Annotated in this window: 46 protein-coding genes and 2 tRNA genes (1 of these 48 running past the window's edge); 18 read left to right on the top strand and 30 right to left on the bottom strand. The window is 47.8% G+C overall.

Annotation, left to right across the window (positions count from 1 at the left end):
* Window positions 1-990: the 3' portion of an MFS transporter gene (locus AB4Z30_RS12510; protein WP_441926742.1), read on the top strand. Its footprint begins 399 nt before the window's first position; the window shows 990 of its 1,389 coding nt (coding positions 400-1,389); the start codon falls outside the window, past its left edge; its stop codon occupies window positions 988-990.
* Between the two features lie 428 nt (window positions 991-1,418).
* Here AB4Z30_RS12510 and AB4Z30_RS12505 read toward each other — a convergent pair whose 3' ends face one another.
* The 4 genes from AB4Z30_RS12505 to AB4Z30_RS12490 form a co-directional block, all read right to left on the bottom strand.
* Window positions 1,419-2,525 (bottom strand): Glu/Leu/Phe/Val family dehydrogenase, encoded by a 1,107-nt coding sequence (locus AB4Z30_RS12505; protein ID WP_441926740.1) that lies wholly within the window; start codon window positions 2,523-2,525, stop codon window positions 1,419-1,421.
* A 344-nt stretch (window positions 2,526-2,869) separates the two neighbouring features.
* Window positions 2,870-3,505, bottom strand: a complete 636-nt coding sequence (gene cdaS / locus AB4Z30_RS12500; protein ID WP_441926738.1) for a sporulation-specific diadenylate cyclase CdaS — start codon at window positions 3,503-3,505, stop codon at window positions 2,870-2,872.
* Window positions 3,506-3,642: 137 nt separating this feature from the next.
* Window positions 3,643-4,209 (bottom strand): hypothetical protein, encoded by a 567-nt coding sequence (locus AB4Z30_RS12495; RefSeq protein ID WP_441926736.1) that lies wholly within the window; start codon window positions 4,207-4,209, stop codon window positions 3,643-3,645.
* Between the two features lie 163 nt (window positions 4,210-4,372).
* Complete coding sequence (locus AB4Z30_RS12490; RefSeq protein WP_441927126.1) at window positions 4,373-5,893, bottom strand: DUF6359 domain-containing protein; 1,521 nt, start codon at window positions 5,891-5,893, stop codon at window positions 4,373-4,375.
* 260 nt (window positions 5,894-6,153) lie between these two features.
* Here AB4Z30_RS12490 and AB4Z30_RS12485 point away from each other — a divergent pair, with 260 nt between their 5' ends.
* The 3 genes from AB4Z30_RS12485 to AB4Z30_RS12475 all read left to right on the top strand — a co-directional run bounded on the left by AB4Z30_RS12485 (window position 6,154) and on the right by AB4Z30_RS12475 (window position 7,501).
* The gene (locus tag AB4Z30_RS12485) at window positions 6,154-6,444 is read left to right on the top strand and encodes a hypothetical protein (RefSeq protein ID WP_441926734.1); all 291 of its coding nucleotides are present in this window, start codon (window positions 6,154-6,156) and stop codon (window positions 6,442-6,444) included.
* A 154-nt stretch (window positions 6,445-6,598) separates the two neighbouring features.
* Window positions 6,599-6,751 (top strand): hypothetical protein, encoded by a 153-nt coding sequence (locus AB4Z30_RS12480; protein ID WP_167375706.1) that lies wholly within the window; start codon window positions 6,599-6,601, stop codon window positions 6,749-6,751.
* A 222-nt stretch (window positions 6,752-6,973) separates the two neighbouring features.
* Window positions 6,974-7,501 (top strand): GNAT family N-acetyltransferase, encoded by a 528-nt coding sequence (locus AB4Z30_RS12475; protein ID WP_441926732.1) that lies wholly within the window; start codon window positions 6,974-6,976, stop codon window positions 7,499-7,501.
* A 781-nt stretch (window positions 7,502-8,282) separates the two neighbouring features.
* Here AB4Z30_RS12475 and AB4Z30_RS12470 read toward each other — a convergent pair.
* Window positions 8,283-9,062: a Crp/Fnr family transcriptional regulator gene (locus tag AB4Z30_RS12470; RefSeq protein WP_441926729.1), complete on the bottom strand. Its 780-nt coding sequence runs from the start codon at window positions 9,060-9,062 to the stop codon at window positions 8,283-8,285.
* 282 nt (window positions 9,063-9,344) lie between these two features.
* Between AB4Z30_RS12470 and AB4Z30_RS12465 the strand changes: the two genes are divergently transcribed.
* The 7 genes from AB4Z30_RS12465 to AB4Z30_RS12435 all read left to right on the top strand — a co-directional run bounded on the left by AB4Z30_RS12465 (window position 9,345) and on the right by AB4Z30_RS12435 (window position 14,835).
* Window positions 9,345-10,178, top strand: coding sequence for a hypothetical protein (locus tag AB4Z30_RS12465; protein ID WP_441926727.1), 834 nt, complete (start codon window positions 9,345-9,347; stop codon window positions 10,176-10,178).
* A gap of 385 nt (window positions 10,179-10,563) precedes the next feature.
* Window positions 10,564-10,989 (top strand): GAF domain-containing protein, encoded by a 426-nt coding sequence (locus tag AB4Z30_RS12460; RefSeq protein ID WP_441926725.1) that lies wholly within the window; start codon window positions 10,564-10,566, stop codon window positions 10,987-10,989.
* A 184-nt stretch (window positions 10,990-11,173) separates the two neighbouring features.
* The gene (locus tag AB4Z30_RS12455; protein ID WP_441926723.1) at window positions 11,174-11,824 is read left to right on the top strand and encodes a response regulator; all 651 of its coding nucleotides are present in this window, start codon (window positions 11,174-11,176) and stop codon (window positions 11,822-11,824) included.
* Entirely contained in the window at window positions 11,817-12,932 is a 1,116-nt protein-coding gene (locus tag AB4Z30_RS12450) for a PAS domain-containing protein (RefSeq protein ID WP_441926721.1), read from the top strand. The genes AB4Z30_RS12455 and AB4Z30_RS12450 overlap by 8 nt, the downstream gene beginning before the upstream one ends.
* Window positions 12,933-13,193: 261 nt before the next feature.
* Window positions 13,194-13,688: an Lrp/AsnC family transcriptional regulator gene (locus AB4Z30_RS12445; protein WP_441926719.1), complete on the top strand. Its 495-nt coding sequence runs from the start codon at window positions 13,194-13,196 to the stop codon at window positions 13,686-13,688.
* A 12-nt stretch (window positions 13,689-13,700) separates the two neighbouring features.
* Window positions 13,701-14,288, top strand: coding sequence for a chromate transporter (locus tag AB4Z30_RS12440; RefSeq protein WP_441926717.1), 588 nt, complete (start codon window positions 13,701-13,703; stop codon window positions 14,286-14,288).
* A 1-nt stretch (window position 14,289) separates the two neighbouring features.
* The gene (locus tag AB4Z30_RS12435; RefSeq protein ID WP_441926715.1) at window positions 14,290-14,835 is read left to right on the top strand and encodes a chromate transporter; all 546 of its coding nucleotides are present in this window, start codon (window positions 14,290-14,292) and stop codon (window positions 14,833-14,835) included.
* A 206-nt stretch (window positions 14,836-15,041) separates the two neighbouring features.
* Here the strand turns inward: AB4Z30_RS12435 and AB4Z30_RS12430 are convergent, their stop codons facing one another.
* Window positions 15,042-17,414, bottom strand: a complete 2,373-nt coding sequence (locus AB4Z30_RS12430; RefSeq protein ID WP_441926712.1) for an Ig-like domain-containing protein — start codon at window positions 17,412-17,414, stop codon at window positions 15,042-15,044.
* A gap of 271 nt (window positions 17,415-17,685) precedes the next feature.
* Between AB4Z30_RS12430 and AB4Z30_RS12425 the strand changes: the two genes are divergently transcribed.
* Complete coding sequence (locus AB4Z30_RS12425) at window positions 17,686-18,291, top strand: methyltransferase domain-containing protein (RefSeq protein ID WP_441926710.1); 606 nt, start codon at window positions 17,686-17,688, stop codon at window positions 18,289-18,291.
* A gap of 285 nt (window positions 18,292-18,576) precedes the next feature.
* Here AB4Z30_RS12425 and AB4Z30_RS12420 read toward each other — a convergent pair whose 3' ends face one another.
* From AB4Z30_RS12420 to AB4Z30_RS12390, 7 genes are all read right to left on the bottom strand, one after another.
* Complete coding sequence (locus tag AB4Z30_RS12420) at window positions 18,577-19,065, bottom strand: NUDIX hydrolase (RefSeq protein ID WP_441926708.1); 489 nt, start codon at window positions 19,063-19,065, stop codon at window positions 18,577-18,579.
* 21 nt (window positions 19,066-19,086) lie between these two features.
* A complete protein-coding gene (locus tag AB4Z30_RS12415) occupies window positions 19,087-20,223 on the bottom strand; it encodes a glycoside hydrolase family 88 protein (protein ID WP_441926706.1) in 1,137 nt (378 codons plus the stop codon).
* An 83-nt stretch (window positions 20,224-20,306) separates the two neighbouring features.
* Window positions 20,307-22,328 carry a glycosyl hydrolase gene (locus tag AB4Z30_RS12410; protein WP_441926704.1) on the bottom strand — a complete coding sequence of 674 codons (2,022 nt, stop codon included), beginning with the start codon at window positions 22,326-22,328 and terminating at the stop codon, window positions 20,307-20,309.
* A complete protein-coding gene (locus tag AB4Z30_RS12405) occupies window positions 22,321-24,513 on the bottom strand; it encodes a hypothetical protein (RefSeq protein ID WP_441926702.1) in 2,193 nt (730 codons plus the stop codon). Before AB4Z30_RS12405 ends, AB4Z30_RS12410 begins: the two co-directional genes overlap by 8 nt.
* Window positions 24,514-24,691: 178 nt before the next feature.
* A complete protein-coding gene (locus AB4Z30_RS12400; RefSeq protein ID WP_441927124.1) occupies window positions 24,692-25,348 on the bottom strand; it encodes an SGNH/GDSL hydrolase family protein in 657 nt (218 codons plus the stop codon).
* A gap of 145 nt (window positions 25,349-25,493) precedes the next feature.
* On the bottom strand, window positions 25,494-25,823 hold the full coding sequence (locus tag AB4Z30_RS12395) for an AzlD domain-containing protein (RefSeq protein ID WP_441926700.1): 330 nt from the start codon (window positions 25,821-25,823) through the stop codon (window positions 25,494-25,496).
* The gene (locus AB4Z30_RS12390; protein ID WP_441926697.1) at window positions 25,814-26,212 is read right to left on the bottom strand and encodes an AzlC family ABC transporter permease; all 399 of its coding nucleotides are present in this window, start codon (window positions 26,210-26,212) and stop codon (window positions 25,814-25,816) included. Before AB4Z30_RS12390 ends, AB4Z30_RS12395 begins: the two co-directional genes overlap by 10 nt.
* A gap of 255 nt (window positions 26,213-26,467) precedes the next feature.
* Between AB4Z30_RS12390 and AB4Z30_RS12385 the strand changes: the two genes are divergently transcribed.
* A complete protein-coding gene (locus AB4Z30_RS12385) occupies window positions 26,468-28,468 on the top strand; it encodes a methyl-accepting chemotaxis protein (protein WP_441926695.1) in 2,001 nt (666 codons plus the stop codon).
* An 830-nt stretch (window positions 28,469-29,298) separates the two neighbouring features.
* Here the strand turns inward: AB4Z30_RS12385 and AB4Z30_RS12380 are convergent.
* Together AB4Z30_RS12380 and AB4Z30_RS12375 are read right to left on the bottom strand one after the other, a co-directional pair.
* Window positions 29,299-30,567, bottom strand: coding sequence for a DUF2087 domain-containing protein (locus AB4Z30_RS12380; RefSeq protein ID WP_441926693.1), 1,269 nt, complete (start codon window positions 30,565-30,567; stop codon window positions 29,299-29,301).
* Window positions 30,568-30,850: 283 nt separating this feature from the next.
* Window positions 30,851-32,878, bottom strand: coding sequence for a methyl-accepting chemotaxis protein (locus tag AB4Z30_RS12375; RefSeq protein WP_441926691.1), 2,028 nt, complete (start codon window positions 32,876-32,878; stop codon window positions 30,851-30,853).
* Between the two features lie 258 nt (window positions 32,879-33,136).
* Here AB4Z30_RS12375 and AB4Z30_RS12370 point away from each other — a divergent pair, with 258 nt between their 5' ends.
* Window positions 33,137-34,537, top strand: coding sequence for a serine hydrolase (locus AB4Z30_RS12370; protein ID WP_441926689.1), 1,401 nt, complete (start codon window positions 33,137-33,139; stop codon window positions 34,535-34,537).
* Window positions 34,538-35,235: 698 nt separating this feature from the next.
* Here AB4Z30_RS12370 and nagZ read toward each other — a convergent pair.
* From nagZ to AB4Z30_RS12335, 7 genes are all read right to left on the bottom strand, one after another.
* On the bottom strand, window positions 35,236-36,930 hold the full coding sequence (gene nagZ / locus AB4Z30_RS12365) for a beta-N-acetylhexosaminidase (RefSeq protein ID WP_441926687.1): 1,695 nt from the start codon (window positions 36,928-36,930) through the stop codon (window positions 35,236-35,238).
* Window positions 36,931-37,130: 200 nt separating this feature from the next.
* Window positions 37,131-38,300 (bottom strand): exo-beta-N-acetylmuramidase NamZ family protein, encoded by a 1,170-nt coding sequence (locus AB4Z30_RS12360; RefSeq protein WP_441926685.1) that lies wholly within the window; start codon window positions 38,298-38,300, stop codon window positions 37,131-37,133.
* Window positions 38,297-39,013 (bottom strand): hypothetical protein, encoded by a 717-nt coding sequence (locus AB4Z30_RS12355; protein WP_441926683.1) that lies wholly within the window; start codon window positions 39,011-39,013, stop codon window positions 38,297-38,299. Before AB4Z30_RS12355 ends, AB4Z30_RS12360 begins: the two co-directional genes overlap by 4 nt.
* A gap of 77 nt (window positions 39,014-39,090) precedes the next feature.
* Entirely contained in the window at window positions 39,091-40,200 is a 1,110-nt protein-coding gene (locus tag AB4Z30_RS12350; protein ID WP_441926681.1) for an ABC transporter ATP-binding protein, read from the bottom strand.
* 98 nt (window positions 40,201-40,298) lie between these two features.
* A complete protein-coding gene (locus tag AB4Z30_RS12345; protein ID WP_441926679.1) occupies window positions 40,299-41,132 on the bottom strand; it encodes a carbohydrate ABC transporter permease in 834 nt (277 codons plus the stop codon).
* Window positions 41,133-41,200: 68 nt separating this feature from the next.
* Window positions 41,201-42,121 carry a carbohydrate ABC transporter permease gene (locus tag AB4Z30_RS12340; RefSeq protein ID WP_441926677.1) on the bottom strand — a complete coding sequence of 307 codons (921 nt, stop codon included), beginning with the start codon at window positions 42,119-42,121 and terminating at the stop codon, window positions 41,201-41,203.
* 67 nt (window positions 42,122-42,188) lie between these two features.
* Window positions 42,189-43,541 (bottom strand): ABC transporter substrate-binding protein, encoded by a 1,353-nt coding sequence (locus tag AB4Z30_RS12335; protein WP_441926675.1) that lies wholly within the window; start codon window positions 43,539-43,541, stop codon window positions 42,189-42,191.
* Between the two features lie 444 nt (window positions 43,542-43,985).
* On the opposite strand from AB4Z30_RS12335, the gene AB4Z30_RS12330 reads away from it, so the two are divergent.
* Together AB4Z30_RS12330 and murQ are read left to right on the top strand one after the other, a co-directional pair.
* Window positions 43,986-44,951 carry an N-acetylglucosamine kinase gene (locus tag AB4Z30_RS12330; RefSeq protein ID WP_441926673.1) on the top strand — a complete coding sequence of 322 codons (966 nt, stop codon included), beginning with the start codon at window positions 43,986-43,988 and terminating at the stop codon, window positions 44,949-44,951.
* 27 nt (window positions 44,952-44,978) lie between these two features.
* Complete coding sequence (murQ, locus tag AB4Z30_RS12325; protein ID WP_441926671.1) at window positions 44,979-45,884, top strand: N-acetylmuramic acid 6-phosphate etherase; 906 nt, start codon at window positions 44,979-44,981, stop codon at window positions 45,882-45,884.
* Window positions 45,885-46,363: 479 nt separating this feature from the next.
* Here murQ and AB4Z30_RS12320 read toward each other — a convergent pair whose 3' ends face one another.
* The 6 genes from AB4Z30_RS12320 to AB4Z30_RS12295 all read right to left on the bottom strand — a co-directional run bounded on the left by AB4Z30_RS12320 (window position 46,364) and on the right by AB4Z30_RS12295 (window position 54,807).
* The gene (locus AB4Z30_RS12320) at window positions 46,364-47,203 is read right to left on the bottom strand and encodes a MurR/RpiR family transcriptional regulator (RefSeq protein ID WP_441927122.1); all 840 of its coding nucleotides are present in this window, start codon (window positions 47,201-47,203) and stop codon (window positions 46,364-46,366) included.
* A gap of 109 nt (window positions 47,204-47,312) precedes the next feature.
* On the bottom strand, window positions 47,313-48,557 hold the full coding sequence (locus tag AB4Z30_RS12315) for an anhydro-N-acetylmuramic acid kinase (protein ID WP_441926669.1): 1,245 nt from the start codon (window positions 48,555-48,557) through the stop codon (window positions 47,313-47,315).
* 293 nt (window positions 48,558-48,850) lie between these two features.
* The gene (locus AB4Z30_RS12310; protein ID WP_441926667.1) at window positions 48,851-50,518 is read right to left on the bottom strand and encodes an MBL fold metallo-hydrolase; all 1,668 of its coding nucleotides are present in this window, start codon (window positions 50,516-50,518) and stop codon (window positions 48,851-48,853) included.
* Window positions 50,515-52,200: an ABC transporter permease gene (locus AB4Z30_RS12305; RefSeq protein ID WP_441926665.1), complete on the bottom strand. Its 1,686-nt coding sequence runs from the start codon at window positions 52,198-52,200 to the stop codon at window positions 50,515-50,517. The genes AB4Z30_RS12310 and AB4Z30_RS12305 overlap by 4 nt, the downstream gene beginning before the upstream one ends.
* 321 nt (window positions 52,201-52,521) lie before the next feature.
* Window positions 52,522-53,598, bottom strand: coding sequence for an ABC transporter substrate-binding protein (locus AB4Z30_RS12300; protein WP_441926662.1), 1,077 nt, complete (start codon window positions 53,596-53,598; stop codon window positions 52,522-52,524).
* A gap of 144 nt (window positions 53,599-53,742) precedes the next feature.
* Complete coding sequence (locus AB4Z30_RS12295) at window positions 53,743-54,807, bottom strand: ABC transporter ATP-binding protein (RefSeq protein ID WP_441926660.1); 1,065 nt, start codon at window positions 54,805-54,807, stop codon at window positions 53,743-53,745.
* A gap of 463 nt (window positions 54,808-55,270) precedes the next feature.
* On the opposite strand from AB4Z30_RS12295, the gene AB4Z30_RS12290 reads away from it, so the two are divergent.
* Both AB4Z30_RS12290 and AB4Z30_RS12285 read left to right on the top strand, forming a co-directional pair.
* On the top strand, window positions 55,271-56,188 hold the full coding sequence (locus AB4Z30_RS12290) for a LysR family transcriptional regulator (RefSeq protein WP_441926658.1): 918 nt from the start codon (window positions 55,271-55,273) through the stop codon (window positions 56,186-56,188).
* Window positions 56,189-56,326: 138 nt separating this feature from the next.
* On the top strand, window positions 56,327-57,187 hold the full coding sequence (locus tag AB4Z30_RS12285; protein ID WP_441926656.1) for a hypothetical protein: 861 nt from the start codon (window positions 56,327-56,329) through the stop codon (window positions 57,185-57,187).
* Between the two features lie 256 nt (window positions 57,188-57,443).
* On the opposite strand, the gene AB4Z30_RS12280 is transcribed toward AB4Z30_RS12285, so the two are convergent.
* Together AB4Z30_RS12280 and AB4Z30_RS12275 are read right to left on the bottom strand one after the other, a co-directional pair.
* Window positions 57,444-57,514, bottom strand: a tRNA-Gly gene (locus tag AB4Z30_RS12280).
* Window positions 57,515-57,527: 13 nt separating this feature from the next.
* Window positions 57,528-57,601: transfer RNA gene (locus AB4Z30_RS12275), tRNA-Pro, on the bottom strand.
* Between the last annotated feature and the right edge of the window lie 70 nt (window positions 57,602-57,671).

Here is a 57,671-nt window from a genome sequence, read left to right as displayed (position 1 = left end):
GAGCGGAAATCGGCCTTTTCCCTGATGTATCTCGGAGCCAACCTCGGTATCGCGCTTGGGCCATTGATTGCCGGTTTTTTTATCAAAGATTACGTGCATATCGTCTTTCTGAGTATCGGTACCGTATTTCTGATCTCTACCTTCATCATTTTGAAAAAAGTTTATGTTGGTGCGAGCGACCAAACTATGCAGACTAATACTGGAGAACGGGGACATCACACACAGCAACCGCAGGGGGAACAACAACCATATGGGAAGCAACAACACCAAGAACACCTGCAGCCGGGACAGCCAGAACATAAACAAGGTCGCTCTCCATCCAGGCAGCAACAAGGATCAGAGTCTTTGCCTTCGCCATTGTTCCCTATGTTGCTGAAGAATCCACTTGTTGTTTTTTTCATCGTGGTATCTTTTCTTAACTATTTTATTTACATGCAATACTCGTTCAGCCTACCCTTGCAGATGAACCAGACGTTCGGTGAACATGGAGCAGCGTACTACGGCTCAGTCATGACCATTAATGCAATCAGTGTCATTCTTCTGACCACGCTGGTGCTATCGGCGACCCGTAACTTCACGGCTCTAAACTCCATCGCGGCAGGCGCTCTCTTCTATGGCATCGGATTTGGTGCGCTATACCTGCTCGGGGATTGGCCTCAATTTGCTATCGTTGCGGTATCTACGGTGCTCTGGACGATTGGAGAGATTTTGGTGCAGACCAATATCAATCTGTATATTGCATCCCGCGTACCCGACAGCCATCAGGGGAGATTTAACGGCTTGCTGTTGTTTGTCGGTTGTCTGGGCTATACCCTTAGCCCTTATCTGACGGGCCTGTTCATTCGAAGTGTGGATATGAAGAGTGTATGGATCATTATTCTGGGAATTAGCCTGCTCTATGCCGTGTGTATGATTCTTCTCTGGTATATTGAAAAAAACGCCACAAATAACCGTGGAATCGAATCACCTGATTACTCGAAAAGTGTTTAAGTCTAAGCCTCGGTTTATAAGAGCTTCCGCTTAAGCTTATGCTAAAACGAAATCAAGCAAGCACACCAAAAAAGGGACAACACTGAATGGGGTCTGCACGAAGAACCTCCAAAAATTTGTTTTTTCGGAGGTTACTACGTTCGTTTGACCAAACCGTCAGGATTGTCCCTTTAGTTCATCTATATAAGTTGAACTAAAGATTTTACACAGTCCACTCCGATGACAGAATAACCTGGAGAGTAGCGGTTATCCCCAGATTTTTTTAATTCCCTTCTCCAAAAGGGAAAATCCGGTGATAAGCGTATGCTTTCGATGTAGCTTTCTTTCAGAAAGCTTTTAGGCGAATGCTTCGCTTTTCCAGGTTTTTTCTGTCCTCTTCGTTAACGTGTAAAAGAATAGTTCAACTTACATAGCTAGGCTGGTAGTGTTTATTTACGCAGTCTGCGTGCACTTAATGCGTGATGACCGTTCTGCAAAAAGCTGCTGCGCGTGTTCTTCATCATCTCGATCCGCTGCTCGGCAAGACGGTCTGCCGCCACATAGGTAGCAATGCCTTCGGTGCGGGAGCTTTCGAAAATTTTCTCCAGCGTGGTGTAAATCTCGCCGATCTTCGCCCAAGCCCGCTCCGCATGATATCCGTTCAGCTCATCGGCAATGTTGATTACCCCGCCTGCATTAATGACGTAATCCGGTGCGTACACGATGCCTCGCTGATACAACTCATCCCCATGGCGTGGCTCCAGTAGCTGATTGTTCGCACAACCCGCAATAACTTTGGCTTTTAGTGCCTTGAGTGTATCATCATTAATCGTGCCACCAAGTGCACATGGCGCATAGATATCACATTCGACACTGGTAATGTCCGCCGGATCAACCGCCTTGGCGCCAAAACGTTCCACAGCGAGCTTCACAGAATCCTTATGAATATCCGTTACGATAAGCTGTGCGCCTTCCTCGTACAGATACTTGCACAGATGCATCGCTACGTTGCCTACACCTTGAACGGCGATTGTTTTGCCTTCCAGCAGATCGGTGCCAAATGCTTCCTTCACAGCGGCCTTGATGCCGCGATACACCCCCCAAGCGGTTGCTGGGGAAGGGTTGCCGGACGAGCCATAGCTAGCTGAGATCCCTGTGACATAATCGGTCTCCTGATAGATCAGATTCATGTCTTCTTCTGTCGTTCCCACATCCTCGGCAGTGATGTAACGGCCGTTTAACCCTTGAATGTAGCGGCCAAAGGCGCGGAACATCGCTTCATTTTTGTCACGGCGCGGATCTCCGATAATTACCGTTTTGCCCCCGCCCAGATTGAGGCCGGATACTGCATTTTTATATGTCATGCCCCGAGCAAGACGCAGTGCATCTTCAATAGCTGCTTCCTCTGAAGCGTATGTCCACATCCGTGTACCGCCAAGCGCAGGTCCAAGTGTTGTATCGTGTATGGCGATAATGGCCTTCAAGCCGGAATTTCGATCCTGGCACAGAACCAATTCCTCATAATCATGCTGCTTCATTGCTTCAAACCAACTCATGTGCTAACCGTCTCCTCTAAACCATTTTTGCGATAAACCGCAGACTTCCTATGAACACTCCACCCTCTATTGTACCCATATCTACCCAGTTTGTGCAAAAGGGACACCACTATGTTCGCTTTAAGCTAGCACCGTCGTATCTAAGCCAGTTAAGGCTGATGAGATATTTTTGAAGGAATGAAACTCGCCATAGCAAAAAGAGGCCTCGCCTGTCACCCCTGTGACTGGTTGGTTAGCCTCTTCAATAACTCGATAACAGATGCGCGGTCGGATTAGTTAACTCATGTGCTCGTTCGTCTCATGTGCTGTGTTCGTGGTCACCTCAATCTAAGCTGCTCTATGCTCTAGGTCAGCGTTTCAACCACATTAATCGGATGCAACGCCCCGTCCACCGCAAAAGAAGCCTGTCCTGTCTCTTCCGAGACAACCAGTACTACCGCATCGGTCAGCTCGCTTAATCCGAGCGCAGCCCGGTGACGTGTACCCAGCTTTCGCTCATGCGCTTCGGCTTGGGATAAAGGCAGCACATTGCCAGCAGACACAATCTGGTTGCCACGAATCAGTACTGCCCCATCATGTAGAGGCGCACCGGGAATAAAGAGTGATTCGAGCAATGCATGGGTTACTTTGGCATCCACCGCTACACCGGAATGAATCAGCGGCTCCAGCGGAACCTCCCTTTCAATGACAATCAGCGCGCCGTACCTGCGGTCGGACAGATGTTGCACGCTGGACGTCAGCTCTGCAAACTTCTCGGTGAATGGAGACAGATAACAGTCCAGATAAAAAGAAGAAGCGAGCACCTCAATGTGTTTGATCTCGGCACGAATCTCCGCAAACTGCCCCAGCAAGCAGACACTGTCATGGTCAAAACGCGATAATGTCAGATTCATTCGCTCGGCTACACGGTGCAGGTCTGCCTTCAACTTTTGCCGCATCAGGGAACTGTCACAGTCCGCTTGTCCTAGGTGCTGATTCATCTTATGCCACCTCCCTCTTCTTAAATCCGTACTCATCTGGTTCCAAACCTGACTGCTTTCTGAATCATCTGCTCTCCGGCTCCAATTCCATGATTAGTACCCCTACCTTCCCCTGAAGAGGCAAGATTTATGCAGACTTAATCAACGGCTATAACACTCCATTTCCCCACTTGATCCGCTACAAAATATACGGTTACCGCCGCATGCTCTATCTTGTTCTCTCTTATCATTTCGCCTTCGACTGTAACGAGTATTTGGTTTTTCGTTTCATCTTTCGAGATATGATTTATATCTGTAAACTTATAATCTCCATCATAGCTCCACATATAGGCATCAGCGGTTTCGGAATCTTTGAACGTACTGCGGAATGTTTTTTCATCTGAATGAGCCTGTGCAACCAGATATTTCTTCAAAACTTTCTTGATCTGGTCATTCAGCAGTGGGTCCCTTTCTTTCTCAAAATCAATGAATACTCCTCTTTCAAAGTCAGCAAGAACCGGTGAATCAGGACTGTTTTGTTCTTGGTCTATTTTATTTTTTCCTTTGTCTTCTTTGTCTTCTTTGTCTTCTTTCTTCTGCTGCTCGATTGCTTGCTCATTCACGGCCTCATTTAGATTTGTATTATTCTTGGCTTCATTTCCGCAAGCAACTAAAATGACAATAATGCCTGACAGGAACAGCAACATCCTTAATTCCCTGTTCATCTTTAATCTCTCCTTTGCCGTTTACGTGCGGTTAGATCGCTTATATAAACAAACAACGTTAGATATATGTAAAGGTTACGTAAAACACAAGAAGAAGCCGGGTGACGTACCCCAGCTTCTTTTTGCGAAAATTGTCTAAACCACTTCTGACTCTGATAAAATCCTATTGAGCCTTGCCGTACGAACCGGCTTTAAATGTTGTTGGATCATACCATTTATACCCTGCAGCCGGAGCAGCCCATGGCTCAGCCTTTGGCTCGGTAGAGTTCGCTGGTGTCTCCATTGGCAACAGGCTTGTTGCTGTATCGAGTGTCAGACCTGGCACTTGGGACAGGCTGGTATAACTCTCTTTAACCGCCAGCCATTTCACCGTATTCACGAGGAAAGTGGCGTCGTCTACTTCTTTGAAACCGTCATACGTCTTTTTGGTTGCTCCATTTTCTTCACGCAAATATTTCGGTGTTGCATCCTCAACCGGAGAGGAATCACCAATGAATGCGGCCTTCCCTGCGCCCACTTTGGCAATCGCAGCGTACGCCCCTTCTGCTCGTCCACCGCTATTGTATACGCCTTGATCTACGGCGTTATTCCATTTGGACACGCCTGCTGGAACATAAACCAAACCTTTGGCTTTGTTCGGGTCCATAATTGCAATCGTTGATCCGGCATGCATCGCTACAGCTTGTACACCTGTCGTAATCCCAAAAGCTTGTGATGGTGCTACGATATCCGTGGCGTTCACATCACCCAGCGCGTTATAGCGGAAACGAACGCCAAAGTTACTTCCAAGCCAGTCCGAGCTGATTACACCCTGCATCGCCGGGGATTCCGCTTCGGCGGAGGACATACCTTTGGCTGGATTCAGGAAAGCACCACGGCGGTAGCCGTTGAACACTTCGGATGAATCCCAGCGGTTTTTGTTCCGGTCTGCATTATAGTGATCGGAGATGAAGAAGACACTGCCGCCATTCTGCACGTATTGCAGGAGCGCAGCCTGCTCCGTGGCCTTGAATGGCACGTTGGCTTCGCCGATGACAAACACGTCATAGTCTTTCAATTTGTTATAGGTGTACGCTTGCTCACCAAATGTATACGGGATGCTGCGTTCCAGCTGATCCACGGTAAAGCCTGCGTTTCGCAAACCAATCGCAAAGTCTGAAAATGCTCCATCGATAATCCAGTCAGCCGCGCCCGCGGTCTGAGCATGAGTGTTATCAAACAACACTTTTTTGCCGTTGCCGCCCGGAAGAGGTGTGCCCGGATTCGGATTTGGCTCTGGGTCAGGATTTGTGGTACCTGTAGAGAGGGTGATCGACGTTGGATTTTTGACACCGGCATAGCTGTTATAGGCGCCAAGCGTTCCCGTCACGATAATTTTTTTGCCTACCAGACCTGGGTTCGAAGTCAGTCCGTATTGAGCACGAAAGGAAGAAGATACCTGCACATCCAGCAGTTTGGCGTTCGAGCGCTCGGATGCCGAATCTGCAATCAGCACATTAAAATCATTGGCATACGGGGAGGTGAACTTGGCCGTCAGTGACCCGGTCGCATGTCCCACAACATAACCTTCGACGGTTGCCGTGCCTCCGCTGCTCTGAGCAGCAATGGCTTGTGATACGGTAAGTGGTGCTGCGGCTTGAACCGGAGACTGATACCCCGGAGCGAGTAACGTTGTTACCATCATGATAAAGACCAGGAATGCCCCGATCCAGTGCTGCTTTAACGCCTTTTTCATATACCCTTTCTCCTCCTCCATTTTGCTTTCATTAAACTTGTCTCTTTTCTAATTTAAAGCTTCATATGATGAATTCCTCTCGATTTATGTAAAATTTTTGAAAAAAGTTTGAAGTTGCTTTCGGTCGGTGATACTGACCATTACTACAAGTCGATTAAGAGTACCGTTGTCAGGTTTGGAATATCTCTAATTCTGAAGGAGAATCTGATATGAAAATTGTCTTTTTGTTACTACTCATCATTGTGCCTCTTGCAATGACCTTTATAGCTCTTCGCTTCAGATGGGCGACTCGGCTATTCCATGTGCTTGCCATCCTGTGCTTCTATAGTGCCGCAACGGTTATCGCCAGTGATGTGTATGCCACCAATGCTCATATGACAACATTCACCACGGAAATACATCACTTTTTGTTAAACGGTTGGTTCCTGATCCCGGCTGCCTACTTGGGCGTTTATATCCCATATGTGCTTTGGAAGAGCCTTTTTACTGAAAAAAGTTGAGTTATAGCGCGGTTAGGCATTGCAATTTAACTACGTTCGATGCATAATGACATTATATATGTGATAATGATTATCATTATTGAGCTTATTTATTTTCAATTCCAATGATTCCACAGTATTTAAGACTTTATAGATAAAGGGGAACGAACATCGAATGAACACAACTCTGCAAAAGGCTGTCCTGCAGCTTGACGATTATTTGGATCTTCTGAACCTGGCGATTAACCTGGGTGACACAAGATGGCAAAAGGAGATCATCCGCAAGCTGGCCTACACCTACCCTGCAACGACTTGCAACCAGCCATAACAACATACCGTCATATAAACAAATTTTAATAAACTTCCAATAGCCTGCGAGGAATTCATACGAATGAATTCCGTCGTGGGCTTTTTTGCGCGTATATGGTGCGATACAATAGGATGCAAGACGATACAAGACGATGCGGAATCCATTCAGGCAGGGTGGTGTGGCCCACCCCAAGTAGGAAGCAGAAATCTGAATTGGATCAAAAGAATGGGAGTGTAACATATGAAGCTTGAAACGGAAAGGTTACTTCTTCGTGAGATTGTAGAAAATGACTGGCCTCACATCCATACGTATACTTCGATGCCCGAAGTCACGGAACACACTGCATGGGGCCCGAACACGGAAGAGGATACCCGGGCTTATGTACAGGATGTCATTCGTATGCAGCTGGCCGAGCCGAGAGAAGGATATGAACTTGCCATTGTTTTGAAAAAAGAAGACCTTCTCATCGGCGGCACAGGACTCCACCTTGTGGATCAGACCAATGCTGAGATCGGCTATGTCCTTCACCCTGCCTATCAGGGGAATGGATATGTGACCGAAGCCTGCCGCGCATTACTTCATTTTGGCTTCAAGGAACTTGGCGTCCACCGGATTTATGCCAAATGCCGTCCAGAAAATCCGGCATCTGAACGCGTCATGCAACGGATCGGAATGCAGCGTGAAGGTTTAATGCGAGAGCACTGGTTCTATAAAGGGGCATATCATGACTCGGCTCTCTACTCCATGCTGGATCGGGAGTTGGAGTAAAATCTCAGGTGTGCTACCGCGTTGCGTGGGATATGCGGCATCATGAGGCAGCAGCCAGTGAGAGTGCATGCCTTGCGGAAATCCCCTGCGATGCTATGACGTGCGGTGTGATGTAATGTAATGCGGTGCGCTCGGTTTCGCGATGATGTAAGTGTGATGCGTTGGGATGTATGGGGATGATGTGCTGTAATCTACCACGGTGCGGGCGGGTGTATTTTAGTTCACTGAGGGCGGCGGGTGCATGAGGATGAAGTGCTGGTGTATAGTACGATGTGCTAGTTTTGGTGTGTTGGTGTTGCCAATGTCGGTGGACTAGCAAGATCCAGCGAGGTACGGAAGTAGCTACCAAAATTCTAACGATCACCACGGACCTTATTTGGATGTTTTTCAGCTGTTTGGAATTCTAACGATCACCAGTGACGCTATTTCACCAAATAACCGCAAAAAAACTTTATTTCCCAGCATTTTCTGAGAAATAACGTCTCTCCTGATCGTTAGACTTTTAAATGGGCTAAAATACATAAGATAAGGTCATCTGTGATCGTTAGCCGCGGGGTATCGAGACATATAACATTGAAAAAGCCACATACCAAAAAGTACAGAAAAGTACGGAAAAAGGATGAAACAGCCTAAGCCGCTTCATCCTTTTTCCGTTTTATTCTATTTTGTTTCGTTAGTTCTGTTTTGCCCAATTCATTCCGTTCAGTTCCGCTCTCGTGTCTCCCCACCCGTGCGTTCTCTCTAATTAGCTGTTCTGCTATCTGAATCCACTATAATTGCCCTACAGACGACACAGTTCTTTCGGGCAGCTTGGGAACGAAGGGCATCCACACATGCAGCGGAGTGCAGCCATATCCCGGATCATTAATTTGCCGTCCATCATATCGAGGGTGCCCTGCTCTTTCCACGCTCCGAGCATACGTGTAACACTCTCACGAGTCGCCCCAATCATCTCAGCGAGTTCAGTATGATTCAGCTTCATCTCCAGCACGATGCCATCTGGAACAATCTTGCCATACGTATTGCTGGCACGGATCAATGTCGAAGCAAGTGCACCCGCTTTGCCGTAGAGCAACAGGTCACGGAATCTCGACTGTGTAATCCGCTGTGCAAGTGCCATCCATTGCAGAAATTTCAGAGCAAGATCCCCATTTTTGCTAATCACACTTTCGAGATCCGTCAGCGAGATGATAGCCAGTTCCCCTTTTTCCGCCATCTCTGCACTGTAACTGTGATTCAATCCGCCAATACCGCCAAATTCACCGATCAGATCGCCACTTTGCTGAATCGACAGAATAATCTCTTTTCCATCTTCCGTCGATTTGGTCAACTTCACACGTCCCGAACGAATGTAGTACAGATATCCAGCTTCATCACCTTCCAAAAAGAGGCTGTATCCCGACTTTACTTTTTTAGGCTGCATTTTCTCTTCGATCAGATCCCACTGCTCCGGTGTAACAAAAGACAGAATTCCACCTGTTCTCTGAGTCATCTTGCCCGCCTCCGTCTGTGCACGCTCTACTTTTTGGGTGATTCTTTCCACAAATACTGTACCCATCATTTTCGTCCCCCTCGGTGATTCCTTATGATTACATCATATCGCGAAAGAGTTCGAAAGGTTATCGGGGGATTACCTGATCTTTGCGGGGAAACTCCCCCAATTCGCTGTGAGATAAGTCACATATACCCAATAAAGGCCACGTTTGCGAGCGATCCGATTTTAAATTGTCAATTTTTTGCGATAATGCTAGCATACAGTTAAATACTTATGAGTATTCACTCTAGTGAATCTTCCATTTATAAATCTTCAATCTTATGCATCTCCAGAACAGGAGGAAATCATATGTTATCGTGGAATAGTGAAGTTTGGGAAAGGCTATCTGGCCCGTATGGCTCAGCAAAACATGTACCCGGCTTGTTGCAACAACTGGAGCAGGAGTTCAACCAAGAGGTTTTTAACGATCTGTTTCAGGAGTATCTGTTTCATCAAAATTCAATCTATACGACCACCTACGCCGTCATGCCATTTCTGGCACATCACGCTTGTACGACATCCGATGTAGCGGTGCGCAAAGAACTATTTATCCACTGCGGTATTATTGAAGCAAGCCGTGATGAGCAGCACCAAGTGCCATATCCACCATCCTGGACTGAGCTGGCCGATGTGGTGGGCAGTACTGTCTGCACGCAGATGTATATTGAATATATAAATGCGATCGACCAGCTTAGATCGCTGACAGAACAAGTACTGACCGATGCTGCTGAGCTATCTACAGATGATATGGAGAAACGATACATTCTCATTGCCGATGCCGCATTCCGCGAATCCTATCCTGTCGCGAATATGCTAATGACCTTTACGGAAGGGGATGAGTATGTAGCTGAGTGCCCAGCTTGCGAAAATGAAGTGTACATATGGCCCGATGAAAATTATGCTGTGCCTCTGAAAGCTTATGAACAAGATCCTGTTTTTCAACCTGATCAGGAAGCTCAAGCCATCATTCCCGCTTCTTCATGGACAGATGAGGAGACGCAAGTTTTAGCAGATCGGACAGCTAGAATCGGAGAACAGACACTAGCTGCACACCTCCCTTATCTGGCAGGTGAAACCACATGTCCCACTTGCCGTGAGAATATCGCTGTGTGGCCGGCGTTACTGAGCACATTTACAATGTAGAAAAGTAGAAACGTGTACATTTTCTGATCTGCAGGAGAGTTCTCTTGAACTTACATTCAAGAATACACATTCGAACATCAAACAAGACAGTGGGCTAATGTTGCCGGCTGTTTTTTTCATATATGGCGTTCCCCGAGTGATCCAACACCCACGTTCAGCATTTTCCAGAAGTGAAATAGGGGTTTTCCCTGAATTACAATGTCCGCGAAAAAGTCTACAATAGAACTAACATCGTAATAACCTGATTGTGAACTGTTTTTCCATCCAACGAACCTTGAATTCAAGGTTTCCCATATGTGTGACAACGATGACTACGATAACGATTGAAACGTAATGAGTGACGAGCTAATCGTCTATATGATTCGAAAAAAAGGAAGTGTCCCTCATGCATGATGAAGTCTCATCTGCCGTTCAGGAGATGATGAGCTGCCTGTGTCAAAGCACCGACAGCGATTTTTGCGGAATGGCCTGTGTGTCTGGATCGATGCTGCGCTGGAAATATACCTCTGGGGCAACCAATGAACGCGTCAAACGCATGGCTATGCGCCCTGGACAAGATCTGGTAGGCACAGCACTCCGAACCGGACGTACAGTTATGCTGGATGAGCAGTCCAGTGAAGGATATACCCCGGATCGCTGCCCGCTTATGTTAGCTGAACGACTCGTGTGTGCGATAGCCGTGCCGATGTTTAGCGAGGGCAGTCTGCCAAGTGGTGTATTGCTTGTGGGAAGCAGGACCCCCTGCACGTTTTCCCCGGAGATGGTTGTCCAAACCGAGCAAGTCGCCAGACAATTGGAGCAATATGCATAAGCAGAATAAGAGTGCATAACTGGATTGCATCTCATGATAAGCACTGCTTCATCTCTCTTTTTTCATCTATATATCCTGTAAGATCTGTACACGGAATAGGAGACTTTTCGGAGATTACCTCTGAAAAGCCTCTTTTTTTGGTATGATAGATATAGATGAAGGAAGCGGACAGGGGGAAACGATTGTGATTCGATTATTAGTTGTGGACGACCATGTGGTCGTACGTTCAGGGCTCATTGCCCTGCTTGAAGGAAAGAACGATATACATATTGTTGGAGATGCAGCAGACGGCGACGAGGCTATTGCCAAAGCACAGGAGCTGAAACCGGATTTGGTTCTAATGGATTTCAGCATGCCTCCGGGCAAGGATGGATTGACTGCGACAGCAGAGTTGAAAAAATTGATGCCGGATGTATCGATTTTAATTCTTACGATGCATGATGATGAGGAATACCTGTTCCGTGCAATCCATGCTGGAGCTTCCGGGTACATCCTCAAAAGTGCGCCCCATGAAGAATTGCTCGCTGCCATTCGTTCTGTAGCCGATGGAAGCGCCTACCTCTATCCAAGCGCAACCAAACGATTAATGAGCGAGTATCTGGACAAAGCCAAACAGGAAAATGCAGGGCCGTATGATACCCTCTCGGATCGGGAGAAAGAAATTTTGTCCTGGATTGCCAAAGGTTATGCGAATAAGGAAATTGCCGAGCATCTGGTCATCAGTGTCAAAACGGTGGAATCTCATAAAAGCAATCTAATGGAAAAGCTTGGTCTGCGCACCAGACCGGAACTGGTGAAGTTTGCGATGAAAAAGGGGTTGTTGAATTTTGAGTAAGCCACGCAAAAACAGACTCAGCGGATTAGCTGACCAACCTGTTCAGCACCTACTCAGCGAGATTGACCAGCACATCTCCGACAACGAGTTCCGAAGCAAACTGAAGGGTTCACTGCACCAACTTAGTGATTTGAAGTTTGCACTCGACGAATCTTCTATTGTAGCCCTGACGAATCGCTTGGGTAAAATCCAATACGTGAACGATAAATTCTGCGAAATTTCACAATATAACCGTGAAGAGCTCATTGGTCAGGATCACCGGATTATTAACTCAGGGTATCACGGTAAGACCTTTATGAAGACGTTGTGGGATACGATTTCTGCCGGCAAGGTGTGGAATGGCGAGATTCGGAATCGTGCGAAAGACGGCAGTTATTACTGGGTGAATACCACCATTGTGCCTTTCCTCGATAACGATGGTGAGCCATATCAGTATTTAGCTGTGCGCAGTGAGGTGACCAAGCTGAAACAAGTGGAGGCTGAGCTGCAACAGATGATGTCGCAAGTGATGAACATTCAGGAAGAAGAGCGGCGGCGTATCTCTCGTGACCTTCATGACGGAATTGGACAAAGCCTGTTCTCTCTTGTGATTCAGATGGATCGCCTACTTGCAGATCAAGCAAACCCGGGTGTAGAAGCACTACGGAAACAGGTTACCGGCATTATGGAAGATGTTCGCGGTATGGCTTGGGAACTGCGCCCATCCGTACTGGATGATCTGGGCGTAGTCCCCGCGATTCGAACCTATATCGAGAACTATAACCGTCATTACGGTATCGAGGTTACTCTGGAGTGCAACTTGCGTAAACGACTGGAGATGAACCGGGAGATCGCCATTTATCGAATTATTCAGGAAGCCTTGACCAATGTGGCCAAGTACGCTGACGTTTCCGAGGCACGAGTAACCGTAGAAGATACGGAAGAGCTCACGCTTGTGGTTATTGAAGACCAAGGAACCGGATTTAATAAAGGTACCGCGGGAAATGGTGTTGGATTGTTCAGCATGGAGGAACGCGCACGCGGAGCAGGTGGTACGTTACGTGTATCCTCTGAACCTGGTGAGGGAACAACCGTTACGCTGTTGCTACCTAAAACAGTTAATCTTTAATGGATGATGCAAATTCATGACATAACTTGTGAAAACGATGACTTGCCGACTGCCCGCAGATAGCGCGCAGTCTTTTTCTTTTCTAATATCCAACAATATGAAGGCATCCCCTCGTATATTTTTAACAATTATTCTAAAATCAGTTGACGTTAGTTACGTTTCGTCATTAAACTATGAATGCTGCATTTATTATGAGCACATTCAATTACTTATTCGGATACACATCGTGGAACATATGAAAATGAGAAGGGTGATTCGAACATGTCACAAAAACGTTCCTCCAAAGGCGGGGAAATTCCGCAAATGTACAATCTGGACGAGATGGATCGCAAAATCATCGCTGCCCTTCATCAGAACAGCCGGATTTCCTATACAGACCTGGGTACACAGATCGGATTATCACGCGTAGCCGTCCAGGCTCGCATCAACGCATTATCGGAAAAAGGAATCATCGAACGTTTTACCGTTGTCATTAACCCCGGCAAGGTTGGGCTACAGGTCTCTGCCTTTTTTAATGTCGATGTGGAACCTCGCTTTCTGGACGAAGTTGCGGAAATGTTAGACGAGGAGCCAGCCGTGACCAGCCTTTATCATATGACAGGCCCAAGTACCCTGCATATGCACGGTATTTTTGCAGATATGGAAGAGATGGAGCAGTTCCTGCTTGAGAAGCTCTACAAGATGCCAGGCATCGTCAAGGTGGAATCACAGCTGCTCTTAAAACGTTATAAAAGCCGTATGGGCATGAGACTCTAGGAGGATATCAACATGAGTTGGAAAGATTACAACGGTCTCGTGATCGGTATGGTACGAACCGGAATTTTGGGATATGGCGGCGGCCCTTCGGTTATTCCGCTAATCCGTTATGAGGCTGTCACCCGTTACAAGTGGGTCAGTGATGATGAATTCGGCGAGATTTTGGCGATTGCCAACGCTCTGCCGGGACCCATTGCTACCAAGATGGCTGCTTATCTTGGGTATAAAACGAAAGGTGTACTGGGCGCTATTGTGTCTGTACTCGCTCATATTTTACCGACAAGCATTGCCATTATTGCTCTACTCGGTTCGATGTACGCATTGCGTGAATCCAAGATTGTAGCGGGTATGGTAGCAGCCGTCCGTCCTGTCATTTTTGTGATGCTTGGCATGATGGCCTATGAATTTGCAATGAAAGCATGGAAGGGCTTGGGTAAGTGGTTTGCTATCCTATTCGGTGTCATTGCCTTTGCCGCATTACAACTGCTTAATATTCATCCGGGACTGGTGATTACGGTGTTCTTGGCCTATGGTTTCTTCCATTTCGGTCTGGTTCAGCGTGTAAAATCCAAAGGTAACTCCGACAAGGGGGTATCGTAGGATGCTTCAGACGTGGTGGGAATTATTTTGGGGATTTTTCGTAGCGAACATCCTCGGATATGGAGGCGGTCCCGCTTCCATTCCATTAATGCAGGAAGAGATTGTGAATCACTACCACTGGATGACAACCGAACAGTTCGGTGATGTACTGGCGATCGGCAATGCTCTCCCGGGACCCATTGCCACAAAAATTGCTGCATTTGTCGGGTATCACGTCGCAGGCTGGTTCGGTGCCTTGATCGCCAGTGTGGCTACCATTGTGCCGTCGGCTACCGCACTCATTCTGTTAATTCGTTTATTGAACAAACATCGGACTTCACCTAGAGTCAAAGGCATGACCTTGCTTGTGCAGCCGGTGATCGCTGTACTTATGATTCTGCTCACTTGGGAATTCGGTCAAGTATCCACGGGCTCGATCGGAATCTGGCAGACGCTCATCATTGCAGGCATCTCCCTCTGGGTCATGACCAAAACCAAGCTGCACCCAGCTATTCTGATCCTGATTGCTTTTGCCTATGGTGCATTGGTACTGTCACATACGATGTGAGAAGATTAGATCGCTTACCAGACTTGCAAGCTTACTTGAATCTGAAAACGATATGCTACTACATCAAAATATGATTCAAAAAAGGTGATATCAGCTTGAATGCTGACATCACCTTTTTGACATGTACTATCTCTGATTCATTTTCCAAACCCACACTCGAAAGAATGAATTTGAAAAACCACAAATCATAAACTTGAAGGACAGGATTACTTCGCTTCAACAACTACAGTAACTTTGGTTTTCACCCCTGCATAAGAAACCGTAATCGTCGCCTTGCCCTTACCATTCGCCTGAATTATGCCATCTTTAACGGAAACTGTCGCGATACGGGAGGATGTCCAGAGTGCCGGTTTGGACACATCTGATTCGCTTCCATCCATATATGTTGCGGTAGCTGCTACGGTTGCTTTATCGCCGACTTTCATAGTCAACGTGACTTTATCCGTCTGTAAATATTTTAATGTATCTACATCCAGTGCAACGGTAACTGTTTTACTGCCATACTTCGCGGTAATTTTGGCTTTACCTGAACTCAGGGCCTTCACTTTACCTTTGGTTACTTGAGCAACCTTGTAACTGCTCGTTTTCCATTCAGCTTTATCCGTGATATCCCGTTCACTACCATCACTCAAAGTAGCCGTGACTTTCAGCTCAACGGAATCACCTGATTTCAGGGAAATTGCCGGTTCGGATGCTTCAATCCGTGAAATCACATCAACTTCAACCTGAATCGTAATTTTCTGCGAGCCATACTCGGCTGTAATATTGGCTTTACCACTGCTATTGCCTGTGATTACCCCTTTTTTCACATCCGCTACACGGGAGTTGCTCGTTTTCCAAGTCGCATCAGCTGTGACGTCCTTGGTATTGCCATCCCCATCTGTACCAGTGAGGATAATGGCCTGGGTTTCTTTTGCCGAAAGAACAACAAAGTTAACATCTGCCTCCAGAGCGCTAGCCATACCAACTTCAACCGTGAGTGTCAACGTCTTGCCTTCGATTTTGGCAGTTATCGTTGCTTTACCTGTTGCTACCCCAGTAATAACCCCTTTACTGTCTACCTCAGCGATTTTATCGCTACTGCTGCTCCAGGTTGCATCCTCAGACACATCCTTGGACGTTTCACCGTATGATGCAAGCACTTTAGCCGAAGTCGTTCCGCCGACGGCAACGGTTGCTTTCTTTTTGTCCATCTCATACTTGTCTGGAACATCTACACTTACTGTGAATTTCACCGTTTTGCCGCCGTAAGCCGCAGTAATCGTAGCTGTACCCGATTTATATGCGATCAGTTCACCACTGGACACATACACAACATCCGCATTGCTGGATGTCCACGTTGCTTTAGACGTCACATCTTCCTTGCTTGCATCGATATATTCAGCATTCGCTGTGAGCTTTTTCGTTTTGTTGTCACCTGTAACGCTCATGGCAAGTTTATCAGTAACATCTTTGATATCCAAATATCTCGCTGTATCTACATCGACAGCGATCTCTACTGTTTTGCCACTGTACGCCGCCTTAATTGTTGTTGATCCTGCACTCACTGCTGTAATCTGTCCTTTGAACACCGTAGCAACCTTCTCATTGCTGGACGTCCATGTTGCCTGATCGGTTACGTTCACATCACTACTGTTAGGATACGAAGCTGTAAGCGTGACATTAGAAGTTTTATCCGTGTCGCTCAAGCGGAAGAAAATGCTCTGTTTCCCCACGGTTAGCTTGCTCGTCAGATCCACATCTACGTCTACAGAGACCGATTTGGTACCGTATTTACCTGTAATTTTGGCAGAACCTGCTGAATAGCCTGTAATATCACCTTTCAGCACATCTGCAACCTTTTCGTTGCTGGATGTCCACTCTGCAAGATCGGTTACATCCTTGGTAGTTCCGTCTGGATAGGTCGCTGTTAACTTCACACTTTCCATTTGTTTAAGCAGAAGACTCACCTGATTTTTGTCCACATCCACACGTTTAACAACTTCCACGTTCACTTCTACCGTTACACTCTGAGTGCCCAGTTTCGCTGTGATCACTGCTGTTCCTGCCTTTTGGCCAGTCACTTTACCATTGACCACAGTTGCAACCTTCTCATCACTGGTTGTCCATGCTGCCGTGTTAGCCACGTTTGCATCGGTCATGTTGTCGCTATACGTAGCGGTTAACACGATGTCTTTCGTTTCACCCATACGGAGATCCAGGCTTTGCACGCTTTTCGAAAGAGCTTTGACTTTCTTCGTTACTTTGACCTGAACATCCTGACTCAGCCCTTTGTACGTTGCTGTTAGTGTAGCTGTACCTTCCTGCTTGGCTGTAATTGAACCATTATATGCAGTTGCTATCGAAGGATCGTTACTGCTCCAGGATGAGCTAACTGTCACGTTAGCCGAGGTATTATCCGTATATACCCCCGTTACCGTTACGGGTCCCGATTCGCCTACTTCGAGCGACATTTCATTTTTGGAAACCACAATTTTAGATAGTTCCTTCTCTGCCGCAGCGGCCAAGCCTACGTTGGAAATACTCAGCATCAACACCAGCATCATCACCATGTACTTGGTCAATCTTGGCTTTAACATCATTTCCCTCCGATAATCGTCATTTTTTTCCTACTATAATTAATGTCGGCAGGGACTTTACAGATGTTTAGACTTTCAGGAAATTTTCAGGTAATTATATGGGAATTCAACCGACTATGTCATTTACGATGGAGTCATATGGAAATATGTTGAAAAAGGTACCGATCTTTGAATCCTATTCATAACGATACCCGCGGTGCATAACCTGACTATAGGGATTATGATCCGGTTGGAGGATAACATCATTTTTTCAGAATCGGAGGAAATCATCATGAATCAGTCTTTTGATTACATTCGCTATTGGGAGCAGACCTATCGCTCGGGTGAAACATCGGGTAGAGGTTCATATGGCGTGCTGGCCGAATTCAAAGCTGAGGTAGTCAATGCGTTAATCCAGCGTGAAGGTATTCACCGAGTCATCGAATTTGGCTGCGGAGATGGAAACCAGTTGAAATATATGAACTATGGCGAATATCTGGGTATGGATGTAGCGGCCTCCTCCGTAAAACAATGCGCGTCTCTATATGCCAGCGATCCTTCCAAAAGCTTCATGGTGTATACACCGGGTCTGTGGTTCAATCGCGGTTTTCTACAAGCCGATCTGACCGTCTGTCTGGATGTGCTGTATCATATTACGGATGAAGCAGACTTTCGGGCTACCCTTAGCGATGTTCTCCATACCTCAACCCAATGGGTGGTGCTCTACACAAGGCTGAAGGAGCAGGGTGATTCCGGCGTACAAACCATACAAGATCGGAATTTGTTCCATTATCTATTTGATTATCCCGAATTCAAAGTACATGAGATTACTCGCCAGCGATACCCTGAGCAGTCCTCTGCCGACTTTGTCATTCTGAAGCGTTCACCTGCAAAGTAAATCTCCTTCTGAAAAAACATCAAAAAAAGAACCAGCCTGTGATAGGAGGTTCTATTTCTTACTTCTGTTCAACTAGACAGATGTTTAACGATACTATCATACATCTATCTAGTATACATCTATCAAGGGCGTGTCTGAAAAAGCTGAAAGAAGCCAATTTTGCTGAATTTCCGTTCCAAGCTAGGAAGTTTTCCGCAGGCATGCCGAATCACGTCAAGGGAACGTAACACAACATGCGGCGAAAAGGCGGTAAAAGATGCACTTCAGCAGGTTCCAAGACACCCCCTAAATATGCCTTTGGAGTTTGACATGGAGTTCTGTCGATGTCGCAGTACTATACTCCAGATAGTTTACAGAACCGTTGAAGTTTAAATACGCCTCATAGCGCATGCGAATGGCAGGTAAGGTGATCCAATCCAGAACATTTTCCTTGGGAACCCACCTGCACTCACTCGTCTCATCAGAAGTCGTTAACTCGCCACCCTCTGCTCTACACACAAAATCAAACATGACTTTAGTAGGGACATCCGTTACACCGTCATACCACTTATGAATAGCTGTATTCGAAACGACACTTATTAAATGGCTAACCATTGCGATGATCCCACTCTCCTCTTGGATTTCACGGATTACGCCATCCATCAGGTTCTCTCCAACTTCGGTTATCCCGCCAGGGTATACCCAGCCATCATCATGGGCTTTGACCAACAAAATATTTCCCTGTCCATCTTCTACAATTCCGCCTGCTGATACGATATGTGTCGGGAATGACATGTTAGGACCTCCTGCTTTTAGTTAAAATAAACCCTCACTTCCGCGCAGTTTCGCGAGCGCCTCCATATAGAAATAATCGCCGTAAATGATCGGCACATTGATACCCCGGCCTTCCGGATAATGCACCGTTCCCTGCATGATGAGCCCTTCCTCCGCTGTGGATTCACCGGAGCTGTAATGCTCATACAAGCCGCGGACGATGCGCTCTCCCGCGGCGGCGTAGATTGGCCCGCGCGGCGACAGCTTCGCGAGCTCGAGCAGGCCGCTCGCGGCAATCGCCGCAGCGGACGAGTCCCACGCCGCCTGATGCTCCGCAGGCGCGCGAAAATCCCACACCGGCACGATGTCTTCGCCAAGCATGGCGAGGAAGAAATCGGCCGCCCGCTCCGCTGTCTCCAGATATCGGGCCTCGCCCGTATACCGGAAAGACAGCGCAAACCCGTGTAACGCCCAGGCGGTGCCCCGCGCCCAGGCGGAACCGGGAGCATGGCCTTGGCCGCCATGCTCCCGCAGCTTCTGCCCCGTGTGTGGATCAAACTCCACCACGTGGCAGATGGACCCGTCTGCGCGGACGAATTCGCGCGCCACGGTGTCCGCATGCGCTTCCGCCAACCAGCGGAAGCGAGGATCGCCGCTCTGCTCGGATGCCCAGTAGAGCAGCGGCAGGTTCATCATGCTGTCAATGATGGCAACGCCGCGCGTGTCCATCATTGACGAGCGGAAGTTCCATGCGCGGATGAACTCTCCGCGCACGTGAAAGCGGGCAGCGAGCAGATTCGCGGCCAGCAGGCCGCGGCGTCGGCCATCCTCGCTGCCCATCTGGCGATAGCTGGCTACGCCACTAAGCAGCCAGATGAAACCCAGATCGTGATCCACAGCATCCGGATCACGCAGACAACCTTCGAGCTGCCGCTCACAGCTCTCGGTGATGCGTAGCAGCTCTGCCGCCGCTTCGCGATCCGGAGCATCGCGGTAAACAAGCCATAACAATCCGGGCCAGAAGCCAGCTGTCCACCATTCCGGATCATTTTTATCATATATACCCTGCGGTGAAATATGAGGAAAGGTATCCTTGATTCGTTTCGCATTCCGAATCGTTTGGTTAACCCCTTGTTGCCATGCTTCCTCCAGCCATGTTGCCGATGTTGAAGTACCCATGATCATCCCTCCAGTTTCTATGCGAGATCACATTACATAGCATTGCATAAATAGATGGTTAGCCTGATGGCCACCCATGTTCTTTAGTTCCGTCCCAATCGAACAGTGAATGTCAGTTGCTGTGCACCGTAAACTTCCATTCGAGCCTGCTTGAGCAGCCCATTGCGCGACGCTACTACCTGCTGATCCAGCTGAATCACAGCCCCGGCATCTTGTACCGTGGATTCAACGTATGCTCCCCGGTACACTGTACGCACACTTTGCTCCGTGTGAGTAATCACAGCCTGTTCCTGACCATCGCTGAACATCAGCGGAATCAATGCCCCCACCGCCACAATCTCACCTTCGAATTCATACGTCACCGTCAGTTCACCGGCTCGTTGCACATAACGGGTGCTTACAGATTGTATTCCAGATAAAGGCCCCGTCCAGGTGATCTCAAAATCATTCTCCGCCGTGTTTAACGGGACAGCCCCCGCATTTTTCACCGTAGCTTGCCCGGCAGTGTCCTCTGCAACATTCACATTTCCATTTCCACCGGCTACCGACAAGGTTTCATGCTGTTTGTTTTCTGCTGAAATCTCAGCCATCTTATCCGCCAGCCTATACACTATCGAACCACCGCCGCTAGCCGGATTGATTCCCGCATCACGGTCATAGTTGCTACCAGAGGGGATACCTTCGGCCAAACTATGCCAGACCCCATCGCTAGTCTTCCAGGCAGGACAATAACTTAACGGCTGCACTACACCTTCTGCAAATTCCGTGAATCCTGCCTGCACATGACTGGCGGCAGACGGGCCAATTAACCCCGGCAGCCCTGTCTGCTGGATTCGTACCAGCCCAGGAATCGTATACGGGTCATTCAGTGCGGTATGCAGAACGATCTGCTGGCCTGGCACAGAGGACAGTATCGTTTCGAACCAGCCATCCGCCCGCAACACCCGGTTTCCAATCTCGGAGGGAAGATAGCAGTGAGTGATATCCTCATCTGAATCACAGAGACAGGCATGAGCCAGCGCGGCGGCTGTCCACAGATTGTAACAGGTGTGATTCGTGTATATTTCGTATCCGTGACGTTTCTCGGGTGCATATTCGTTGCGTACGATTTTCAGCCTCCCATCTGGCATCAGCCAGCGCTCTACAGCTTCAAAACAACGATTCGCTGCTCGTGCAAACGCCCCAGCCATCACAGAATCCCCCATTTGCAACGCCAGCTTGGCGTGCACCGAGCATACATAAGCAGCGGCAGCTTCATTCCATTGGTGCTGGGAACTACGACCACGAGGTGGTATTTCTCCCAGCGGAGACAACATCAGCAATGAGCTGAACGCACCGTGACGCATCTTCTCTCGCAATGCATCTGCGACTTTGCCTTCATATCCAGCACCAAGCATCACTTCAAGATGATAACGGGTAGCGATATCATAGGAAAACGGACAATTGGGCCGATCCAGCGGCCCATCCTGGTACAATCCAAGCTCGGTAAACCGGGGCAGATGGTACGCTTCCAGATAACGATCCATCCATGCCGTATCCTCACTCGCAAGCTGCTCATTCCACCGCAAATATTCGCCCGAGATCATGATCGCATTCCAGTTAATCATCCGATTGGCATTGTTCATCTTGCTCATTGTAAACACGTAGTCACTCTCAGGGTGGATGGTTTGGAGTGCCTCAGCCCAGATGGCTGCCTGTTCAGGTTGATGAGGTGCCAGTAACATATAAGCTCGCATCATGAGCACAGGGAAGAAATCCGGATGATTGTCCGGTGCACTGCCGTTCACTACTGCATCAATGCTCTGTGACAGGGCTGCCGATGCTGAATCCAGCAGTTCCATATGCCCTGCATCGACTAGTACAGCTGCAGCCATAGCATAAGCTGGCGTGGAATAATACCGTTCTATGCCTGAGTATGGATCAATAATAGCTCCATTCAAGTTCTGATATTTGGTGTAAGCGCAGACAATTTGTTTAACGAGAGCCAGCTTGCGCTCCCTGCTCCAGCCATCTGCCGGTGCGGGGCCTGCCTCTGATGCCAATGTCCGATACTGCTCAAGCTCCGTCTGCCATGGATATGTCGATGTGGCTGTGTAACTACTCACGTGGACTCACCTCGGTTTCCCCTTTATGGGGTTCAATAATAAAATCAACCTGACATACAATCCCAGGCATTTCTAGATTAGCTATCCCGTGCGCCTGCTCCCCTGCAACACCTGGAGTATCTCCACCATCCGTACTTTCCAAGACCTCCAGAGTTCCCAAAAAATCTTGGGTTTCCGAAACTCCCGCCTTCATTACCGTATCTCCGAATCTTTCATCCTCGCCCTTGGTCGCTGTTACTTCGTCCCCTTTCCATACAAGGGATGTACGATAAAATGTAACCGGCACTTGGTCATGATCCACGGTGTGCACTTCTTCCGTCTCGGCCTGCCACTGAATGGCATCATATATCATGTACATGTTGGCGCGTGAAGCCCGCCACTGAAGTCGGCCTTCCTTTTCCATCACCGGACATATCCGGCTTATCCAACGTTCAACAATCCGCGATCCGGCATATGGCTGCTCTACCGATAATTTCACAGAATCGCCCTCTGCGCTAACCTTCCATTGAAACCGATCTATGACCCGTAAGGTTGCTACGGCACCACGTTTTCCGATCCTCCAGCACAAATGCCGTGTATACTGATGCAACGAATCCACCTCAGGATATGCACGAGTCAGATCCAAAGCGGCCTGCATTTCCTTCCCATCCGGATCAAGCTTAAACCCCAGTAACTCGGCTTCCGCCTGTCTACCAGAGCTCTGCTCACAGCCTTGGATCAAGGGCACGTTATGCCCGGCGGATGAGATATGAAATAACCGCTCACGTCCTGGAGCAAAATACGCCTGAGTGTACAACCCTGCCCCAGGGTCACACAGTATATTTTCACCGCCGCAATGGATAATCACTTGTCCCAGATCATTATGATTGTGAGGTTCATCATTATGACCACCTTTGAACGAACACGCTGCCTGAATCCAATCCTTGTCTGAAGGCAGACTTCCCGCTTCTTTACGTAGATTGGGTACATGAAGGACACCCTTGGCAACCATCCATTCCAGCTGTTGAAAAATAACTCCTCCATTCGTCTGCACTGCTGTTTTTTCATGCACACGTTCATAGACCGCCGGATCGCTCCACATCACGTTCCGCAGCAGATGGGCCCAGCGACGACAAGGATCGTCTGTCAGCTGCGGAATGTGTAACGGCAGATCCACGTACATCCCGAATCGTGCGGCTAATCGGGACAGTAGCCCCGATGGAATCTCTTCACGCTCCGAGCTATCCGAATAATTGATAAATGTGCCGTCCGACAGATGAATTCGCAGCGGAAATGCTGCTATAGCTGCTATTTTGGAACCCGTCAGAAGATTTAACTCCCCTCCACTGTAGTCCAGTAACATCTCGGCATAATAGACAAAGTAACCGAATCCGTAGACCCAGTATCCAATCCCTTCGGCACAGCCGCCGTCCTCGCCATATCCGTTCAGGAACGCTTGCATACAGCCAAGCGTCTGCCGGGCGGACTCCAAGAGAATCATTGTATCCTCTAGCAGCAACATGGCAGCCATGCCGCAGCACCCTCCGCAGACAGCAGACCAGTTGTGATCTGCCGTCTGCCAGTGATACGCCCGCTTTTCCCTGTATAGCGGCGTAAAGATACGCCGCTCCGCCTCTATTCTGATCCGTTCAACAACCAGAGAATCGAGATGATGACGATGAATCCCCACAATTTCAGCAAGCATATGTACCGTTTCTGCGGCAAAGAGGTCAATATTACCTTCCACCTGCTCTGCTTCTCCTGTTCCCAGATGTGCCGGCAGACACCACGTATATTCATTACATACCGCCCATAACATCTCTTCAAGAATATGCAGCACATCGGGGACGTTCGAATCGAGTGCAAGCATGGCAACTGCTGCTAATCTACCGCGCCGGTCGAAGTAAACCTGTTCATAAGCCTGGCGATCTCCCGATGTGCCAAACCGTCGAAACAGTTGAAATGTCAGGAGAGGCAACGGTTCATTTGCTGCCTGCTCTCCATATGTTTGCAAATCTTCGAGCAGCTCAGCTATTTCCGGTTTATACAGTCTCTCTAGGAGTTTGCCAAACTCCATTCCCATAATCCTTTGACGGTAACCTCGCCTGCTAACGTTAATAAACACCTGTTGAATACGTTGTTCATCCGGCCAGTCGATCTCCCCGACTCCAGTTTCATCTTCAGTATCCCTTGTATGCATATGCATATGTTCATTCCCAATATCGTGATTAGAGCGTTGCACAGCATTCACCACGTTTCGCTTATGGAATTTATGATAAAAGGCAAAAGTCAACAAATGTAATACGATACATTAACGAAGCACCCTACAGATTCCACTATCCATGAAAAATATCATACGAAAATCAATGTGTCTCCTACTTCCCCTATACAATGGCAAGTGGCGATTGCTGTACAACGGACAACCACTGGCGTGCAATTAATTCATGGCCAGCTGCAGTAGGATGAACGCCATCCCACAGCCAGTAGGAGGCATCCGCTTGCTCCAGAGCTTCATTAAACGTTTGCTGAAGCGGAACCCATACCGCCCCGAACTGCTCAGCCATTTCACGAACTTGCTGCTGGTATTCTGCCATAAGCTTCTCCCAGCCCTCCCATTTCTCCAACGTTGCTCCCGTCTTTAGAATGAAAGGTTCCATCAGAATAAGCCCGGTATCCGGTATTACCTCCCGCGTTTCCTCCAGCAAGTGACGATACGCCCGGGCAAAACGATCCGTGTACCCTCTAGGTTCTTCATTCATGTAGCGCCAGGCATCGTTAACCCCAATCAGAATGCTGATCAGATCCGGTTTCAGACTATACGAGTCTTCATTCCAGCGTGCATACAGATCGGATGCCCGATTTCCGCTAATCCCTCGGTTATAGAACGTTTTTTGCTTACTCGCCAGCTCCAAGCCCAGTCGGCTTGAGATCAGATACGCATACCCGTGACCAAGAACATGATTCAGATCCTCATCACGTGATCTTCCTCCGTCTGTAATGGAATCCCCTTGAAACAAGATCGTAGATGGATTAGGTTTCATCTTAGACATCGTTCCTTTCTCTCATAATAGTTGATGATATCCTACTGCTTATCTACTGCTAAAATGGACTATTCCATGCCTCTTTCTCCATCTTATCGCTTTTATCTTCATTAGAAAATAGCGTTTTCATCACGATCATATCTTCCTATCCCATGAGGTAACGTAATATCATCATCGATACAATACCTACGAGCACCGTGCCGAGCAGGCTGCGTGTCCAGATGGCAACAGCAACTGTGGGCAGTGCTGCCCACAAGGCCGCATTCTCTGTAATTGGCACAAGACGGCTTCCTGACATAAACAGTTCCTGACCAATGAGTGAGGCCATGACTGCAACAGGCACATATTCGAGCCAGCGCATCAGCCACACCGGAATTTGTATTTTACTGAAGAGCATAAGCGGCAACACCCGGGGGATAAATGTAAGCAGTGCCGAGCCCATAATAATCCAGAATACATCCCATCTTACTTCCATCGTTCCATAAACACTCCCATCGTTGCTGCAACCACTGCTGCTATGATAATGCTCAAACTACCTAGTGAAGCCATGCTTGCTAAGATGACGCACACAATTGCAATGATCGCTACATTAATAGGTATTTTTTTGCTTTTGCGATGTACCAGTTGAAGCACAATCAGACCAATAAACATGGCTGGCAATGCATAATCAAGTCCTAACCGATCCGGGTTCGTGATCCAGCGCCCAAAATATGCTCCTGCCATATTTGCAGCAAACCAGTTCAAATATGCCGTAATATTCAGGCCATGCATCCATCGTTCACTGAGCGTTTTCCTACCAATGGCTCGTGTCATCGCCACGCCGAATGACTCATCCGTAAGCAGTGAGCCAATGTGTCGGCACACAATCCCGAACACCCTGCATGAATGTTGCTTTATCCTGAATTTCCACACTGTTTTCATGTGCAGATAATCTTGGTGCACTTTCATTCAATTCTCGTACAACTCCTCTCTAATTTTAATCACTGTCAGCCGATATATATCGATACATACCATTCTGAATCAGAGATTTGGAATAATGAATGCAAAATGTTTGCATTAACTTAGAAATATACCATATTTTATGTCAGTTCGGGAGAGTTGACAGGGGGAGAATGTACTATGAAGAAAGTGAAGCAGCCAAAGGGGAAACGAACGTTACAGATGAGAGAGAAACTGATCCTTTCATTTGCTATCGTGCTGCTGATCCCAACGATCAGTTTAGGCATCATTTCATTCCAGACAGCGGCTACCAAGGTCGAAGAAAAAATGTTTGAGAATGCCAACAGTAGCGTGAGTGTACTGAATCAGACCATTGACCAGATTATTGGGGCTACACGTAAAAATGTCGATTTTCTGGCAAGTCAGCTGGATGCTGGTAATGTAGGTCCGGTTCAAGGAGATGAAACGGAAAAGATTCGTACCTTACTTGATGCTTACAAAGATACCCACGATGACGTGGAACTTGCTTCCGTCGGAACGGATAAAGGTGTCTATATCAACTCCCCAGTCACCGCCGTGAACAAGCCGGGATATGATCCCCGTGAACGTCCTTGGTTTAAAGCTGCTTCGGAGAACAAAGACGTGCCTACTGTAATTACACCTTACATCTCAAGCAATACAGGTAATGTGGTTGCTTCGGTCGCTCAGACGACCGGTGACAGTCATGGTGTTGTTTCGGTCAGTCTGTCCCTTGAAGCTCTTTCCCAGACAGTAAATTCCACGAAAATCGGGCAAAGAGGATATATCTATATTATTGATAATGCGAATAAAATCATCGTACATCCAACCGAGAAACCAGGTACCGAGGGTACGATGGAACCGTATAAACAAATTTTTGATCAAAAGAATGGCGACCTGCAATACACGCTTAATGGCAAAAATGAACACGCCTTCTTTACTACGAATGAAACGACAGGTTGGACGGTTGTTGGTGTTATAGACAATGACGAAGTTACAGAAACCGTTCGTCCGATCCTGTACACTACACTTATTGTTATCGCCATTGCTATTGTAGTCAGCTCCATCATTATTTACTGGATTGTACAAGCCATTACCAGACCGCTCAATCGACTTGTCAAAGCCTCCAACGAGATCAGTGATGGCAATCTGACCATTGAAGTTGCTGTAAAAGGGCAGGATGAATTCGGCAAACTCAGCAACAGCTTTAACAAAATGAGTCAATCTCTCCGTAACGTTATTCAGGATGTGCGTCATACGGCTGACGAGCTTACAGCCTCTTCCGCACAACTTGCCATTAATTCGTCGGAGACAACCAAAGCCACGGAGCAAGTAGCTCTCATTACAGAGCAGTCTGCAGCTGGCATTGAAAAGCAGGCGAACAGCCTGAAACATACCGCGCAGCAGATGAATGAGCTTGCCGGAGGGGTCGGACAAGTAACAAATAGTACACAGCAAGTATCCGAGGCTGCCATGCAAGCAAGTGAACTTGCGCATCAAGGGAACTCGACGATCAAAACGGCTGTATCAGAGATGAGCTCCATCCAGCATTTCGTACAAGGTATCGCTGAGACGGCCACAAGACTGGATCAGCATTCCAGCTCCATCGGTGAGATGGTCTCTGTCATTACGGATATTGCAGCGCAAACCAATCTGCTTGCTTTGAATGCTTCCATTGAAGCAGCCCGTGCAGGCGAGCATGGACGCGGATTCTCCGTTGTAGCAAGCGAAGTACGCAAACTGGCGGAGCAATCCAGCGTATCCGGTCAGAAGATCGTGGAGATGGTGGCTTCTATTCAGCAAGAAATCTCCAGGGCTAATGAGAATGTACGCCTGGGTCAAAAAGACGTAGACAGCGGCATTCGAGCTGTACAGTTTGCAGACGATGCATTTGTGCAGATTAGCGAGGCTGTTGGAGTAGTTAATCAACAGCTTGAAAATATCGCAGCGGCTTCAGAAGAGATGTCGGCCAGTACAGCAGAAGTGGTGCAGTCCATCGACAACATTCATACGATATCGGAAACGAATGCAGATGGCACAGAGAATATCTCTGCTGCAACAGAAGAGCAAGTAGCTTCCATGCAGGAAATCTCCTCCTCTGCCGATTCACTTGCGCACCTGGCACATAAACTGCAAAAGCTGGTAGAGCAATTTAAACTGTAAGGAACAAGTAACGTAAATCTTGCACTATCTGGCAAATATATTAGAGCACATCACCAAAAAAAATCCCTTTGCGACTCAACGACAAAGGGATTTTTTGCATTTGGGATAGTCATACATACTCACTACTTACTTATTTGCTTGCTTACTTACTTGCTTACTTACTTGCTTACTTGCTTGCTTGCTTGCTTACTTGCTTGCTTGCTTGCTTACTTGCTTACTTGCTTGCTTACTTGCTTGCTTATTTGGTTATCTGGTTATTTGGTTACTCGCTTATTACTATGGCTAAATCACAATATTCAGCCAGAAGTGAATACCCTGCATAGCCCTGATCTAGCTGGTCAATTTTCTAACGATCCCCAGGAACGCTATTTGGGGAATATCATACCGTTTTATTTTCTAACGATCTCGGGGAAGCCTATTTAGTAAAAATAAAGTGAATATGGACGTATATCGTGCGTTTTTAGTGAAATAAGGCTTCTGGTGATCGTTACAATGACAGAAAACCCGATATCGCCAAATTAAGCTCATCTGAGATCGTTAGAATCGCTGTTAAGTTTTACTATGCTTCAAGCAGAGAATAACGTTCGACATTATGTACGCAACACACTTAGAGCCAATAACCTTAGCATGATGAAAGTCTCGGCTCTCTTTTTTGCTGTCTTTGATAAACAAAAGAGGGTTCCTTAAACGGACCCTCTCTAACCTTATGCATCTAACCGTTTAACCCTGAATCCAGTCCATTGTGACGATAGAAGACTTGCTTGGTTCTAAGAGTGAAGCCTTGCCGAAGTTCGTAGTGTTCAATACTGAAATTGAACTCTATTCACCTACTAATTTGACGGCCTGGGCTCCCCGTGATATCCACGATCTCCGTAAGGCTCCAGCTTCTCAAACCAGCTATCCAGACATTTAGCCAGCGCGTCCTTCGGATCGGCGTAGGGATTATCATCCTTTTTCATGACTTCTAATACCTCAATCGTAAATGCACTCTCACCGTATTCATTCCATTCTGCCTGCAAACGGCGGTTCAGATGGCTTCCCATCTGCAGCATAAATTGCTGTCCGTTAATGGTCTTCAGATTAGGCGTGCTGTCGATATACACTTTGCCGTTACGCTCATTCCGAATTTGATAAATGCCTGCTTCTATTTTGACTTCTTTGGCTTGTTCCTGTAACTCTTTCCGTCGATTCATGCTCTTCTCTCCTCTAACTGTTCTTTCTTCTGGAAGTTGCTGTTCCATGGCTAGGGATGCAGTTGAATTATCTGATAATGTTGCTGAAGGTCCTTTCGTTTGCTTCCCATTCCCTCTATCGTTGCCTTGTTCCTCAGCTGCACTACCCAGCCAATATTGACTGCCATCCTCCTCCCGCTCTAACAAACCGTAATCCACCAGATATCTCCGAATCTCAACATAGTCATCATGTACGTTCTTCAAGAGTGCGTTCACCTGTTTTTCGGTGTAATGACGCTGTGGTTCGAATCGTTTAGCGATCTCTGTGAGCACAATAAACTTATGTTTTTGCTGCATATGGAACGTAGTCATCGGGCCGCTTGTACCTTCGGGAAAGTAGTTGCGTAGCACTTGTTCCCGTTCCTCTTCGGATATATCAAAGGAATGCTGATGAATCGTATGCCCTTGTTTCATGATTGGCGACACCCATGTTGCCGGAGCATGCAGGTCTTTATTTTTCAACAGTTCCATTAATGCCAGGAAGATTTTGGCCTGTCTTTCCTTTTCCTTCAAAACAAACCGGTGGTTTCGAATGGTAGACGCACTGCCGATGCCGAGAGCCTGCTGCACTTCTGCATCCTTTTTCCCTTCGTAGAACTGGGCCAGCAGACCTCGCTGCACATCGGATAATCCCGTCACGCTTTTATCCAGTTCCAGCAAATATTCAAATACCGACCCATGTACCTTCTCAATATGAACACGCATGTAACGAACCGCGTCATACAGCACACCTTCGTCGGGGTAAACAATTCCCGGTTCTGTTGTAAAACCACAACAGATACAGAAATACACCGTTCCCTCCTCCACATATCCGCGTTTGATCTCTTCCAAAGATGCTGTCTGCAATCTTGAATCCGAGGTTTTCATCCGTTGTCGTCCTTTCTATAATTCATGCAATGTATTTTGAATCGTGAGTTGCTTTGAGCTTCAAGTTAATCTTTATTAATTTTATACGGGTAGTACATCAATATTTGTTTATTTTTATATTTTCGTTTGTTTATTTATAGATATAATATAATTATGTTTGTTTATTGTCAAACAAACCAGGTAGGATAATGTTTTAAACAAGCTTCAATCACTTTCTGAAAAGAAAAAAGACTGCCGGTTCATCAACCCGACAGTCTTCATACCCGTTTCCCTGTTTATTTCATTACAGTTTGAACCGTTCAATCATGCTCTGCAGATCCTCTGCCATTCGAGACAAGGCTGCTGAAGATGCAGCAACCTCTTCCATTGTAGCAAGCTGCTCCTGAGCTGCTGCCGAACCATCCTCAGTACCAGCAGCAATCCGATTAGAAAGAACCATCGTTTCGTTTACAGCTTTGTTCACATGCCCCATCCCTTGATCGATCTGACGGGAAGCTGAAGCAGCCTCTTCGGCCTGTGCCGCAACGGTCCGAACCGCATCACGAATCGTCTGGAACGCTTCTCCAGCCTCTACGATCATCTGTGAGCTTTTCTCCATACCTTCACCTGTGCGTGCAAAGGTAGACTGAACAGCATGAGTCTTCTCATGCATCTCGAGCATAAGCTCGTTAATCCGCTCTGCCGAAGCACCCGAGCTGTTCGCAAGCATTTTCACTTCGTTTGCAACCACAGCAAATCCACGCCCATGCTCACCTGCTCTCGAAGCCTCAATAGAAGCATTCAGCGCCAGAATGTTCGTCTGTTTCGCGATAGACGTAATCTCCGCTACGATCTGCAGAATTTCATCATTCTTCGCTCGCAGATCATCGATGACAACCTCCATGGCTTTGCTCTCATCGTTTACCTGCTGGATATAGGATACGGCCTCCTGCATCGTGACCATTCCCGCTTCTGATTTGGAGGATGCTTCCATCGCAATACGCTCCGCATCTCCAGATCTTGCAGAGATATCCTTCACCCCGAGTGACATTTCACCGACTAATTGCTCCGTAGCCGCAAGACTTGCATTCTGCATCGTTGTTCCTGTTGCTGCATCTTGCATCAACTCGGCCACCTGCTCGGTTGCTTTGGAGGTCTGTTCGGAGCTTGCCATCAACTCCTCAGATGACGCTGCCAATTGACTAGAAGTATCWTGCACCTCACCGAGTACATTCCGCAGTGAAGTCGTCATGGTATCAAAGCTTTCTCCAAGCTGACCGAACTCATCCTTACGCCGCAGGCCTACACGAACCGTCAGATCCCCTGCACTTACTTGAGATGCTGCTTGTGTTAATCGCTGCAATGGTCGATGAATGCTCCGAATAATAAAGATCATCAACACGATCCCCACAATGACAGCTCCCCCTACTAGCGTAATTGTACGAATCATGATAGGCTGCACGGACTCCGCCACTTCGGAGGGGATCATCTCGCCGACAATCTTCCAGCCCGTTGCCGGATTTGTGTAAAACACGGCCTCCATCGGTTGACCATCATATGTATACTTCACCGTTCCCTGATCTTTCGTGTACATCTCGTTAATGTAGCTTTGATCGGACTGCGTGCCAGATTCAATCTTGTAATGGAACAAAAATTTCCCGCCATTATCCAGCATATACAGTTTCCCTGCTTCGCCGATATGGATCTGGTCCACCGTCTCTTTCAAATGATTCAAGCTTACATTTGCACCAAAAACACCTTTGCCATCTGCCAGTTTGGCTGCTGCTGTCACCACCCATTCCCCTGTCGCTGAAGACTGATAGGTATCTGAGATAACTGGCCCCGATTGTGATATCGCCATTTTGTACCATGGACGCTCACGAGGATCATAAATCTGGTCTCCGGCATCAGGAGATTTCATCCAGCTGCCATCCTCGGCTCCAGCCGTAAGCACGCCAAGTTCTTTATGGTTTTTTGACATCCGATCCATCTGAGCTTGAAGCGCAGGGGACTTGTTAATAATGTCTTCGGATGTAATACCCGATGCCATCTGTGCAGCATTGTCCTTCTCCATATTGAGCATCTGATCAATCTGCAGACTAAGCATTTCCGTTTTGGCCTGTGCAGAACGAGTAATCTCCATTTTAACCTGATCTGCCGCCTTAAGATAAGCAAGCCACCCTACACTGAGGCTGGGTACAATCAGGAACAAAAGAAATGCGGCAATCAGCCGTTTTTTTAGCGTCAATGTAAACCATGATTGAAACCCTTTCTTTACTTTCTGCCCTGTTTGAAGCTTTTTATGAAGGTTTTTTTGAAGCCCTTTTCTCATTATCTATCTATCTCCCATCATTAAGTTCAACTCTATTTATCGGAAAGTTCACCACGAAACATTATGTATCAATACTAAATAGTCACATTTTTAATGATTTGATCCTATTACTTAGGGATACTCTGTTTTTGACCCACTTGTTGGTATCGTTTACAATATTCATATGCTGGTTTTTCATGAAACACTTGGAAGGAGAGGATTCAAATCTTACGTAAGTTCTACACGCAACAACCTGTATTTAGCCGTGTCTGTGCATCAATGTCTCGTATTCTATTAGCACTCATTCTATGTGCAGGCCCGGTATTCGGGCAGGCTAACCCTGCTACTGTTTCTGCAGCTCAGACTACACAATCTGTCCACATTGAAGTCAATGGAGAGCAGCAATTGTGGCAGAATGCTCCCCTTATTCTAAATGGTACGACATTTGTTCCGTTACGGGATGTAGTTCAATCTGTTAAAGGGGATTTGAAGTGGGATGCCCCTACCAAAACAGCTACTATTACCGTTGGCAGGGACAGTCTGGTTCATCAAGCGGGCAGTAACTCCATCAAAGTAAATCAGGTATCTCTAGCCGCTCCGATGAATTCGCGTACCATTAACGGCACATTAATGCTTCCTGTTCGTACCTTGGCGAATGCCCTCAAGGCTGATATTAAAGTACAGCGAACGACTTCAGGCCAAATAAGTGTTGCTATTTTAACTGATCAGGTCAGCGTACTGAATCCTGAAGTAGCTAGCGTGGATACATATCTGCGCGAGATAAACTATCCGGGTATGGCTCTAATCGCACGGGACGGAGAAGTATTGTTGAGACAGGGGTATGGACTTGCTGATGAACAAACAATGAATCGTCCGGATCAGAAGACCCGCATCGCCTCCTTGAGCAAGTCATTTACAGCGGCTTCCATCCTGAGTCTGGCCGAAGCGGGTAAGTTGAATGTTCAAGATCCAATCTCCACCTATATTTCGGGTATCCCGAAGGGAGATCAGATCACCCTGCATATGCTGCTGTCCCAAACATCGGGTCTGCCTTCGGCCTTCGGCCGCGGCGAAGACAATCCGATTGAGGAAACCGTAGAAGAGATTCGTCATAAAACGTTAAAGTTTGAACCTGGCAGTGCCTATCTATACAGCAACAGCGGTTACGTTTTGCTTGCATACGTTGTGGAACAGGTATCCGGCATGAGTTATGCCGACTATGTACAACAAACCATTTTGGGGCCGCTGGGTATGAAAGACTCGGGAGAGGCATCCCGCAAAGTGCATACAAATAGCGGCTTCGTCCAGCAAGGAAAAGCTTGGGAGCCTGCACCTTACTATGTTTCACAATCCGGGTCAGGGACGATCTATTCTACCGTGGACGATCTACTGAAATGGGATCGGGCATTATACACCGACCAGATTCTAAGTCAGGAAACGATTGCAACGATGTATGAGCCCTACTCCAACAAAAATTACGGCTATGCCTGGATTCTCAAGGAAAACGGAACGAAACGTACCGTCTTCCACAATGGAAGCGGCGGCGGATTTTCCACAGCATTTTCCCGTAATCTATCCGATGATATTACCATTATCCTGCTCGGTAATCATGCAGGCATGGATATGACCTCACTGCTAAGTGATGTAGAGGCACGAACGGCCAAAGCCTTGCAGTTGTGATGGTCGTTTAAAGCATCTTAACGGAGCCGCCAATTCAGTCGGGGTTGAAAGTTTGCGTTTCGGGCTGAGGTTGGGTGGGGTTTCGAGGTTTTGAGGTTTTAAGATTTTGGGGTTTTGAGGTTTTGAGACTTATAATTCGGTTCGGGTGTGATGAGTAGGTTGGGATGTGTGCGTTGGTTGGGGTGTGATGGGTTGGTTGAGGTTTTAAAGTTCGGGTGAGGTTTCGAAAGTGGCGACTGTATTAAAGCCGTCCCCCACATCCCCTTATTTATTCTAACGATCACAGATGAGCTTATTTAAGCGATAAAGAGCCTTCGAGAATTGTAACGATCACCAGTAACCTTATTTCGCTAAAAACACATGATAAACACCCATTATCACGTCAATTTCTCAAAATAAGCTCTCCTGAGATCGTTAGAAAATAAAAACGTGTAAAATAGCCCAAATAGCGTCTCTGGAGATCGTTAGATTTTAGAATCCACCAAAACAGATCAAATATCATCATCGAGGAGGGGGGCTAAAATTAGATAAGGTTTACATGATCAAGCCCTCTATACGTTCAATAATGAGGATAATAATTTAACACAAAGGGACGTAGCATAGAGCTTCGTCCCTTTGTTATTTTGTAGCCACCTACTCAAGTCTAAACTAGCCCACACTCCGAATTCTCGTTATCATCGGCGTTCGGTTACTTCAACCTAATCAATTTCCAGCGAGACGGGAAGCTCGCCCTCGAATGGAATTCGGCCAAGCATTGCTTTCGCTACACTACTCATGGCGAGAGGTCGGCTCTCATATGCTGCAATATACGTCTGTACATCGGGAAGTTTCTGCAGATCGTATGGACTGCGGAGTGCGGATACAGCCAAAGGTTTACCAAGTTGTTGAAGCCAGCCGATCAATCGACATTGCGGGTCACCGGAAAGACTGCCTGCGTTATATGTGCCAATCACAATTTGTTTAATATCCTCCGCTTCTGCGGCCTGAAGCAGACGAGCGGAAGATATAGCAACCTCATTCGCTGGCACGATCCAATCCACGACCTCCAGACCTTGGGCAGACAAAGCTGCTCCGAGTGTTGCTGCACCGTCCAGCTGTTCATCCGCGATACTTGTCACTTCTGCTGCAACAGTGATCACGAGTGTTCGCTCTCTTTTTAGCGGCAGCATATGTTGGTAATCCCTGACCCGTGTAATGCTCTTCTCACTAATCCGCTGAGCCACCTTCTGATGTATCGGATCATTACGCCGAAACGTCACAGTTGATGAGGCTACATCACTTCTATGCTTTGTAACGGAGTCTGGGCTCAATGCATTCATCAGCTCCACATCGGCCACATCGTTTTCTCTCTCAAGCACCCCGCGCTTTGCTTTAAACGTCAACAGACGTGTAACCGACTCGTTAATCCGGCGCTCGCTGATCCGTCCGCTATCTACTGCATGTATCAATGCGTCAAAAGCTTCCATCTGCAACTGTGCCGTGTGACTGATCAGCACAATATCCGCTCCCGCTTCCACCGCCATCACCGCTGCATCAACGGTGCCATAATGAACAGCGATGGCATTCATCTCCATGCAATCAGTCACAATAATGCCTTCATACCCAAGCTCCTTGCGCAGCAATCCGGTTAATACGGAATGGGACAATGTGACAGGTAGGCGCTCCGGCTCCAGTGCCGGAAAATAAATATGAGCAGACATCATGGCATCCACGCCTTCCGCTATTGCTGCACGAAACGGTGCAAGCTCCACCTGATTGACCCTTGCTCTGTCATGGGTGATTACAGGAAGGTCGAGATGAGAATCGGTATCTGTATCGCCATGACCAGGGAAATGTTTGGCCGTCGCAGCGATACCCGCATTTTGAAAACCCGCAATGGTTGCTGCACCGAATTTGGCTACCTTTTCCTCGGATTCCCCAAACGACCGTACACCGATAACTGGGTTGTTCGCATTGTTATTCACATCGAGAACAGGGGCAAAGTTCATATTAATACCCATCGATCGCAGTTCCATTCCACTAATGCGAGCTGCCTCATAGGCATCTTGCACTGATCCGGCCGCAGCAATGGCCATTTGTCCAGGCATCAGCGCAATACCCTCTGTAATTCGGGCCACCATGCCGCCTTCCTGGTCAATGGCGATCCAAAGAGGTACATTACCACTCCCTTGCGCGATGTTCTGCAAACCACCGGATAGCCGCTCTACCTGCTCAGGCGAAACGACATTCCTTGCAAAATAAACGATGCCGCCAATCGGGTAACGTTGAAGCAATGTTTCTACCGCTCCCTCCGGCTCTGTTCCGTGAAATCCACATAACAGCATCTGTCCAATTTTGTCACGCATACTCATCTGCCCAAGTCTCTGCTTCACCCTGTCCTTCAAGCTCCGCATACCATGCCCTCCTCCCATCAACATCCACACCCTTCACCTCAAGCGGGGTCATACTTGTCTATGCTCTCATTTTACTTTTCCCGTGCTCTCCTGTGCTCTCTTATGCTAATCTCTGCACATGCTCATCCATAATTTCATCCATTTCAGTCTCTGCTCTGTTCCTGTATCCCTGTTCACTTTATTGTCAGCGTCCTATTCCTTTAATCATATATCAGAAAAGGAGTTCGTCGTTCCCGCCATACTTGCTCCTGTTCACGCCAAAGTGCCATTAAACCGGATAAGCGGTTAATGTCACCAATGACGTCACGAACCTCTGCACTCCCGGTAAGCAAATCAATAAAATATCTGGAGCCTTCACGTGGAGGTTCAAGCCACTCAAACTGCGCGGAATATCCCACTGCAATCTCATGCAAAAGCAGCAAACCTGTTTCCACCGAACGAAATTCCGTTTCATCCGTAACAAAAATTCGCACACCCCCGCACAGCTCACCTGCGTGTTTCGAAAAGGCTGGCGTCATATACACCGGGTGAAAATGAACTCCGTGCAATCTATGCTTCTGCATTGCATCTGCTAACCTTTCACCGTTGATCCACGGAGCACCAATCCATTCAAAAGGCCTGGTTGTACCTCGACCTTCTGACACGTTGGTGCCTTCAAACAGACAGGTTCCGGCATACGCACGCACAGTATCCACGGTTGGCATATTGGGTGATGGCATCATCCAGGGTAGGCCGGTTTCTGCAAAACTCATCATGCGCCGCCAACCTTCCATTGCAATCACTTCCAATGAACAGGGTTCGGGATGCTCGGCATTGACGAGCAGGGCCAGCTCACCAATCGTCATGCCCGTACGAATTGGTGTGGTCCAGGCACCCACGAAGGATTCGTATCCCTCCTTTAGTAAACCGCCCTCCACCTCCATACCGCCAAGCGGATTAGGCCGATCCATTACCAGCAACCGTTTCCCTGCTTTGCCGCATGCCTCCATCATCTGGAATAACGTCGAAGCGTACGTATAATAACGCACACCCACATCCTGGATATCAAAAAGGATCGTATCCACCTCGGCCAGCATGGAGGGTAGCGGCCTTTTGTCTGTACCATACAAACTGTATACCGGTATGCCATATCGGGGATGCACTGAATCCGCAAAAGGAACACCTGCCTGCAACTCTCCGTTCAGTCCATGTTCACATGCGAAGAGTGCCATAAGCCGGGTATCCGCGAGACCAGCACATACATCCACCGTAGACACAAAGTCTGCCATGATTCCTGTCGGATTCGTCACCAAGCCAAGGCGTGCACCACCGGATAACCAGGGATGAGCGCTTCCCTCAGCCAGAATATCCGCTCCCGTTTTCACACTCATGATACATGACCTTCGCTCAGCCACCCTGTCTGCTGATGGTCGTTCCCGCTGGATGACGAGATAGATTCTTCCTCAGGCTCGATCAGATTGAGTGTAGCTTTATGCTGATAGATGGCAAACATGCCTGCAAATAATGCCCCGAACCCTACAACCGTTAGCACAAGTAACGCTGTAAGCAATACAGCCTGAAAACAGGCCGCTACCGTATAACCCGGATAACGAAAAAACAGTTTCACACTCTCGCCCATTGCCTGAAGAGTGCCCATTCCCTTTTGCAGAATGAGCTGCCAGGTGTAGAACTGTGAGATGAGTGCCAGAATGACAAAGAACGTCTGAAACATCCCTATCGCTATGCCCGCCATACTGTCACGTCCGCCATAATACCACCAGGTTGACCAGAGGATGAAACCGAGTAGTGCAAACAGCAGCCCTGTTACGCCTCCTGGAAGCAATCCCTTCAACGTACCTTCCCACAGATCAGCCAGTCCATTCCGGCGCTCTTTCCGCTCCAGTCGATGATGTACCGCATAGCAGACACCAAACAAGATTGGCATGTAGATGACAGCTAACAGCAGCACAGCTACCGGTATCGGTGCAAACATCAGGATCGGAACGAGCAGTACGGAGCTCCCGGCACTATACAATGCTACAGAAATAATATCCCGGTAGATCTCCACCCCTGACTTAACCAGCACTTCACTCAGTTTACGCATAGGTATTCTCCCCTCTGTGATTACTACAAGCCGTTATTCGAAAAGAGCTTGATTCTGATTCTTATCACAATCGATTCCTAGTGGCGACCAATCGCTATCTCCGTCTCCGGGTCAAAGAAGTGTGCTTTGCGCATATCCAGCACAAAGGTTTTGTCCATGCCTACGTAAGCATGAGTCTCGGGGTGAACCTTGGCCGTTACAGTTCGATTCCCCAGATGGAAGTAGAGCAGATTCTCTGACCCGAGGTGCTCTACTACCTCAACACGTGCCTGTAACGTGTGATCCTTCGGGATATTAAATGCGGCATCGTCACCAAAAATATGCTCTGGACGCAGTCCAAGAATGACTCGTTTGCCCTGATATTCGCTTAATCGTTGCAGGACATCAGCCGGCAGCGTGAAAGCTGCACCTTCCACCTTAATTTGTGTGCCTTCAATGTGAGCATCGATGAAGTTCATGGCAGGTGAGCCGATGAATCCAGCTACAAACATATTGCGCGGACTCGCATATAACTCCTTCGGTGAGGCAACCTGCTGAATGTCCCCATGGTTCATAACAACGATCCGTTCCCCGAGCGTCATGGCCTCCACCTGATCATGCGTAACATAAACGATGGTCGCACCTAGCCTTTTATGCAGTTCACCCAGCTCTACGCGCATTTGCACACGCAGCTTCGCATCCAGATTCGAAAGCGGCTCATCGAACAGAAACACCTGCGGATCACGTACAATCGCCCGCCCTACAGCGACACGCTGACGCTGTCCTCCAGACAATTCACGCGGCTTACGCTCCAACATGGCTTCCAAACCCAAGATTGAAGCAGCATTTTGTACCTGCTCGTCAATATAGGACTTCGGTTTCTTGAGGTTTTTCAGACCAAAGGACAGATTCTCCCGAATAGTCATGTGCGGATACAATGCATAATCCTGAAAGACCATGGCGATATCGCGATCCTTGGGATGCAGATCATTCACAATCCGATCCCCGATAACGATATCCCCGCTGGTTTGTTTTTCAAGACCTGCGATCATGCGCAGTGAGGTTGTTTTACCGCAGCCCGAAGGACCGACAAACACGACAAATTCCTTATCCTCTATAACAAAGTCCGAACCGGCGACTGCCGTGAACGTTCCTTTATGGTCGTCTTTGAACTCTTTACGCACTTGGCGAAACTCCACGCGTGCCATAGGTGATCCCCCTTTACATTGTCACTTTCCCAGAACGGAATGCATTCAGATTTACGATCCGCAAATCCAATCTCAAGGTCCACGTTCAATCATCATATTTACCCCTTCACCGCACCAATCGTAATCCCCTGCAGGAAGTAACGCTGAAGTGAAAAGAACAGAATAATCATCGGCAATGCGCCTATTGTAGCTCCTGCCATCATGGCACCGAAGTCAGTAGATTCAGCAAAAACAAATGAAGCCAGTCCGACCTGAATCGTACGCATTTCATTGGAATTGGTGATCAGGAAGGGCCAGAAAAATTCGTTCCAAGATGCGACAAAGGTGAAAATTGCAAGCACCGCAATCCCCGGTTTTGCCATCGGCAGAATAACCTTCCAGAAGATACCGAACTCACTACAGGCATCGATTCGTGCCGCATGGATCAGCGAGGTTGGCAAGGTGGACATAAACTGTTTCATCAGAAAGATATTGCCCACACTGACCGCTGCTGGCAGAATAATGGCCGTATACGTATCCCCGAGGTCAAATACGTTGACCATCAGAATGTAGAGCGGAATCAATGTTACCTGTGCAGGAATCATCATCGTTCCAAGCAATACCCAGAATACAGTCTGACTGCCCGGGAATTTCAGTTTAGCGAATGCATATCCCGCCAGCGAGGCAAAGAACACATTGGTCACCGTCAAAATAACAGAGATCAGCAGCGAGTTATAGAGCCAGCGCCATGCATCTGTTTTGGCAAAAAAACGTTCATACGGCGACATCGACAACTGCTCCGGAATCATCTGCGGTTTAAACGAAGCCGACATCGTTGTATCCTGCACGGATCCCACCAGCATCCAGTACATCGGAATGATGGTAATCAGCGCCCATCCAGCCAGTAGAACAGATGCAATCACAAGCAGTATCTTTTTTCGTGTTGAATTCATACGTTGCATTCACCCCCGGATGCCTAATGAAAGCCATATTTAACACGTAATACTTTTCACTTCATCTTTTAGTACTCGATATCACTGGAGAAATATTTGAATTGAATGACGGAGATGACAATAATGATGAGCGCCAGCACAAAAGATTGCGCCGAAGCCAGTCCGAACTCGTAGAACTTGAAGGCCGTTTCATAGATCAAATACGCAATGGTTGTTGTCGCAAAGTTCGGCCCACCTTGGGTCATCAGATACACGGAGATAAATACCTGAAATGACGTAATTACACCTGTAACAAGCAGATACAGTGTAGTTGGTTTCAAAAGGGGCCATGTAATTTTGCTGAACTGTGTCCATCTACTTGCATGATCGATATCTGCAGCTTCATACAGCGACTTCGGGATGCCCCCCATAGCTGCAAGATACAGAATGATGCCCGCACCGTGAGATCCAAGCCAGTTCATCAGAATGAGGGAAAAGAGAGCGGTACCGGACTGTCCAAGCCAGATCACCGGATCAAGACCAAATAAAAGGAGGAAACGGTTGAGCAGCCCAGACCCCGTCGGGTCAAAAATAGCGAGCCACACGATCGAAATCGTCACACCCGATGCTACCGCAGGCAGATAAAGTGTGGCCTTGAAGAACGTCTGCCATTTGCTTTTCATCTGGAAGATAAAATACGAGAGCACAAATGTGATCAGGATGTTGACTGGTACTGTTCCAAGTGTGAAAACGACTGTATTTTTAATCGACTTCCAGAAGGTTTCGTCCTTCACCAGACGTTCGTAATTGTCTAGTCCCACCCATGTTGAGCTCATGATGTTGTATTTCTGAAAGCTCATAACAAGAGCCGTTAATACGGGATACAGTGTAAAGATGAGAAACAGCAGGACAGGCGCCAAAATAAACAAATACGCCCACCCGTAATCTCGCCAGAACCGGACAACCCGGGAATGCCGGGGTGCAGGTTCCGGCGCAAGGGCGGTCTGCATGGCGAATCCTCCTCTCCGAATCAATCTGTTGTTGCCTGATGATGAGATGGTTTCAACTTATGGCGCGTTATTGCCCAAACATCTGCTGACCTTTGCCTTTGAAGTCTTCTGCAATCTGCTCGGGTGTTTTCTCACCGGAGAACAGAGCCTGAATGTTTGGTTTCACGACCTGTTCCTTGAACTGTTTCTGTTGTGAAGCCTTGTCGATATCCAGCTTGAGCACGACCGGCATCGCGATGTGTTTCGCCATCTCTTTGGCTGCATCCAAGTTGACCTGCTGCCCTAGCTCCTTTCCTTTGAACAGCTCAGCTTGAGACTGTCTTACAAAAGGAAGCGCCAGCTCGTTAGCTGAGTTACCTGCTTTGGCACCACTTAGTGCCTCCATCACGAGGAATGTATTTTTGGCATGCTGCTCGCCCTTGTCCTTCTTCTGTTTAAAGGCCACATACCCTTCGCCACCCATCGTCGTTGCCGCAGGCTGATTATCATTGTGCGGCACAGGCAACAATACAAAGTCAATCTTTTCTCCCTGCACCTTGCCTGCATCAATATCTTTGTTACGGTTCTGAATCATAACATCGTAATAAGGAATCGCCTTCGAGATGATTGCTGTTTCACCCGCATAGAACATGTCTGTCCGCTTCGCCGGGGCAAGTGCTGCCGTTTCCTTCGGCATATATCCCTGATCCATCAGATTTTTAATAAACGAGAGCGTGTCCAGAATGCGCGCATCGTTCCACTGGAATTTTCCGCTTTCGTCCAGCACATCAATCATGCCATTGTTACGGGATAACATTTCGATAAAATCAAGAGAGGTACCATCCGTTACCAGTGCATACTGCTTACTTCCGTTGTCGAGTGTCTTCGTTAACTTGGCAGCCGCTTCGTTAAACTCTGACCAGGTCCAGCCGTTTTTTTGGATCGCCTGCCAGTCAATACCGGCTTCTTCGAGAATGCGTTTGTTACCGCCCCAAGCCCACTGGAATTGATAGAGAGGCAGTCCGTACTGTTTTCCTTGAATCTGACCAAGCTCCAGCGTGCCAGGCAAATAGTCATCTTTGATCTCAGGTGTCAGGTAACTCCCCAGCTCCAGAGCCAGTCCGGTATTCACATATGTACCGTCCACGCTATGGAAGTACAGATCTGGCGGATTCCCCGCATTTAATGCGACATCAAATTTCTTGGGGCCTTCAGCCCAGGAGAGCAATTCTGTTTTAACGGTGATATTCGGGTGTTCCTTATTGAAATCGGTAATCAAGCCCTTCAATTCATCCTCATATGTGCCATGTACCGGGTAAGTCCACACCGTTACTGTGTCGTTTGCATTGGGATCATTCGAAGCCGCTCCGCCGCTGTTGCCACAGGCAGTAATCCAAACCATCATTAACACCATTGCCAAAACAAGACCCTTCTTCTTCATAACCTTCATCTCCTTTTGCATATCGTCTTCTCTCGTCCCATGCCCCTTGTCATATTCCTTGCCGATGAAGCTGTTTGATGATGCGTCTTGATGATGTTTTCTAACGATTCTTACTGACTAATTCGTAACTATGCTCCTCTGGTGCCTCCTGTTGCTCCTTGCATTCCCTTACCGCCTACTCACAGTTAGCGTGGAATCCGGAATCTGCACCCCCTTAGAGATCGACCTGTTGAGAATGTCTGATCATACTAAATGCAACGTATACGTTAGTTTTGTTAACATGAATCGTATTGAATTTTCCTAAATTGCTGATTGAATTCATTATATGAGCTGTAAAATAAAAATTCAACAATAATTTTTATTATAAAATTTAATTTTACTTTTTCGAATTCAGCCTCTATACTATGAAAAAAAAAGAAAATAAACCCTACCGAGGTGAGCACGTTGCGAGTATACGCAGGAATTGATGGAGGCGGTACCAAAACTGATGCAGCAATCATTTCTGAATTCGGGGACATTCTGGCAACAGCCCGTGGCGGTGCAACAAACCCACATAGTGTATCGCCTCAAGAAGCCGTAATGGAGTTACTACGTATATTGGATCTTCTATTTTCATCTAATATAAATTTTTTATTAAATTGTGAAATTATCTGCCTAGGGATGTCAGGTATATCCGAAAACCAAGAGCGGCAATGGGTTACTTCTCACGTACAGGATTATATGAAAAATAAGAAAGATGCGTTGGACTCTAATAGTAACTCATGTGCTGTTTGGGTTGTTTCAGAGGGAGAAATCGCACTGATGGCCTCTCTCGGGCAACCTCACGGTCTGCTCTCTATTTCAGGAACTGGCTCTATCGTCTATGGAATTACACCGGAAGGGGAAGTATGCCGAGCAGGGGGATGGGGACATCTGCTCGGTGATGAAGGGAGTGGTTACCGAATTGGCCAGCGAACCCTGCAAGCGGTGATGCAGAGCTACGATGGCGTTCTACCGCCAACCGCACTGACGTTACTTGTGCAGCAAGAACTCCATGTGAAGCATGCGCCGGACCTGAAGCAGCTTGTCTACCATCCCGATTGGACCAAATCGAGTACGGCTTCCATCGCTCGCCTGACAATAGAAGCTGCTTCCGCAGGGGATGAGGCAGCACGTGTACTTCTAATAGATGAGGCTCGCCAACTGGCGGAAACAGCCAAAGCACTCATCAGGCAACGCGTTTCCTTTTACACTGCTCCTATGGCACTTTCCGGGTCCATATTCCGTAATTCTCTCCTATTTCGGGATACCTTTGTGCAACAGCTTGCCGAAATGTATGAATTACAGCAGATCGTCTGTCTGGAAGATGCTCCTGCTCCGGCAGTGGGTGCAGCACTGCTGGCAAGACAGAAATGCCATTTGGCAGAATGATGTTAACAAAAAAAGGAGGGCTTACGGATGAATCAAGCACTTAACTCTTTAGTGACGGAACAGCCTAACCCGCATACAGATCATATCGATCAGCTGCCTTCGGCAGAGATCATGGAATTAATCAATCGCGAGGATCGCCAGATCGGCGAGCTTATTCAGCCGTTGATTCCAGTCATTGCCCAAGCAGCCGACCGTATTGTCGTCAGTTTTCAATCTGGTGGAAGATTGTTTTATGTAGGTGCAGGCACAAGTGGCCGACTTGGTATTCTCGACGCATCGGAATGCCCGCCTACTTATGGTACTCCGTCTTCCATGGTGCAGGGCATTATCGCCGGCGGATTTCGGGCGGTTAAAGACCCTGTGGAAGGCGCGGAAGATAGTGAAGAAGCCGGAGCCATTGACCTGCAGCAGCATGGACTCCATGCGAACGATATTATCGTTGGCATTGCAGCCAGTGGGCGTACCCCATATGTCCTCGGCGCGATGAAATACGCTCGTCAAATCGGTGCTGTAGTGATAGGTCTGAGTAACAATGCGGATACACCTATGAGCACACTGTCGGATGTAAGCATCGAAGCAGTTATGGGGCCGGAAGTAGTGATGGGTTCAACCCGGATGAAAGCAGGTACCGCCCAGAAAATGATTTTGAACATGCTGACAACCACGGCAATGATCCGTCTGGGTAAGGTGTATCGTAATTTCATGGTAGATCTCAATCCATCGAATGAAAAGCTTGTGCATCGTGCGAAACGAATGATTCAGCTTGCGACCGGGGCGAAGGAAAACGAAATCGAACATGCCTTTACCGCAGCCGATGGACATGTCAAAACAGCCATCGTCATGCTGATGGCTGATGTTGACGYAACGGAAGCCGCGCGCAGACTGGAGCTTTCAGACGGTTTTGTTCGCCATGCCATTAAAGGCTCAGATTAATCGAGACGGGTACCGCCACATCTGGCCCCTGCCACCTGCCTTCTGCCTGATGGAGCTTCAATAAAGAGCGGGTGCTTGTCATTCGAGAAGCAGGATCGACAAGTCTCATTAGGGTTATAAGCATGCTTTCTGGGTGCTGGTAAGTGCTGATATAGGTTATAACATGAGAGAAGCCGTGCCGACAGGCGGGGATTTCTCTTATTTTATTTTTCCCGATGTACATTAGGGCGTGTCTGAAAACTCTGAAGAAAACAGATTTTGCCGAATTTTCGTTCCAAGCAAGGAAGTTTCACGCAGGCTTGCCGGGGCAAGTCAAGGAGAAGTGACGTAGCAGGGGGCGAAAAGGGGGTAAAAGATGCGCTTCAGTGGGTTTCAAGATACACCCTAGTACTTCTCATCAAAAAATCCCTGATGCATGTGACTGCAAGGGATTTCCTTATGATTTATGCTGTTGTTATCCATCCATTTTAGCTCGGTACTCACTTGTGCTCCAGGATGGCCTGTCTGCTCTTCTCCAGATACTGCACCGACTGATGATAATCCCGACTGGCAATAGCCAGATACAAAATATCAATGACGTTAAGCTGTGCAATCCGTGAAGATGTTGCCCCGCTACGAATATCACTCTCTGTCGACGTAATCATCAGAGGAACATCCGCGAGACTGCTGAGCGTATTGCTACCCCACTTCGTAATGCTGATTGTCCCTGCACCGCCTTCACGGGCATGCTTCAAACAGGAGATCACATTGGAGGTCTCGCCTGAATACGAGATGCAGACTACAGCATCATCTTCGCGCAGTGTCGTTGCAGAAGAAATCTGCATATGTGGATCGGAGAACGAAAAGCTGGTACGGTTGATCCGCATGAACTTGTAATGAGCATCCAGTGCAATCAGGTTGGACGCCCCCACACCGTAGAAAAAAATGCGATTTGCCGCATTTAACATATTAACTGCCTGCTCTACAAGCCTTGGGTCCAAAATATGAACCGTGTCCTTGATCGATTGAATATTGTTTGTAGATACATGCTGGATAATACTCTCCATTGAATCCTGAGGTCGAATCTCCGTATATTGATACTGCTCATCGGTCTGTAAATCCCCGGCAATTTTGAGTTTCAGCTCCTGAAACCCTGTAACACCAAGTGATTTACACAAGCGAATAATAGCAGCAGGGCTGCCCCCGCTTCGTTCGGACAGCTGTGCAACGGACGACTGCACCGTCTCTTGGGGATGTTCCAGAATGTAAACTCCAATCTTTCGTTCTGACGGAGTCAGATCATCCAGCAATGCACGTAAACGTATAAGCCCACCTTTCATGCCTTCCATCCGCTCCTCCTTTCCGTACTGTTATCTTGTACAAGCATTTTATCCTATAATGATTGACGCGTCTAATTAGAAAACAACGGATATGGCCATAGGATAGCCACTAAAGGGTCAGATGTCCCGAGACTACCGCACGCTTCGCCCCTGTAACACCAGGAAGGGTATTCGTCCTACCCATCAAGGCCTCATGCCCAAGCAGTGCAAATCCCATCGCTTCTCTGGCATCATCTGGAATACCATAATCTGCTGTGCGCTCCAAGCGTATGGATTCAGGCAGTCTTTGGCGAATCATCTTCATTAGTGTGTCATTAGAAGTACCACCGCCACAGGTAAGCATTGCCGAGATCGACATCTTGGGCAGTACAAAATCCTCCACGGCACGTACAATCGTTTCTGCTGTAAACCAGGTTGCTGTAGCCAGCATATCTTCCAGCGATAAGGAACGCGCTACTCCATATTCCATCAGTCGCTTCGTATAATCTGCACCATAGACTTCACGTCCTGTGCTCTTAGGGGGTTGTCGGCGGAAATATTCGTCCTTGAGGCAAAACTCCGCCAGTTCCGGATGCACGGTTCCCCTGGCTGCCATGCTTCCATTGGGATCATAGTGTTGTCGTCCTTCCGTAGCATATCGAACCAGCGCATCCATCACCATATTCCCCGGGCCTGTGTCAAAAGCTGAAACCTCTGCCTCTGATGTTCCTGCCGGAAGAACCGTCACATTGCCGATCCCCCCGATATTCTGTACCAGACGTCCCTCTGTAGCACTGCGGAACATCAACGCATCTGCATAGGGTGTCAGCGGTGCCCCTTCCCCGCCAGCAGCCATATCCCGAGCACGTAAATTGCCGATAACCGGCAGTCCTGTTCGCTCACTCACTACAGCACATTCACCAATCTGCAGTGTGGAGCTCACATTCAGATTGCCCTTACCAGACGGGCTTGGAAAAGCAGAGGGTACAGGGGCATGCCAGATCGTCTGCCCATGCATGCTGATTACATCGACTTGTCCGCTGGATACACCAGCTGAACCTAGCAGTTCCTGTACACTATGTGCGTACCATTCCGATACACCAAAATGTGCTGTTGTCAGCTCATCTACTCGTGCAGTATCCGGGGAGCACAGCCGAATCAGAGCCTCTCTAAGTTCGTTTGTATACGGAGTACAGATGAACTCAACCAGTTCCAGCCGTTGTATCGTTCCGTGCCCATCTGTCTGTATATGCACTAGTGCTGCATCCGTTCCATCCAGCGAGGTTCCGGACATCAATCCAATCACAAGATGCTCCCGCTTGGAACGATACTTTTCCCACATGGGATAACTGCCAGTATACCTGTGTGTATCCATACGTTTGCCAACCTCCTCTAAACCGGGTACTTATGATCCAACCATTCCTGTACATATTTCAATCAGTATATGGCATAAAGTTTTACCAGTCAATTATATCATGAAATTTTATTACAAACATTGAACCTCTCCCTATCTCAAACAAACCATGGTAATGCCCTAAATCTCTCAGCCTCACATAATAAAGTACGTTCAATCCGAGGATCGCTTCGCAATGCTATGAGAGAAAAGCAAAAAAAGGCGCATCACGCGCCTTGATCATTCTTTTAAACCAATAGCTTCAAATCCATTCTTCAAAAGATTAATTCATCCCCTGGACACAACAGATCAATCTCTGTGTCAGGTCGAAAGCATCCATCCAGCAAGACTTGTCTCAGCCGACCTGTCTCTTCAATATCTGTATGGACAAGCACATTGTGCCGGGCATAGACCCGGTTCAACATCTGCTTCACATTCGGCCAGCCTTGATGAACCTTGTAACGGACTTTTTTCACCTTGCATACGCCATACTTCTCCGGGTCTTCGAGTAATTGATGTGCAAATGTACCTGCAGCCGTATGTCCAGTAAGCAAAATTAAATTGTCAGCTTCAAGCGCCCACATCTCATAATACCAACGTGCGAGGGAAGACTGCATCATACCATCCGGGATGAACCAGAGCGAAGCTTCATGTTTTTCGAGCAATCTTGTTCGCTCTTCCATCGTACCGACTCTGCTCCAGCCTTCTCCCTTCAGGAATCTTGCAATCCTGTCTGCAGGCATGTCTCCAGCTACATCCCCTTCCCGCTCTCTAAGCCAGAAGGATGCACGATGTAATTGATTCATACCATCCACAAGCTTCTGTTCCACAATCAGCGGTATATCTGAAAAACGTTGCTGTGCCCACAAAATCAATTCCTGTCCTCTACCAACTGCAGGCATCGGTAAGAGCACCTTACCACCATGACGAAGTGCCTTCCTAATAGCACTTTCCAGTTGCAGCATTTTGTCTGCCTGTGTGTCGCGATCTGTTCCATAAGCAGCATCAACAATGGCTAGATCCAGCCTAACGAGGGTATCCTTGTCCTTGTCCTTATCTTTATGCCTTCCCTTATTGGTACCCCTAAGCTTATCCCGTTCCCATTCTATTTCTATTTCTTTATGCTTATACTTACTCTTACTTCCATCCTGTTCCTGTTCCGTTTCCCCATGCTCACTACTGCCCCTGTCCTCACCCTGCTCCAGCAACTGCATTCCTGCTTGGAGTGGTGCAAGCCTAACGACTTGTGCGCTCCCCACAATGGACACCTTGTTAGGTAAAGACATCCCTTGACCTTGCGTTCCATTCCCAGTTCTGGTTCCGCCAATAACAGATGCAAAAGACGTTAACTCGCCCCATCTCTGCCTCCTCAGATCGGCTTGTCTCAATCCGTCAGCCACATCGTCTGCCTGTAGCAGCATAGATTCCGAGGTGTAATCGCCCGAGTACAGTATTCGCTTGTCTTCCATCTCCAGCCCGAACCAGACTGATCCAGCCAAATGTCCACTGCGCCCCCACATGACCGATACACCAGGTAACAATTCAAACCAGTACTCACGCTCAGCCTCATCCTCTAAAAATCGATAGCGAATCCGTTTTTCATCTGCTTCATCATAGGGCAAGGATTGATCCGCACGTTCCATACTGTTTCGCCAAGATCGAAAATAAGTTGTTAACTGCTCTTTTGTCTCGCGTGTTGTCCACACTTCGCCTGTATACCCCAGCTTGTAGAGCAGCGGGATGGCAACGGAGTGATCCTCATGAGCGTGGGATAATAACACCGCATTCAGTTGTGGCACAACCTCCGGTTCGATGAGCGGATATTCGCCGTTGCCCTCTTTTTTCACACCACAATCCAGCAGTAAACGCTGATGGTTCCCGCTAAGCAAATAGGCGGAACGTCCGTGCTCACCCGCACCGCCCCATACATTCAGTTTGATCATGAAGCATTCCACTTTCTCTTTGAATTCAGCATCTCAATACCCAGCAGCATCAGCACCGTCATGCCGACGGTTACCACAGCCATTGCCATACCAAGCGATACCTGACCCTGTTCAAACTGGGCAAAAATATACGTCGCCGACGTCTGCATCGACGGCGGAAGAATAAGCAGCGAGCCGACCAATTCCCTCGTCGCAATCGTAAACGTCATCATCCAGCCGGCCAGCATGCCGGGCAGGATCAGCGGAACAAGGATCCGCCGCAAAATGTACAGCGGCTTGCCTCCAAACACCTGACCCGCCTGAAACAACGTGCCATCGATCTGGGTAAAGCTTGATTTTACATATTGCACGGTATACGGCAGGAACAGCACGACATAGGTGAGCACCACCATACCGTAGGTGTTGTATAACGTCACGGGCATCCACGGGGAGTTCCAGAACAGAATCAGACCGACCACCATAACAATGCCTGGCACGGTGTTTGGCAGTAGACTGAACAGGTCGATGACCCGTTGCATAAATGAAGACGACTTGCCAATCGCTAGCGCAAATCCCGTGCCAATAATCACTGCTACCGTAGAAGCTGCCAGCGATAATCCCAGACTGTTTCCGATCGCTTTCATACTTACCGAGCCCCAGGATAATAGCTCCCGGTAGTGCTCCAGTGTCAGATTATCCAGAGCCAGACCTGCTCCGCGTAGCTTCATCGTGGACGCTGCAATGATCGAAAAGTACGGAATGCCGATCGACAGAATCAACAATATCGCCAGATATGCACCGCATAACCATCCCGCCCAGCCCCGCAAGGAGTAGCGCTTCGAGCGTTGTCCTTTACCACCCACGAGACGATACGTGAATTTCCGGCTGATCGCCGACTGCATATACCACATCACCAGACAGACGGACAGTAGCACGGACGCCAGCGAAGTCGCCTTCCCGAAATCAATGGGCCAACTGGAGATGTATTTGTGAATTTCAGAGGTCATGACATAATATCCAATCTTGCGGCCAAAGGTCGCTGGTGTGCCGAATTCCGCAATCGTTTTGACAAAAACAAGCATGATCCCCATTCCGTAAGACGATAGCAGCAAGGGTAAAATAATACGTCTGAATCGGTATCCCGCACGCCCACCGTGAACGGCTCCCGCTTCTTCCAAATTGCCGCCGATGCGAATCAATGCATCCCGCAGCAACAAATAGAGGAAGGGGAACAAGTGCAGACTCATGATCATCACCATGCCCCAGAAGCTGAAGAACAGCTCACTCCAGTTCGCAGATGAGGGCACCCATTGCTGAAGGTATCCCCCTTTTTGCATAAACAGAATCCATCCCATCGAGCCGATATATGGCGGGGTCATGAACGGAATCATCAGGATGACATCTACCCAGCGATGCTCTCCCATCCGGGTTTTGGACATCATCCAAGCGAGTGGTAACGCCAGCAGCGTGGTCATCGCCACCACGCAGATCCCCAGCCACACGGAATTCAACAACACACTGGATAGATGATGTCCCGTAATCGTACGGAGAGGGGCCATCCAATCCCACTGCCCGTTCGGGTACACACTTTGCCAGAATATGAGTAACAGCGGCACCCCAATGCTAATTGTCAACAGAAAGAGGGCCAGCACCACGCCCACTCTCCGAAATATACGGTTGTTATCTGTTACAACAGGTTTCACTACGCCCACCTCACATGAATTTCCACGTCAAGACAGCAGAATCACCTGTTGTCTACCGTTTCTGTATTTGTTCTCCCATAAGTTGAGCAAAGATGATTTACATTCCCACTCCGATGACAGAATAACCTTCCGATCGCTGTTATCCCCAGATTTATTGATTCCTTTTTAAAGGGAAAATCCGGTGATAAAGGCGAGGCATATGCTTCCGATGCAGCTTTCTTTCAGAAAGCTTTCAACCTTGCTTCTCCAGGTTTTCTCTGTCATCTCCGTTTCCTTGTAAATCGTTGTTAGTCAACTTATCCATAGCACTCATACGTTCACTTATTTAAAGGTTTCGGAGAAACGGGCTGCTGTTTCAGAGCCATGTTCGCTCATCCATGTCCAATCTACTTTCAATTGCGGAATATCCTTCACATTGGCACGGTTTGTTGCTTCGATATCTTCACGTCCTGGAATCAGGTAAGCATCTGTAACCAGCTTCTGTGCTTCATCCGACAACAGATAGTCGATAAATGCTTTGGCATTCTCTACGTTAGGGCTGGATTTCAGAATGGCTGCCGGTCTCGGGCTAATCACTGTACCTTCTTCAGGATAAACGATATCTAGTGGTTCACCTTTGGCCTTGGCGGAATAGGCCATGTAGTCCACGCCTGCTGCCACAATGCTTTTTGCACCCGTAATGACTGGATCAAGCGCTTCCTGATTCGCTCCTGCCATCGCTACACCATTTGCTTTATAGGCGTTCAGCAGATCCCATCCTTTTTCACCATTGGCACTCAGGTAACCCGTGATAAAATCAAGTGCGGAGCCGGACAATGTTGGATCAGGAATGTTCACGGCATCTTTCCATGCCGGTGTTGCCAGGTCAGCCCAGCTTTTCGGCGGTGTAGTCACCAGTTTGCTGTTATACACGATCCCCAGTGCCGATGCACTGCTGCTAAAATAGTTACCTTCTGCATCCGACCAATCCTTGTTCAGCTTGTCCGCATTAGCCGCTTCCGGGTAAGGCAGGGTGAGTCCATCCGCTTTCAACGCTTGTGCAGAAGGCAACGATGCCAGAATAACCACGTCTGCAACCGGATTCGCTTTCTCCGCTTCCATACGAGCCAGAATTTTGCCTGTCGTACCTTGGAACATCTCCACTTCAATGCCTGTCTTCGCTGTAAATCCACTCACGATATTATCTGCCAGCTTCTGTGGCCCTGCACTGTACAATACAAGTTTGCCTCCTGCTGTTTTGGTCGGCGCTTCCGCTGCAGCTGCTGCATTTCCTTCCCCCGCGGGCTGTGCTGCGTTTCCGGTTGTTGTGTTCCCCGTGCTACATCCAAATAAACTCAGACTCATCACTGCTGTTAATAAAAGCGTTGCACTCTTTTTACGTGTTGTCATACCGAACATGTTTATGCCATCTCCCTTAGATTCGTATTAGAAAAGCCACTATTGTTTGTTCTATTTTCTATATCTTCTGTTCTATTTTCTTGTCAGTAATATCTGTACATGAACGGCACCATGTAGCACTTTAGTTCGCCTAGGCGATACCTTCTAGTTGGCGGCGGCAATGATTTCTCGTTGTTGTTTCTCACCTGACTTGAGATTCACATGGTGTGCACCCAGCCCAGAATGGCTATCCTGTTGCTGCTGATCCTGCATCCGGCAGATTCGTTCTGGCGATACATAGAGCTGCACTTTCTCTCCAACGCATACTCTTTGGTTCGCATACGCCGTCCACACACTAAGCCCTTCCATCTGCACACGCACCTCGTAGCGTTCTCCCACATAACTAACGCTGAGGATGATTCCGGGGTATCCCAGATCATCGTGGCTTGTTTTGTTCCAGGTCACATGTTCCGGACGAACCATGGATTCATTCGGCGTAAGCCAGTTCGACTTTCCGATAAACGAGGCGACATACGGGTCACTTGGCGCGGAGTAGATCGTTTCCGGGGTACCTTTTTGCAAAATCCGCCCCTTCTGCATCACCACGATCTCATCCGACATCGACATGGCCTCAATCTGATCATGCGTCACATACAGGGCAGTCAGTCCTATATCGCGCACCAGTGACATCATCTCAATGCGCATCTCTTCCCGAAGCACTGCATCCAGTGCACTGAGTGGCTCATCAAACAGAATGACACCCGGCTTCACAGCTACCGCTCTGGCAAAAGCAACCCGCTGCTGCTGTCCACCCGACAGCTGATGAGGATAACGATCCTCCATGCCTTGCAGGCGAACCATGCCAAGTGCTTCGTTCACCTTTTGTCGCATATCCGACTTCTGTTTCCCGGCTTTCAGACCAAATGCTACATTTTCATATACCGTCATATGCGGCCATAATGCAAAATCCTGAAACACCATGCCCAGATTACGCTTGTGTGTCGGTGTATCAATCCGCTTTTTCGCCGAGTAGATGAACTCCCCATCCGCACGAATCTCCCCCGCATCCGGCTGTTCCAGCCCGGCAATCATACGAAGCAAAGTCGTTTTGCCACAGCCCGAAGGGCCGAGCAAGGTGGTAAATTTCCCGTGTTCAAGCGTCAGATCGGTGGGCAATAGTGCAGGCGTTTGATGAAATGATTTTTGAATTCCTGTTAACTCCAGTTTCATAAGCACCCCTGCCTGTCCTCTTTACTAAACTTTTTTGCGCATCTCTTGGACTAATCTCTTGTTTTACACTGTTATTGTGTTTCTCCTGTTATTTCGATTTCTTCTGTTGCTTTTGGCTTTAACTTATCTCGTTTATGTTGCTCTGTTTGAGCTTATTCCCTTTGCAACTGCTCTTGTAATACCTTGATGTCTGGCTTTCTTGTAGTACGCTTGTAATGCTTTCATGTGTTGCTTTCATGTGTAGCGTGCTACTTACTTGTCGCCTCTCTTGCACTGTTTTCAGTCTAACGCTCGCTTTCGAGAGTTGTTTGTTATGTTTGTAAAATGAGAATTAACTTTTTAGATGAATTCTGTTGATCTTCATAGATTAAATCTATAGATAGGCATGATATGATCCTTCATCCAAAGTATGAGATCATCTTGATTGACCGGGTAGTTTTAGAAACGAAGGAGTGTGGAGAGCTTGAATCTGATCAAATTGCAAATTGTCGAGCTGATCGACAAGCATCATCATATGACAAGTGTGGCCGAGGTACTGGGCATCAAGCAGCCAACCGTTACCTTTCATATGAAGTCGCTGGAGGAAGAGATGGGGGTGCGTTTATTCGAATCGCGTAGTGGAAAAACATTTCTAACCGAAGCCGGACAAGCGTTGCTTCATTATAGTGTCAAAATCAACGCCTTGACCCAGGAGGCTCGCCGTGTCGTCAAAGAATATGACAGCCTATACCGGGGCACGCTCCATATTGGAGCAAGTTATGTCCCAGCTACCTATCTCCTACCCGCGATGCTTCATACGTTTTCTCAAGAGTTTCCTGGCATTCAAATTGTGTTGTCCGTCAAACCCGCTCCTGTTATCCGCGAGATGGTGATCCGTCATCATCTTGATCTGGGCATTATCTCGTCAGAGCCATTTGTTGGTCCGGTTTTGCACGCCGAAACGCTATGTACAGACGACCTTGTACTCATTTGTTCACCACAGCATGGGCTGGCCCAGAAAGAATCGTTAATGCCTGAAGATATCGCGCAGGTGCCTTTTGCCTTACACGGTGATGAGTCCAGTACGCGAAGGCTAACCAATCAATGGCTTGCACAGCATGATATCCGGTTACGGAGCACCGTAGAGATGGACTCTCTGGAAGCCATCAAACAGCTCGTTCTACTCGGCGGTCATATTTCGTTTATGTCACGCATGGCTGTACAGTGGGAGGAGCGGCAAGGTATCATTCAGGTGCTTCCCATTCCGGGAGAGCAGGCACCACGTCATATCTACACCGTACACAATAGGGATCGCCACCCTTCTGTTCAGGTCAATCGGTTCATCGAAGTGCTGCGAGAGGTCATGATTACGCCACCTGTGATGCATCAGCCTATCGGGTGAACCTATATAAACTATCGCTTGCCATTCATGAACTCTATGAAGGGTTAACGCAATTTGTGCTCCCCGTTAATCACGCTCACATTCTCGGACGTTAAAGTGGGGTCTGTAAGTTAATCCAGATTAGGAGAGTGATTGGTTTTGAAAAAGTGGAAAAAAGTAACCGCCTCGTTGATGCTGAGCATCGTCACCTTGGGAAGTGGACTAACATTTCTGGATACGCCGCAGGCATCAGCTGCTGCCAACGCCGTTCCCGCTTATGAGGTGAAGTTCCTCGCGAAGTCGGAGCTTGTGTTAAACGCGGATGGATCACCACGCAGTGAGGTCATCCAGACTCTAGGCTTGAACACAACACCACGAAACATCAACGTGGAGTACTTTGATACCAATGCTCTCGGATTGGATGCCCAAGGTTGGAATGTTCGTTTTCGCAAAAAGGATGACAAAAACAACTATGAGTTAACCTACAAGAAGCGTTACTCGGTCATTAATGGGGATATCAATGCAGCACTGACACTTGCAAATCAGGAAGGCTTCGATTCATCAGATGATAACTACGAGGCTGAAATTGATTGGGGATATGGTAAACAAACACTGAGCTTTTCTAACACGAAAAAAATAGATACCAAAACAACTGGCACGCAGTTGCCTTCCGAAAAAGATGCCTTGAACCTGCTGCTGGACAAGCTCCCCGGTAAATTAAAAAACTGGTCTGCCTCCAACTGGGGCAAACAACAGCTCACACAGGCCCGTGCCTATGGCCCAATTACCTTCCAACGTTATGAAGGCACATGGAACGGTCAGGAGCTCACTCTTGAAGTATGGCCAATCCGCAACGCAGCAGGCACGGGTACGGAGAATCTCGTCGAGGTTTCATTCAAAACAGACGACTCAGCAGCCGTTTCCGGTCTACGTAGCCAGTTGCTGCAACTGCTTCAGAATAAGAACTGGTTAATTCCTGCGGATGGGTTGAAGACTCAGACAATCTTGGAAAGATACTAATACAGGAAGTTGTAATTTTTAAATCGTATTCAAATATTCGATTAAAAACAAAAAGCTCCTATCTGCCAAAACAGAAAAGGAGCTTTTTTGTCTAACCTTAACGGTTTATAAGGTTAATCAACACATATTCAAACACGTTGTTCCTTCAGCCTTAGCACTGCTGTAGCCTTTCACTCAAACTGATCTAACACTCAGGTCAAACACAAAACAAAAAAAGCCCTTCACATTGCGGGCTCTTACTTTTACTAAATCATTAAGCGGGTGATGGGAATCGAACCCACGCTATTAGCTTGGAAGGCTAAAGTTCTACCATTGAACTACACCCGCATAAACAAAAAAATCGGGATGACACGATTTGAACATGCGACCCCCTGGTCCCAAACCAGGTGCTCTACCAAGCTGAGCTACATCCCGATATATAAGGAAATAATGGCGCGCCCTGAGAGATTCGAACTCCCGGCCTTTTGATTCGTAGTCAAACGCT

The sequence above is a fragment of the Paenibacillus sp. 2TAF8 genome (assembly GCF_052114825.1).
Classification (GTDB): domain Bacteria; phylum Bacillota; class Bacilli; order Paenibacillales; family Paenibacillaceae; genus Paenibacillus.
Note: the sequence above shows the minus strand (reverse complement) of the source record. Positions and strands in the feature narration are given on the sequence as shown.

Excerpts from the sequence above, each read along its gene's own strand:
- AB4Z30_RS12395 (WP_441926700.1), bottom strand. The coding sequence starts at position 25,823 with ATGGAAGTAAGATGGGATGTATTCTGGATTATTATGGGCTCGGCACTG.
- AB4Z30_RS12360 (WP_441926685.1), bottom strand. The coding sequence starts at position 38,300 with ATGAGTGTGAAAACGGGAGCGGATATTCTGGCTGAGGGAAGCGCTCAT.
- AB4Z30_RS12335 (WP_441926675.1), bottom strand. The coding sequence starts at position 43,541 with ATGAAGAAGAAGGGTCTTGTTTTGGCAATGGTGTTAATGATGGTTTGG.
- AB4Z30_RS12420 (WP_441926708.1), bottom strand. The coding sequence starts at position 19,065 with ATGTCATTCCCGACACATATCGTATCAGCAGGCGGAATTGTAGAAGAT.
- AB4Z30_RS12435 (WP_441926715.1), top strand. The coding sequence starts at position 14,290 with ATGCTTCAGACGTGGTGGGAATTATTTTGGGGATTTTTCGTAGCGAAC.
- AB4Z30_RS12470 (WP_441926729.1), bottom strand. The coding sequence starts at position 9,062 with ATGATGGGTACAGTATTTGTGGAAAGAATCACCCAAAAAGTAGAGCGT.
- AB4Z30_RS12445 (WP_441926719.1), top strand. The coding sequence starts at position 13,194 with ATGTCACAAAAACGTTCCTCCAAAGGCGGGGAAATTCCGCAAATGTAC.
- AB4Z30_RS12385 (WP_441926695.1), top strand. The coding sequence starts at position 26,468 with ATGAAGAAAGTGAAGCAGCCAAAGGGGAAACGAACGTTACAGATGAGA.
- AB4Z30_RS12475 (WP_441926732.1), top strand. The coding sequence starts at position 6,974 with ATGAAGCTTGAAACGGAAAGGTTACTTCTTCGTGAGATTGTAGAAAAT.
- AB4Z30_RS12440 (WP_441926717.1), top strand. The coding sequence starts at position 13,701 with ATGAGTTGGAAAGATTACAACGGTCTCGTGATCGGTATGGTACGAACC.
- AB4Z30_RS12400 (WP_441927124.1), bottom strand. The coding sequence starts at position 25,348 with ATGAAACCTAATCCATCTACGATCTTGTTTCAAGGGGATTCCATTACA.
- AB4Z30_RS12315 (WP_441926669.1), bottom strand. The coding sequence starts at position 48,557 with ATGGATACACACAGGTATACTGGCAGTTATCCCATGTGGGAAAAGTAT.
- AB4Z30_RS12490 (WP_441927126.1), bottom strand. The coding sequence starts at position 5,893 with ATGATGGTAACAACGTTACTCGCTCCGGGGTATCAGTCTCCGGTTCAA.
- AB4Z30_RS12485 (WP_441926734.1), top strand. The coding sequence starts at position 6,154 with ATGAAAATTGTCTTTTTGTTACTACTCATCATTGTGCCTCTTGCAATG.
- AB4Z30_RS12480 (WP_167375706.1), top strand. The coding sequence starts at position 6,599 with ATGAACACAACTCTGCAAAAGGCTGTCCTGCAGCTTGACGATTATTTG.
- AB4Z30_RS12300 (WP_441926662.1), bottom strand. The coding sequence starts at position 53,598 with ATGTTCGGTATGACAACACGTAAAAAGAGTGCAACGCTTTTATTAACA.
- AB4Z30_RS12495 (WP_441926736.1), bottom strand. The coding sequence starts at position 4,209 with ATGAACAGGGAATTAAGGATGTTGCTGTTCCTGTCAGGCATTATTGTC.
- AB4Z30_RS12460 (WP_441926725.1), top strand. The coding sequence starts at position 10,564 with ATGCATGATGAAGTCTCATCTGCCGTTCAGGAGATGATGAGCTGCCTG.
- AB4Z30_RS12340 (WP_441926677.1), bottom strand. The coding sequence starts at position 42,121 with ATGCAGACCGCCCTTGCGCCGGAACCTGCACCCCGGCATTCCCGGGTT.
- AB4Z30_RS12380 (WP_441926693.1), bottom strand. The coding sequence starts at position 30,567 with ATGAAAACCTCGGATTCAAGATTGCAGACAGCATCTTTGGAAGAGATC.
- AB4Z30_RS12345 (WP_441926679.1), bottom strand. The coding sequence starts at position 41,132 with ATGAATTCAACACGAAAAAAGATACTGCTTGTGATTGCATCTGTTCTA.
- cdaS (WP_441926738.1), bottom strand. The coding sequence starts at position 3,505 with ATGAATCAGCACCTAGGACAAGCGGACTGTGACAGTTCCCTGATGCGG.
- AB4Z30_RS12370 (WP_441926689.1), top strand. The coding sequence starts at position 33,137 with ATGTCTCGTATTCTATTAGCACTCATTCTATGTGCAGGCCCGGTATTC.
- AB4Z30_RS12465 (WP_441926727.1), top strand. The coding sequence starts at position 9,345 with ATGTTATCGTGGAATAGTGAAGTTTGGGAAAGGCTATCTGGCCCGTAT.
- AB4Z30_RS12310 (WP_441926667.1), bottom strand. The coding sequence starts at position 50,518 with ATGATCAAACTGAATGTATGGGGCGGTGCGGGTGAGCACGGACGTTCC.
- AB4Z30_RS12320 (WP_441927122.1), bottom strand. The coding sequence starts at position 47,203 with ATGAAAGGTGGGCTTATACGTTTACGTGCATTGCTGGATGATCTGACT.
- AB4Z30_RS12295 (WP_441926660.1), bottom strand. The coding sequence starts at position 54,807 with ATGAAACTGGAGTTAACAGGAATTCAAAAATCATTTCATCAAACGCCT.
- nagZ (WP_441926687.1), bottom strand. The coding sequence starts at position 36,930 with ATGCGGAGCTTGAAGGACAGGGTGAAGCAGAGACTTGGGCAGATGAGT.
- AB4Z30_RS12350 (WP_441926681.1), bottom strand. The coding sequence starts at position 40,200 with ATGGCACGCGTGGAGTTTCGCCAAGTGCGTAAAGAGTTCAAAGACGAC.
- AB4Z30_RS12505 (WP_441926740.1), bottom strand. The coding sequence starts at position 2,525 with ATGAGTTGGTTTGAAGCAATGAAGCAGCATGATTATGAGGAATTGGTT.
- AB4Z30_RS12430 (WP_441926712.1), bottom strand. The coding sequence starts at position 17,414 with ATGTTAAAGCCAAGATTGACCAAGTACATGGTGATGATGCTGGTGTTG.
- AB4Z30_RS12425 (WP_441926710.1), top strand. The coding sequence starts at position 17,686 with ATGAATCAGTCTTTTGATTACATTCGCTATTGGGAGCAGACCTATCGC.
- AB4Z30_RS12355 (WP_441926683.1), bottom strand. The coding sequence starts at position 39,013 with ATGCGTAAACTGAGTGAAGTGCTGGTTAAGTCAGGGGTGGAGATCTAC.
- AB4Z30_RS12415 (WP_441926706.1), bottom strand. The coding sequence starts at position 20,223 with ATGGGTACTTCAACATCGGCAACATGGCTGGAGGAAGCATGGCAACAA.
- AB4Z30_RS12405 (WP_441926702.1), bottom strand. The coding sequence starts at position 24,513 with ATGCATATGCATACAAGGGATACTGAAGATGAAACTGGAGTCGGGGAG.